The sequence below is a fragment of the Nocardioides lijunqiniae genome (assembly GCF_015024225.1).
Classification (GTDB): domain Bacteria; phylum Actinomycetota; class Actinomycetes; order Propionibacteriales; family Nocardioidaceae; genus Nocardioides; species Nocardioides lijunqiniae.
Map to the genome: position 1 here is coordinate 56,364 of NZ_JACJGM010000010.1, position 56,422 is coordinate 112,785.

49 protein-coding genes and 1 pseudogene (2 of these 50 only partly in view) are annotated in these 56,422 nt (G+C 73.7%); 17 read left to right on the top strand and 33 right to left on the bottom strand.

What is annotated here, in order from left to right; genetic code table 11:
* The 4 genes in view from IRQ30_RS08715 to IRQ30_RS08730 are tightly spaced (at most 53 nt apart) and all read right to left on the bottom strand, a layout consistent with a single transcriptional unit that may run on beyond the window.
* Nucleotides 1-575, bottom strand: partial view of a CaiB/BaiF CoA transferase family protein gene (locus IRQ30_RS08715; RefSeq protein WP_276592209.1) — the start only. It extends 583 nt beyond the left edge of the window; the window shows 575 of its 1,158 coding nt (coding positions 1-575); it begins with the start codon at nt 573-575; its stop codon lies beyond the left edge, outside the window.
* Between the two features lie 53 nt (nt 576-628).
* Nucleotides 629-1,369, bottom strand: coding sequence for an amino acid ABC transporter ATP-binding protein (locus IRQ30_RS08720; RefSeq protein ID WP_193612537.1), 741 nt, complete (start codon nt 1,367-1,369; stop codon nt 629-631).
* A gap of 10 nt (nt 1,370-1,379) precedes the next feature.
* Nucleotides 1,380-2,228, bottom strand: coding sequence for an amino acid ABC transporter permease (locus tag IRQ30_RS08725; protein ID WP_338089631.1), 849 nt, complete (start codon nt 2,226-2,228; stop codon nt 1,380-1,382).
* Complete coding sequence (locus tag IRQ30_RS08730) at nt 2,225-3,079, bottom strand: ABC transporter substrate-binding protein (protein WP_193612539.1); 855 nt, start codon at nt 3,077-3,079, stop codon at nt 2,225-2,227. The genes IRQ30_RS08725 and IRQ30_RS08730 overlap by 4 nt, the downstream gene beginning before the upstream one ends.
* A 120-nt stretch (nt 3,080-3,199) precedes the next feature.
* On the opposite strand from IRQ30_RS08730, the gene IRQ30_RS08735 reads away from it, so the two are divergent.
* On the top strand, nt 3,200-3,730 hold the full coding sequence (locus IRQ30_RS08735) for a PadR family transcriptional regulator (RefSeq protein ID WP_193612540.1): 531 nt from the start codon (nt 3,200-3,202) through the stop codon (nt 3,728-3,730).
* A complete protein-coding gene (locus IRQ30_RS08740) occupies nt 3,727-5,745 on the top strand; it encodes an oxidoreductase (RefSeq protein ID WP_193612541.1) in 2,019 nt (672 codons plus the stop codon). Before IRQ30_RS08735 ends, IRQ30_RS08740 begins: the two co-directional genes overlap by 4 nt.
* A 32-nt stretch (nt 5,746-5,777) precedes the next feature.
* On the opposite strand, the gene IRQ30_RS08745 is transcribed toward IRQ30_RS08740, so the two are convergent.
* Nucleotides 5,778-12,035: a metallophosphoesterase gene (locus IRQ30_RS08745; protein ID WP_227467259.1), complete on the bottom strand. Its 6,258-nt coding sequence runs from the start codon at nt 12,033-12,035 to the stop codon at nt 5,778-5,780.
* A 139-nt stretch (nt 12,036-12,174) separates the two neighbouring features.
* Here IRQ30_RS08745 and IRQ30_RS08755 point away from each other — a divergent pair, with 139 nt between their 5' ends.
* The gene (locus IRQ30_RS08755) at nt 12,175-13,335 is read left to right on the top strand and encodes an aminotransferase class I/II-fold pyridoxal phosphate-dependent enzyme (protein ID WP_193612542.1); all 1,161 of its coding nucleotides are present in this window, start codon (nt 12,175-12,177) and stop codon (nt 13,333-13,335) included.
* Between the two features lie 10 nt (nt 13,336-13,345).
* Nucleotides 13,346-14,659, top strand: coding sequence for a nucleotide sugar dehydrogenase (locus IRQ30_RS08760; RefSeq protein ID WP_193612543.1), 1,314 nt, complete (start codon nt 13,346-13,348; stop codon nt 14,657-14,659).
* Between the two features lie 18 nt (nt 14,660-14,677).
* Here IRQ30_RS08760 and IRQ30_RS08765 read toward each other — a convergent pair whose 3' ends face one another.
* The 3 genes from IRQ30_RS08765 to IRQ30_RS08775 all read right to left on the bottom strand — a co-directional run bounded on the left by IRQ30_RS08765 (nt 14,678) and on the right by IRQ30_RS08775 (nt 16,984).
* Nucleotides 14,678-14,905, bottom strand: coding sequence for a helix-turn-helix domain-containing protein (locus IRQ30_RS08765; protein ID WP_193612544.1), 228 nt, complete (start codon nt 14,903-14,905; stop codon nt 14,678-14,680).
* The gene (locus IRQ30_RS08770; RefSeq protein WP_193612545.1) at nt 14,902-15,570 is read right to left on the bottom strand and encodes a DUF2975 domain-containing protein; all 669 of its coding nucleotides are present in this window, start codon (nt 15,568-15,570) and stop codon (nt 14,902-14,904) included. Before IRQ30_RS08770 ends, IRQ30_RS08765 begins: the two co-directional genes overlap by 4 nt.
* Before the next feature lie 64 nt (nt 15,571-15,634).
* Nucleotides 15,635-16,984 (bottom strand): GH1 family beta-glucosidase, encoded by a 1,350-nt coding sequence (locus tag IRQ30_RS08775; RefSeq protein ID WP_193612546.1) that lies wholly within the window; start codon nt 16,982-16,984, stop codon nt 15,635-15,637.
* A 15-nt stretch (nt 16,985-16,999) separates the two neighbouring features.
* On the opposite strand from IRQ30_RS08775, the gene IRQ30_RS08780 reads away from it, so the two are divergent.
* Nucleotides 17,000-17,704, top strand: coding sequence for a pirin family protein (locus IRQ30_RS08780; protein WP_193612547.1), 705 nt, complete (start codon nt 17,000-17,002; stop codon nt 17,702-17,704).
* A 15-nt stretch (nt 17,705-17,719) separates the two neighbouring features.
* Here the strand turns inward: IRQ30_RS08780 and IRQ30_RS08785 are convergent, their stop codons facing one another.
* From IRQ30_RS08785 to IRQ30_RS08800, 4 genes are all read right to left on the bottom strand, one after another.
* On the bottom strand, nt 17,720-18,292 hold the full coding sequence (locus tag IRQ30_RS08785) for a sigma-70 family RNA polymerase sigma factor (protein ID WP_193612548.1): 573 nt from the start codon (nt 18,290-18,292) through the stop codon (nt 17,720-17,722).
* A 6-nt stretch (nt 18,293-18,298) separates the two neighbouring features.
* Entirely contained in the window at nt 18,299-19,066 is a 768-nt protein-coding gene (gene trhA / locus IRQ30_RS08790; protein WP_193612549.1) for a PAQR family membrane homeostasis protein TrhA, read from the bottom strand.
* A 106-nt stretch (nt 19,067-19,172) separates the two neighbouring features.
* Nucleotides 19,173-19,883, bottom strand: coding sequence for a GAF and ANTAR domain-containing protein (locus IRQ30_RS08795; protein ID WP_193612550.1), 711 nt, complete (start codon nt 19,881-19,883; stop codon nt 19,173-19,175).
* Between the two features lie 43 nt (nt 19,884-19,926).
* A complete protein-coding gene (locus IRQ30_RS08800) occupies nt 19,927-20,649 on the bottom strand; it encodes a GAF domain-containing protein (RefSeq protein WP_193612551.1) in 723 nt (240 codons plus the stop codon).
* Between the two features lie 171 nt (nt 20,650-20,820).
* Here IRQ30_RS08800 and IRQ30_RS08805 point away from each other — a divergent pair, with 171 nt between their 5' ends.
* Nucleotides 20,821-21,324 carry a helix-turn-helix transcriptional regulator gene (locus IRQ30_RS08805; RefSeq protein WP_227467263.1) on the top strand — a complete coding sequence of 168 codons (504 nt, stop codon included), beginning with the start codon at nt 20,821-20,823 and terminating at the stop codon, nt 21,322-21,324.
* Here the strand turns inward: IRQ30_RS08805 and IRQ30_RS24155 are convergent.
* The 5 genes and pseudogenes from IRQ30_RS24155 to IRQ30_RS08825 form a co-directional block, all read right to left on the bottom strand.
* A complete protein-coding gene (locus IRQ30_RS24155) occupies nt 21,245-22,015 on the bottom strand; it encodes a DUF6596 domain-containing protein (protein WP_338089632.1) in 771 nt (256 codons plus the stop codon). The genes IRQ30_RS08805 and IRQ30_RS24155 overlap by 80 nt on opposite strands.
* Nucleotides 22,016-22,341: 326 nt before the next feature.
* Nucleotides 22,342-22,503, bottom strand: a pseudogene (locus IRQ30_RS24160) (RNA polymerase sigma factor); the annotation flags it as partial.
* 4 nt (nt 22,504-22,507) lie between these two features.
* Nucleotides 22,508-22,897: a YciI family protein gene (locus tag IRQ30_RS08815; protein ID WP_193612553.1), complete on the bottom strand. Its 390-nt coding sequence runs from the start codon at nt 22,895-22,897 to the stop codon at nt 22,508-22,510.
* A 303-nt stretch (nt 22,898-23,200) separates the two neighbouring features.
* A complete protein-coding gene (locus tag IRQ30_RS08820) occupies nt 23,201-24,115 on the bottom strand; it encodes a diacylglycerol kinase family protein (RefSeq protein WP_193612554.1) in 915 nt (304 codons plus the stop codon).
* A complete protein-coding gene (locus IRQ30_RS08825; RefSeq protein WP_227467264.1) occupies nt 24,112-25,692 on the bottom strand; it encodes an FAD-binding oxidoreductase in 1,581 nt (526 codons plus the stop codon). The genes IRQ30_RS08820 and IRQ30_RS08825 overlap by 4 nt, the downstream gene beginning before the upstream one ends.
* Nucleotides 25,693-25,709: 17 nt before the next feature.
* Here IRQ30_RS08825 and IRQ30_RS08830 point away from each other — a divergent pair, with 17 nt between their 5' ends.
* The 5 genes from IRQ30_RS08830 to IRQ30_RS08850 all read left to right on the top strand — a co-directional run bounded on the left by IRQ30_RS08830 (nt 25,710) and on the right by IRQ30_RS08850 (nt 30,594).
* Nucleotides 25,710-26,306, top strand: coding sequence for a TetR/AcrR family transcriptional regulator (locus IRQ30_RS08830; RefSeq protein WP_193612555.1), 597 nt, complete (start codon nt 25,710-25,712; stop codon nt 26,304-26,306).
* Nucleotides 26,303-27,871 (top strand): FAD-dependent oxidoreductase, encoded by a 1,569-nt coding sequence (locus IRQ30_RS08835; protein WP_193612556.1) that lies wholly within the window; start codon nt 26,303-26,305, stop codon nt 27,869-27,871. Before IRQ30_RS08830 ends, IRQ30_RS08835 begins: the two co-directional genes overlap by 4 nt.
* Before the next feature lie 75 nt (nt 27,872-27,946).
* Nucleotides 27,947-28,978, top strand: coding sequence for a sigma-70 family RNA polymerase sigma factor (locus IRQ30_RS08840; RefSeq protein WP_227463697.1), 1,032 nt, complete (start codon nt 27,947-27,949; stop codon nt 28,976-28,978).
* Complete coding sequence (locus IRQ30_RS08845; RefSeq protein WP_193612557.1) at nt 28,978-29,586, top strand: TIGR03086 family metal-binding protein; 609 nt, start codon at nt 28,978-28,980, stop codon at nt 29,584-29,586. The genes IRQ30_RS08840 and IRQ30_RS08845 overlap by 1 nt, the downstream gene beginning before the upstream one ends.
* A gap of 9 nt (nt 29,587-29,595) precedes the next feature.
* Entirely contained in the window at nt 29,596-30,594 is a 999-nt protein-coding gene (locus IRQ30_RS08850) for a helix-turn-helix transcriptional regulator (protein ID WP_193612558.1), read from the top strand.
* Nucleotides 30,595-30,600: 6 nt separating this feature from the next.
* Here the strand turns inward: IRQ30_RS08850 and IRQ30_RS08855 are convergent, their stop codons facing one another.
* From IRQ30_RS08855 to IRQ30_RS08895, 9 genes are all read right to left on the bottom strand, one after another.
* Nucleotides 30,601-31,917, bottom strand: coding sequence for an MFS transporter (locus IRQ30_RS08855; protein ID WP_193612559.1), 1,317 nt, complete (start codon nt 31,915-31,917; stop codon nt 30,601-30,603).
* Between the two features lie 52 nt (nt 31,918-31,969).
* Complete coding sequence (locus IRQ30_RS08860; RefSeq protein WP_193612560.1) at nt 31,970-32,956, bottom strand: zinc-binding dehydrogenase; 987 nt, start codon at nt 32,954-32,956, stop codon at nt 31,970-31,972.
* A 74-nt stretch (nt 32,957-33,030) separates the two neighbouring features.
* Nucleotides 33,031-34,386, bottom strand: coding sequence for an outer membrane protein assembly factor BamB family protein (locus tag IRQ30_RS08865; protein WP_193612561.1), 1,356 nt, complete (start codon nt 34,384-34,386; stop codon nt 33,031-33,033).
* Nucleotides 34,387-34,447: 61 nt separating this feature from the next.
* Entirely contained in the window at nt 34,448-35,905 is a 1,458-nt protein-coding gene (locus tag IRQ30_RS08870) for an NAD-dependent succinate-semialdehyde dehydrogenase (protein WP_193612562.1), read from the bottom strand.
* A 258-nt stretch (nt 35,906-36,163) separates the two neighbouring features.
* A complete protein-coding gene (locus tag IRQ30_RS08875; RefSeq protein WP_193612563.1) occupies nt 36,164-38,089 on the bottom strand; it encodes a M4 family metallopeptidase in 1,926 nt (641 codons plus the stop codon).
* 358 nt (nt 38,090-38,447) lie between these two features.
* The gene (locus IRQ30_RS08880; protein WP_193612564.1) at nt 38,448-41,168 is read right to left on the bottom strand and encodes an AAA family ATPase; all 2,721 of its coding nucleotides are present in this window, start codon (nt 41,166-41,168) and stop codon (nt 38,448-38,450) included.
* A gap of 105 nt (nt 41,169-41,273) precedes the next feature.
* Nucleotides 41,274-43,154, bottom strand: coding sequence for a penicillin-binding transpeptidase domain-containing protein (locus IRQ30_RS08885; protein ID WP_193612565.1), 1,881 nt, complete (start codon nt 43,152-43,154; stop codon nt 41,274-41,276).
* Nucleotides 43,155-43,192: 38 nt separating this feature from the next.
* Nucleotides 43,193-44,206: a GDSL-type esterase/lipase family protein gene (locus IRQ30_RS08890; protein WP_193612566.1), complete on the bottom strand. Its 1,014-nt coding sequence runs from the start codon at nt 44,204-44,206 to the stop codon at nt 43,193-43,195.
* A gap of 60 nt (nt 44,207-44,266) precedes the next feature.
* Nucleotides 44,267-44,707, bottom strand: coding sequence for a helix-turn-helix domain-containing protein (locus IRQ30_RS08895; protein ID WP_193612567.1), 441 nt, complete (start codon nt 44,705-44,707; stop codon nt 44,267-44,269).
* 58 nt (nt 44,708-44,765) lie between these two features.
* Between IRQ30_RS08895 and IRQ30_RS08900 the strand changes: the two genes are divergently transcribed.
* Complete coding sequence (locus tag IRQ30_RS08900) at nt 44,766-45,716, top strand: NAD(P)/FAD-dependent oxidoreductase (protein ID WP_193612568.1); 951 nt, start codon at nt 44,766-44,768, stop codon at nt 45,714-45,716.
* A gap of 59 nt (nt 45,717-45,775) precedes the next feature.
* On the top strand, nt 45,776-46,243 hold the full coding sequence (locus IRQ30_RS08905; RefSeq protein ID WP_193612569.1) for a DIP1984 family protein: 468 nt from the start codon (nt 45,776-45,778) through the stop codon (nt 46,241-46,243).
* 273 nt (nt 46,244-46,516) lie between these two features.
* Here IRQ30_RS08905 and IRQ30_RS08910 read toward each other — a convergent pair whose 3' ends face one another.
* The 6 genes from IRQ30_RS08910 to IRQ30_RS08935 form a co-directional block, all read right to left on the bottom strand.
* The gene (locus IRQ30_RS08910) at nt 46,517-48,307 is read right to left on the bottom strand and encodes a DEAD/DEAH box helicase (RefSeq protein ID WP_193607640.1); all 1,791 of its coding nucleotides are present in this window, start codon (nt 48,305-48,307) and stop codon (nt 46,517-46,519) included.
* Nucleotides 48,308-48,401: 94 nt separating this feature from the next.
* Nucleotides 48,402-48,866 carry a hypothetical protein gene (locus IRQ30_RS08915; protein ID WP_193612570.1) on the bottom strand — a complete coding sequence of 155 codons (465 nt, stop codon included), beginning with the start codon at nt 48,864-48,866 and terminating at the stop codon, nt 48,402-48,404.
* Nucleotides 48,863-50,260, bottom strand: a complete 1,398-nt coding sequence (locus IRQ30_RS08920) for a hypothetical protein (protein ID WP_193612571.1) — start codon at nt 50,258-50,260, stop codon at nt 48,863-48,865. Before IRQ30_RS08920 ends, IRQ30_RS08915 begins: the two co-directional genes overlap by 4 nt.
* A gap of 81 nt (nt 50,261-50,341) precedes the next feature.
* A complete protein-coding gene (locus IRQ30_RS08925) occupies nt 50,342-50,947 on the bottom strand; it encodes a DUF3558 family protein (RefSeq protein ID WP_193612572.1) in 606 nt (201 codons plus the stop codon).
* Between the two features lie 29 nt (nt 50,948-50,976).
* Nucleotides 50,977-52,794, bottom strand: coding sequence for a glutamine--fructose-6-phosphate transaminase (isomerizing) (gene glmS / locus IRQ30_RS08930; RefSeq protein ID WP_193612573.1), 1,818 nt, complete (start codon nt 52,792-52,794; stop codon nt 50,977-50,979).
* A gap of 12 nt (nt 52,795-52,806) precedes the next feature.
* Nucleotides 52,807-53,070, bottom strand: a complete 264-nt coding sequence (locus IRQ30_RS08935; protein ID WP_193612574.1) for a hypothetical protein — start codon at nt 53,068-53,070, stop codon at nt 52,807-52,809.
* Nucleotides 53,071-53,358: 288 nt separating this feature from the next.
* Here IRQ30_RS08935 and IRQ30_RS08940 point away from each other — a divergent pair, with 288 nt between their 5' ends.
* From IRQ30_RS08940 to IRQ30_RS08950, 3 genes are all read left to right on the top strand, one after another.
* Entirely contained in the window at nt 53,359-53,505 is a 147-nt protein-coding gene (locus IRQ30_RS08940; RefSeq protein ID WP_193607646.1) for a hypothetical protein, read from the top strand.
* A 292-nt stretch (nt 53,506-53,797) separates the two neighbouring features.
* Entirely contained in the window at nt 53,798-55,048 is a 1,251-nt protein-coding gene (gene xseA, locus IRQ30_RS08945) for an exodeoxyribonuclease VII large subunit (protein ID WP_193612575.1), read from the top strand.
* The gene (locus IRQ30_RS08950; RefSeq protein ID WP_193608841.1) at nt 55,045-55,245 is read left to right on the top strand and encodes an exodeoxyribonuclease VII small subunit; all 201 of its coding nucleotides are present in this window, start codon (nt 55,045-55,047) and stop codon (nt 55,243-55,245) included. The genes xseA and IRQ30_RS08950 overlap by 4 nt, the downstream gene beginning before the upstream one ends.
* A 6-nt stretch (nt 55,246-55,251) precedes the next feature.
* On the opposite strand, the gene IRQ30_RS08955 is transcribed toward IRQ30_RS08950, so the two are convergent.
* Nucleotides 55,252-55,806 carry a DUF4245 family protein gene (locus tag IRQ30_RS08955; RefSeq protein WP_193612576.1) on the bottom strand — a complete coding sequence of 185 codons (555 nt, stop codon included), beginning with the start codon at nt 55,804-55,806 and terminating at the stop codon, nt 55,252-55,254.
* A 33-nt stretch (nt 55,807-55,839) separates the two neighbouring features.
* On the opposite strand from IRQ30_RS08955, the gene IRQ30_RS08960 reads away from it, so the two are divergent.
* A protein-coding gene (locus IRQ30_RS08960; RefSeq protein ID WP_338089633.1) for an SLC13 family permease crosses the window boundary here: on the top strand, nt 55,840-56,422 show its start. Its footprint extends 674 nt past the window's final position; only the first 583 of its 1,257 coding nucleotides appear in the window; it begins with the start codon at nt 55,840-55,842; its stop codon lies off the right edge, out of view.

The window sequence follows — 56,422 nt, forward strand, 5'->3', positions numbered from 1 at the left end:
ACCTGTCCCCTGCCCGAGACGCGGGCCTCGAGGAGGGCGGCGAGGATCCCGATGACGAGGTACGTCGAGCCGCCGCCGAAGTCGCCGACCAGGTTGGACGGGAAGTGCGGCCTGGCCGGGTCCTGGCCCATGCCGTGCAGGGCGCCGGTGATCGCGATGTAGTTCATGTCGTGGCCGGCCGCCTTGGCCAGCGGGCCGTCCTGGCCCCAGCCGGTCATCCGGCCGTAGACGACGCGCTCGTTGACCGCCAGGCAGTCGTCGGGGCCCAGACCCAGCCGCTCGGTGACGCCCGGGCGCATCCCCTCGATCACCACGTCGGCGCCGCGGACCAGCTCGAGCACGGTGGCGACCGCGTCGGGGTCCTTGAGGTTGAGCGCGACGCTGGGACGCCCGCGGTTGAGCAGCATCGTGGCACCGCCGGCGAGGGCCTGTCCGCCGGGCCGCTCGACGCGGATCACGTCGGCGCCGAGGTCGGCCAGGATCATGCAGGCGTGCGGTCCGGGGCCGATCCCCGCGATCTCGACGACCTTGACCCCGCGCAGCGGTCCGGTGCCCTGTCCCAGTTCGTACGTCATGCGGGCGATCATGACAGAACGACTGTCACAGTGGAACGGGACGGCGACCGGCGTCAGCCCGGGAGCACCCGGGTGAGGAACTGCCGGGTCCGCTCCTCGCGGGGGTCGGTGAAGATCTGCTGCGGCGGACCCTGCTCGAGGATCCGGCCGTCGCTGAGGAAGCACACCGTGGTGGCTACCTCGCGCGCGAAGCCCATCTCGTGCGTGGCCAGCACCATCGTGGTGCCGCGCTCGGCTAGGTCGCGCACGATCCCGAGCACCTCGCCGACCAGCTCGGGGTCGAGCGCCGCGGTGATCTCGTCGAGCAGCAGCAGCGTCGGCTGCGTGCACAGCGCGCGCACCAGCGCCACCCGCTGCTGCTGGCCGCCGGAGAGGCGGTCGGGATGCTTGTCGACGTGGTCGGCCAGCCCGAACGTCGCCAGCAGCTCGCGCGCGCGGTCCTCGGCGGCGCCGCGGGCCAGCCCGTGCACCCGCCGCGGCGCGAGCGTGCAGTTGTCGAGCACGCTCAGGTGCGGGAAGAGGTTGTAGGCCTGGAAGACCATGCCCATCCGCTGCCGCACCTCGCGCGGGTCGACGTGCGGGTCGGAGATCTCGCGTCCCTCGAAGCGGATCACGCCGTCGTCGACGTCCTCGAGCAGGTTCAGGCAGCGCAGCAGCGTCGACTTGCCCGAGCCGGACGAGCCGATCAGGCAGACCACGTCGTGCGGGTGCACGTCGAGGGTCACGTCGTCGAGGACGACCCGGTCGCCGTAGGACTTGCGGACCTCGAGGGCCTCCAGGAGCGGGGCGGTCATCGGACTCCCTTCATCGAACGCCTGCGCGCTCGCGCTCGAGGGCGCGCCGGCCCAGCCAGTCGGTGAGACGCGCCAGAGGGATGGTGATCGCGATGAAGAAGACCGAGACCACGACGTACGGCGTGTAGTTGAACGTGTAGCCGGTGGTGTCGCGCGCGGCGAAGACGGCGTCGAACACGCCGACGACCGAGACCAGCGCGGTGTCCTTCTGCAGCGAGACGAAGTCGTTGAGCAGCGGCGGGGCCACCCGGCGCACGGCCTGGGGCACCACGACGAAGCGCATCGTCTGGGTCCGGCTGAGCGCCAGCGCCTCGGCGCTCATCACCTGCGAGGGGTGGATCGACTCGATGCCGGAGCGGAACACCTCGGCGACGTAGGCGCCGTAGGACAGCACCAGCGCGACCCCGGCCCACACGTAGCGGTCGTCGGTGAGGCCCTCCAGGCGCAGGGCGGGGACGCCGAAGCCGAGCATCAGGATCAGCAGCACGGTGGGGACGCCGCGGAAGATGTCGACGTAGACCACGGCCAGCAGCCGGAACGGCGCGAGCAGCGGGCTGCGGGAGGTGCGCGCCAGCGCGACGGCGAGACCGAGCGCGAGGATCGCGACCTCGCAGATGAGGAAGAGCTTGACGTTGAGCCAGAAGCCGTCGCGGATGTCGGGCAGGGCGTCCTTGGCGTAGCCCCAGTCGAAGAAGGTCTCGCGGAAGCGGTCCCACCCGGGGGCGCTGAGGAGCACCGTCACGAGGCCGGCGAGGACCAGCGCGATCGCGCCGGAGGCGACCAGCAGGGAGCGGGTGCGCTGCTGGCGTCGTACGCGGCGACGCTCCAGCTCGCGGTCGCTCGGCTGCCAGTCGGTCACTGGAGCTCGGGGACGTCCACCACGTCGGACAGCCACTTCTGCTCGATCTCGGCGAGGGTGCCGTTCTCGGTCAGCGTGGCGAGGGCCTCGTTGACGCACGGCACCAGGTCGCTGCCCTTCTCGAAGAGCATCCCGAACTCCTCCTGGTCGCCGGTCTCGGGCTGGAACTGGCCCACGAGCTTGCTGCCGGGGATCTCGGCGGCGCTGATGTAGAACGCCGTCGGAAGGTCGGCCAGGATCGCGTCGGTCTGGCCGTTGAGGAGCGCGTTCTTGGCCGCGACGGTGTCCTCGAAGACGGCCGGCTTCTGGTCGGGCTTGACGACGTCGCGGATGGCCTTGAGCGAGGTGGTCGCCGTCTGGGCGCCGAGGTTGTAGTCGGCCAGCTCGGCCACCGTGGTGACCTCGGAGACGGGGCTGCCGTCCAGCGCCACGACGGCCTGCGAGGCGGAGTAGTAGCCGTCGGAGAAGTCGACGACCTGCTTGCGCTCGTCGGTGATCGAGATCTGGTTGATGTCGAAGTCGAAGTTCTTCTCACCCGGCGCGAAGGAGGTGTTGAACGGCACCGTCACCCAGGTGACCTCCTCGGGCGTGAAGCCGAGCTCGTCGGCGACCGCGTAGGCCACCGCCGACTCGAAGCCCTCGCCGTTGGTGGGGTCCTCGTCGACGAACCACGGCGAGAACGCCGGGGAGTCGGTGCCGACCGTGAGCGTGCCCTCCTGGGTCAGCGGCAGGTCGCCCTTCTCGCAGGAGGCCGTGGCGGCGCCGCTGTCGTCGTCCTCGTCGGCGGGCGCGCAGGCGATCGCGGCGACGAGCACGGGGAGGACGGCGAGGGCGGTACGACGCAGGCGCATGGGGAAATCGTAGGGCCGCGCGGGGCCGCCGCCGACCGGGTCGTCCACGGTGGACCGGGCCGCGTGACCCGCGCCACGCATGCTTGCAACTCGTTGCATAGGTCTGTCAGGCTCCCGGTCATGGCCCTCGAGCACGCCCTCCTCGTCGCGCTGCGCGAGCAGCCCGCGAGCGGGCTCGACCTGGCCCGTCGCTTCGGCCGCTCGATCGGCTTCTTCTGGAGCGCCACCCACCAGCAGATCTACCGGGTCCTGGCGCGCATGGAGGCCGACGGCTGGCTGGTGGCCACCGAGGTGGCGCAGACCGGCAAGCCCGACAAGAAGGTGTACGACGTCACGCCGGCCGGTGCGGACGCGCTCGCCGCCTGGCTGGCCGAGCCGACCCCCACGCACGCGCTGCGCAGCGACCTCGCGGTGAAGATGCGCGGGGCGTCGTTCGGCGACCGCGAGGCGGTCCTGGACGTCGTGCGCGCCAACCTCGCCGACCACCAGCTGCGGCTCGAGCACTACCGGTCGCTGATGCGACGCGACTACCCCCGGCCGGCGGCCCTGACCGGCCTCGACCTCGACCACTACCTCGTGCTGCGCGGCGGGATCCTCACCGAGGAGACCTGGGTGACGTGGCTGACCGAGTACCTGGAGGCCCACGCATGACCGCACCCTCGCCCTACCCCCACCTCCTGTCGCCGATCACGCTCGGCTCGCTCGAGCTCCGCAACCGGGTGGTCATGGGCTCCATGCACACCGGCCTCGAGGACTCCCGGCGCGACCTGCCCGACCTGGCGGCGTACCTCGCGGAGCGGGCGCGCGGCGGGGTCGGGCTGATCGTGACCGGCGGCTACGCGCCCAACAGGCGCGGCTGGCTCAAGCCGCTGGCCGCCGAGATGACCACGCGGCTGCAGGCGATGCGGCACCGCGACGTGACCGCCGCCGTGCACGAGGAGGGCGGCGCGATCGCGATGCAGGTGCTGCACGCGGGCCGCTACGGCTATCACCCGTTCAGCGTCTCGGCGTCGGCCCGGAAGTCGCCCATCACGCCGTTCCGCCCGAGCGCGCTGTCGACGCGCGCGGTCGACCGGACCGCCACCGACTTCGCGCGGTCGGTGGCGCTCGCGGTGAAGGCCGGCTACGACGCCGTGGAGATCATGGGCTCCGAGGGCTACCTCATCAACCAGTTCCTGGCGGCACGCACCAACGACCGCACCGACGCGTGGGGCGGCTCGGCCGCGAAGCGGATGCGCTTCCCCGTCGAGGTCGTCCGCCGCTCCCGCGAGCTGGTGGGCGGCGAGCTGCCGATCCTGTACCGGATCTCGCTGCTGGACCTCGTCGAGGGCGGGCAGAGCTGGGAGGAGGTGGTGGAGCTCGCCGGGCTGCTCGAGGAGGCCGGCGTGACCGTGCTCAACACCGGCATCGGCTGGCACGAGGCGCGGGTCCCGACGATCATCACCCAGGTGCCGCGCGGCGCCTGGCGCTCCGCGACCGCCCGGCTCAAGGCCGCGGTCTCGGTGCCGGTCTGCGCCTCCAACCGCATCAACACCCCCGAGCTGGCGGAGTCGATCCTCGCCGCCGGCGAGGCCGACCTGGTGTCGATGGCCCGGCCCCTGCTGGCCGACCCGGACTTCGTCGCCAAGGCCGGCGCCGGCCGCGCCGACGAGATCAACACCTGCATCGCCTGCAACCAGGCCTGCCTCGACCACGTCTTCGAGAACCGCAAGGCCTCCTGCCTGGTCAACCCCCGCGCCGGCCGCGAGCTGACGCTGACCCTGGGCCCGACCCGGCGCACGGCCTCGGTCGCCGTGGTGGGGGCCGGCCCCGCCGGGCTGGCCACGGCGGTCTCGGCGGCGGAGCGCGGCTTCGCGGTCACGCTGTTCGAGCGGTCCGCGTCGCTGGGCGGCCAGTTCCGGCTGGCGATGGCCGTGCCGGGCAAGGAGGACTTCGCCGACACGCTGCGCTACTACGCCCGCCGGCTGGAGGTGCTGGGCGTCGACGTGCGCCTCGGCGCGGCCGCCGGGGTGGCCGACCTGGCGGCGTACGACGAGGTCGTGGTCGCCACCGGTGTCGTGCCGCGGGTGCCGTCGTTCGACGGGGTCGACCACCCCTCGGTCGTCTCCTACGCCGACGTGCTGTCGGGTGCGGTCGTGCCCGGACGACGGGTGGCCGTCGTCGGCGCGGGCGGCATCGGCGTCGACGTCAGCGTGTGGCTGACCCACGACCGCTCCGAGGACCTCGACGACTGGATGTCGCACTGGGGCGTCGGCGACCCCACTCTGCACCCCGGCGGCCTGACCGAGCGCAAGCCGCGCACGGCGCTGCGCGAGGTGACGCTGATCCAGCGCAAGACGACGCCGATCGGCATCGGCCTGGGCAAGACCTCCGGCTGGGCGCACCGCGCCGTGCTCAAGCAGTCGGGCGTCACCCAGGTCTCCGGGGCGACGTACGACCGCGTCGACGACGCCGGCCTGCACCTCACGGTCGACGGCGTCGGCTCGGTGCTCGACGTCGACCACGTGGTGCTGTGCGCCGGCCAGGAGTCGGTGCGCGACCTGTACGACGAGCTCGTGGCGACGCGGCCGTCGTCGGTGCACCTGGTCGGTGGCGCCGACGTCGCCGCCGAGCTCGACGCCAAGCGCGCGATCGAGCAGGGGACGAGGGTGGCCGCGTCGCTCTGAGGCCTGCTTGGGACTCGCTCTGGGACCCGCCCCTACCGCCGCACCGCCCGGGTGGCCGCGCTGCGCTGGGTGAGCGCTGCGTAGCCGGGCCTGGTGCCGGTGACGCGGACGGTGACCCGCTTGCCGGCGTGGGCCTTCCGGAGGCGGAACGACGTGCCGTCGGCGCCGCGGACGGCCCGGCCGGCGACGTACCACTGGACGCGCAGCCGCACCGGTCGCGGGCTCCAGGTCCCGGGCCGGACGGTCAGCCGGCGGCCGACCTTCGCGGCTCCGGCGACCACCGGTCGCCGCCCGGTCAGACGTCCCGGGGCGACGGTGGCGGCCTGCGACGTCGCGCTGCTGGGCGGCGAGTACGGGCGGGTGCCCGTGACCGTCACCGACAGCTTGCGACCGACCAGCGCCGGGGGCACCACGAAGGTGCGGCCCGTGGCGCCGCGGACGGGCTGCCCGCCGGCGAGCCACTGGTACGTCAGCGTCGTGCCGGCCGGCCAGGTGCCCGGCGTCGCGGTGAGGGTCTCGCCGACGCGCACCACGCCGCGCACGGACGGGACGCCGGCCTCAGGTGCGCCCGGAGCGGCGACCGTCACGTTGCGGACCTCGGAGACGTCGACGCCGCCGAAGGGGTTCGTCGTCTCGACGAACCACCCGTGCTCGCCCGGGGCGACGTCCCAGTCGACCGTGCGCGTCTCGCCGGACGGCACGCCCTTGAGCACCGCGATCTCGCGGCTGGTGAGGACGTCGGCGCGGAAGCCGTCGGTCGCCAGCGTCTTGGTCGTCGCGTCGATGCCGGCGGCGGCGTAGGGGATCTCGAACTCCTGGTGCTGCAGGTCCAGGGAGGGGTCCTCGGAGTCGAAGTCGTCCAGCGACGGCGAGTAGGTGCGCACGATGATCCGCTCGCCCTGGTTGTCGAAGTGGAGCAGCCGCAGGTAGCCCAGGCCGCCCTCGGGCAGGCCCTGGTAGTCGAACAGCATCGAGTGGACGGTGCGGTCGGCGACGCCGTCGCCGTCGTCGTCGAACTCGTCGGTGCGGGTGTAGGCGTCGTGGTAGTGACCCGACGAGACCGCGAAGACGTTGGGGTTGGGCGCCACGACCTCGTCCATGATCCGCTGCGGGATCGGGCCGAGCCCGCCGGTGGTGAGCATGAACTCGTGAAGGTTCACCCACACCTTGCGCTCGGGGTAGCGGGCGATCACCTGGTTCATCCAGGCGATCTCCGCGTCACCCGCGCCCCAGCCCATCGACAGCATCAGGAAGTCGACGCCGTTGGCGCTCACGAGGTCGTAGTGGCCCCGGTTGTTCTGGTACGACTGGCCGTACCAGGGGTTGCCGGCGTAGCGGGCCTCGCCGAACCACTGACCGAAGGCCTCGTAGTCCTCGTCGTGGTGCCCGACGTCGTGGTTGCCGGCCAGCACGCCGTAGGGCAGACCGGCCGCGTCGAGCTTGTCGTAGGCCGCGTCCGCCTTCTCCCACTGACGCTGCTGCGACGACACGTTGACGATGTCGCCGGTGTGGATGACGTACTGCAGGTTCAGCTCGTCGCGCTGGTCGAGGAAGAACTGGTTGATCGCGACCTGGTGCTTGTAGAAGTCGTCGGTCTCGTTGTAGTACTGCGTGTCCGACTCCCAGCCGATCGTGAAGTCGTACGCCGACCGGGGCGTGACGCCCTTGGTGGAGTACGGCGCCGGGGTGCTGGCCCGCGTCGAGCGGACCTCGCCCGCGAAGCCCTCGGAGTGCTGCACCAGCACCGTCATCCGGCCGCCCGCCGTGCGGCCGGCCGTGGGGACCGTGGTCTCCAGGGTGAAGGGCTCGCTGTCGGTCGTGACCTTGCGGGCGACCTCCTCCCAGCCGGCGCCGGCCGAGTCCTGCACGTAGAGCAGCACCTTGGCCCCGGCGTTGGCCGAGCCGGTCCAGCGCAGCCGCGCCTGCGCGTCCGCACCGGCGTCGGCCGGCACGGCCACCGTGAACAGCTGGTAGGGCAGCTCGGTCTGGGACGACACCTCGTGCTCGATGCCGTCGGTGCTCGCGACCTGGGCGAGCTGGGCGTCGGTGAGGACCACCTTGTCGCCGCGGTCGGCCCCGAGCGCGTGACCGGTCGTGCCGTCGTACGCGCTGACCTCGGCGTCGGTGGGCACGAACGTGTCGCCCTCGCGGAAGGCCATCGTCAGCTCGTCGCCCTCGGGCGAGGACGCGGTGGCGCTCAGCCGGACGCCGCCGGCCGTGACGGTCTCCCCGTCGCCGGGGCCGCCCAGCTCGGTGTCGGGCCGCTCGTCGGTCGTCGTGAACGTGACCGAGCGGGTCGTCTCGTTGCCGACCCGGTCGCGCGCCGTGAAGACCGCCACGTGCTCGCCGGGGGTCAGCCGCAGCGAGCCCGTGGCGTGCGGCAGCGTGATCGGCTCGCCGTCGAGGGTCGCGGTGACCCCGCCGTCGCCCAGGCCGGCGCCGGCGTCGGTCGCGGTGGCGTCGATCGTGAACGGCCCGCGGAGGCGAGCGCCGTCGGTGAGCGTGGGCGCCACCACCGGGGAGGTGTTGTCGACGACGACGGTGCGGCTCACGCCGACCGCGTCCGTGGCCGCGGTGACCGTGTGCGGCCCGTCGGCCACGGTGGTGGTGTCCCACTGGTGGGCCAGCGAGTCGAAGGCGTCGTCGGGGATGGTGAACGTGGCGGTGAAGTAGACCTGCGTGGCGTCGGCGAAGCCGATCCGGGTCGCCGGGTCGGGGCAGGCGCGCACCGTCGGCTCCTGTCCCTCGCCGGCGCCGCCACAGGTGGCCGGTCGCAGCACGCGACCGTCCGGCAGGGCCAGGCGCAGGTTGAGCGCCGAGAAGTCGTCGTTGTTCTCGTTCGGGTCGGGCTGCGGGAACGCCTTGGTGCCGGCGTAGATGCCGACCGTGAGCGCCTGGCCCTTGACGACCTTCTCGACCGGCACCGTCGCGGTGACGGTCTCGATCCGCTCGTAGAAGCCCTCGTCGAAGACGGTCAGGACGTCCTCGCCCATGCGGACGCCGTTGCGGAAGAACGCGTCGGTGTTGGTGGCCTCGAAGGCGAAGATCGGGGCACCCTCGAGCGCCGGGACCGGCGCCGGGACCTGCTGGCCGTCGACGGCCAGGCGCAGCGCTGCCGGGTCGTCGGCGGTGGTCGCCGCGAGCCGCGTCGTCCCGCCGACGTAATCGCCCTCCTTGACGTTGAGCCGCACGGGCGCGGGCTCGGCCTCGGCGAGCTCGATGCGCTTCGGGCCCAGCGTGCTGGTGTTGGTGCCGTCGGAGGTGGTGACGGTGTACTCCACCCAGCGCTTGCCGTAGAGGTCGACGGCCGGCACGGAGTAGGCGTAGCGGTCGGGCGCGGCGAACCGGAGGTAGCGGGTGACCGGCTCGTCGACGTCGGTGCCGATGGTCAGCGCCACCGTGCGGACCTGCTGGGCGTCGGTGACGCCGAACTCCAGCGCGAGGTCCTCGGTGTCGGGGGTCTCGGTGCCGCCGGTGAGGTCGGTGATCGCCGGGGCGAGCGCGTCGTCGGGCGTGGCCACGAGACCGGCCGGGACCTGGTCGGGGGCCGCGTAGCCGGGCGTCGCGGTCCCGGTGCCGACACGGGTCTGGAGGGTCCCGGAGTCCCAGCGGTACTGCAGCGGCTGGTCGGCCACGGTGTCGGCGTCGGTCAGGTAGTGGGCCCGGCTGACGTCGTACCCGCTGTTGGTCATCACCTGGATGCCGCGCAGGCCGGCGTTGGACATGCCGGCCGAGGTGATCTCGACGAGGTCCTCGCCCGCGGTGAGGCGGGCGCCGAAGTGGGCGTTGAAGTCGGCCGCCGTGAGCGCGGCGTTCTGCGGGTTCTTGACCCACAGGACCAGGGTGCGACCGGGCTGGATGACCGGGTCTGCGGGCACTGCGGGCCACAGCGCGCTGTTGGTCGTGACGCCGCTGGCGTCGATGTAGAGGTAGTTGATCGTGAAGTCGGCGAAGCTCACGGGCTCGTCGGAGGCGTTGTAGACCTCGACGAACTCGTAGCCGTCGGCGCTGCCGACGTTGGCGGTGTCGGGGGCGACCTCGGTCACCTGGAGCAGCGGGGCGTCGAGCGCGGGGTCCGCGGCGGGCGGCGGGCCCTGCACCGGGACGCGGGGGCCTTCCGGCTCCTCGGTCGGCTCCTCCGTGGGCTCCTCGGTCGGGTCCGGGTCGGGTGCCGTGAGCTGGGCGGCCTCGACGGTGCCGGCGGTGTACGGCGCGAGGTCGGCGTGGACGCGGGCGAGCTTGCCCGTGGCCGGGACGCCGAAGTGGGTCGAGGCGTTCGGCGTGGCGGTGCGCGCCGGGTAGAGCGACCAGGAGACGGCGGAGCCGGCCTGGTCGACGCGGACGCCGCGCGGGCCGCCGTTGGCCATGCCGCTCTGGCCGGTGACGTGGTAGACGAGTGCGTCCGGGGCGGCACCCACGGCCGCGCGGAACTCGGCGTCGGTGTGCGCGAAGCTGTCGACGTTGCCGCTGGCGTACTGCAGCCAGAACAGCGCCACGCCGTGGGCGGGGATCGTCGCGCTGGAGTCGGCGACCGTCAGCGGCTTGTCGCTCGCGCTGGTGCCGGCCTCCGAGAAGATGTAGGTGAGGCCCACGCCCTGGGTGACGTCGATCGGGGCGTCGGTCGTGTTGGCGACCTCGAAGAACTCGTAGTGGTCGTCACCGGTGTTGTCCGGCGCGATCTCGGTGACCAGCAGGGGCGGCGTGCTCCCGGCCGGCGTGCTGGGCTCCTCGCTGGGCTCCTCGCTGGGCTCCTCGCTGGGCTCCTCGGTCGGCTCCTCGGTGGGGGTCCCCACCTGGGCCGGGTCGACGGTGCCGGGAGTCGGGGCCTGCTGCTGGCCGTGGACGCTGAGCTGGGTGCTGCCGGCCGTGGTGGGCCGGCCGTAGGTGACGGTCCTGTCCGAGGCGACGTCCGTGGCGGTCCAGGTGATGCGGGACAGCTCGGTGCCGCCCTGCGTGACGTACATCGAGGTGCCGGAGTTGTTCAGCCCGTCCTGACCGGTGAGGTGCGCCAGCGGGTAGTCGCCGGTCACGCCGAGCCCGGCGTAGAAGTCGCGGAACTGCTGGTCCGTGAGGCGGGCGTCCGGGCCGCCGGTGGCGGTCGCGTCGCGGTACTTGCTGTTCTTCACCCACAGCACGACGGTGCCGCGCGCGGGCACCACGGTGCCCGGGTCGTAGGCGAGGGTCCTGGGGGTCGAGCCGCTGAGGTAGACGACCTGGACGCCCGCGGCCGTGAGGTCGATCGCGGTCCCGGTCGTGTTGGTCAGCTCGATGAACTCCCACGCGTCGGCCGACGTCCCGTCGGCGGCCGGCATGTTGCCGGAGTTGACGTTGACCTCGGTGATCATCAGCGACGGCGCGGCGACCGGGCCGCTCGGCGGGGTGCTCGTGGGGTCCGTCGGCAGCTCGGTGGGGCTGGGGTTGTCGGTCGGGGACGGCTGGTCCGTGGGCGACGGCTGCTCCGTCGGCGACGGGGCGTCCGTCGGCGAGGGCTGGTCCGTGGGCGACGGGGTGTCCGTGGGAGTGGGCGTCGGCGTCGGGGTGGGCGTCGGGTCCTCGGTGGGGGCGGTGGCGCCGGGGGTCAGCTGCTGGGCGGCGACGGCGCCGGGCGTCGGCACGGCCTTGCGGGCGTAGAGGGTCGCGTCCGTGGTGGCGGCCGCCGGGACGGCGTACTCGGCGGCGGTGCCGGCGCCCTGGTCGGTGCCGGGCAGGTAGGCGGAGCGGCTGACCACCGCGCCGGAGCGCTGGATGCTGACCGGGAGCGGGGCGGTGCCGGAGTTGGCCATGCCGTTCTGGCCGGTGAGGTGGATGACCGGGGCGTCGGAGGCGACGCCGTAGTGGGCCCAGAAGTCGGTGTCGGAGAAGAGCAGGGAGTTGGGGCTGCCGGAGCTGTAGCCGTCGGCGCTGCCGGACTGGTAGCGCAGCCAGAGCACCGCGGTGCCGTGGGCCGGGACGACGGTCGGGGCGACGGAGTCGGCGGCCACCGTCAGCGCGGCGGCGCGGTAGTGCAGCGTGTAGCCGGCCGTCGCGAGGTCGATGTCGGCGTCGGTGGTGTTGGTGACCTCGAGGTACTCGAAGTTGTCCTGGCTGCTCGCCCGCCCGGCGACCTGGTGGCTGCCGTTGTCGGCGACGACCTCGGAGACGAAGAGCGGCGGCAGCTCGGCCGCCGCCCGCGCGGGCGCGGCCTGCGAGGAGGCGGCCAGCACGGGACCCCCGGTCGCCAGCACCCCGAGGGAGAGTGCGGCGGCCAGGATGCGGCCGGTGGTGCACGACCGCGGGGTGTTCGAGAGCATCCGGTTCCACCTTCTGTTGTGACGGGCGGCCGGAGAGTCTCAGGGTCGGGGTCCCGGTGGTCGAACGTCGTGTGGCCGCGAGGTGGACGGCAGTCGAGCGGTTCGTGGTGGTCCCCGGGCGGCGGCTACCGTCGGCCGGGTGATCCGCGACCTGACCGACGAGGAAGCCCGCCGTGCCCTGCTGCTGAAGTGGGGGGAGGTCGAGCCCGACGTGCTGCCCGCGTGGGTGGCCGAGATGGACTACGCGCTGGCGCCGCCGATCGCCGAGGCCCTGCAGCAGGCCGTGACCGACGGCATCACCGGCTACCCGCCGCTGGGCACCGGCGGCGAGCTCGGCCGGGCGTACGCCGGATGGGCGCGGCGGCAGTTCGGCGCCGAGGTCGACCCCGAGCTGGTCATCCCGACGGTCGACGTCACGGCCGGGATGCGCGTGGCTCTCGACGCGCTGTCGGAGCCGGGTCCCGTGGTGATGCCGGTGCCGGCGTACTCCCCGCAGCTCGACCTCGCCCAGGTGACCGGACGGGAGCGGGTCGACCTGCCGCTCGACCCCGACGCGCCGCGCGCCGAGCTCGACCTCGACCGCCTGGACCGGCTGTTCGCCGACGGCGCCCGCACGCTGCTGCTGACCCAGCCGCACAACCCGTGGGGCCGGGTCTTCACGCGCGCCGAGCTCGAGGGCGTCCGCGACGTGGTGGTGCGCCACGGCGCCCGGGTGGTCTCCGACGAGATCCACGCGGGGCTGGTGCTCGAGGGCGCCGAGCACGTCCCCTACCTCTCGGTCGAGGGCACCGCCGACCACGCCGTCGCGCTCGTGGCGGCCTCCAAGGCCTTCAACGTCGCCGGCCTGCGCTGCGCGCAGATCGTCAGCGGCGACCGCGCGACCTTCGAGCGGCTCGCCGGCGTGCCGATGGTGCGCAACGACTCGTGGTCCCCCCTCGGCGTCATCGCGGCCGTGGCCGCCTACACCGACGGCGACCCGTGGCTCGACGCGCTGCGCGCCCGGCTGTCCTCGCAGCGCGACCTGCTGGGCGAGCTCCTCGCCGAGCACCTGCCCCAGGCACGCATGCGCGCGCTCGAGGCGACGTACCTGGCGTGGCTCGACCTGCGCGCCTACGGCCACGACGACCCCGCGGCGGTCGCGCTCGAGCGCGGCCGCGTGCGCCTCGCCCCGGGCCACGACTACCAGCCCGGCCTGGCCGGGCACGTGCGGCTGAACGTCGCCACCTCGCCCGCCAGGTTGACGGAGATCGTTCGCCGGCTGGCCACCTCGATGGAGGCGGGAGACACCTCGCGCTCCTAGCGTCGGCGCCGTGGAGACCACGGTCATCGGCTGCGGGTACCTCGGCGCGACCCACGCCGCCTGCCTCGCAGAGCTCGGGTACGACGTCCTCGGCGTCGAGGTCGACGCCACCAAGCGGGAGCTGCTCGCGGCCGGGCGGGTGCCGTTCTACGAGCCCGGGCTGCAGGACCTGCTCGCGAAGCACGTGGCGAGCGGCCGCCTGCGGTTCACCGACTCCTTCGAGGAGGCCGCGGCCTTCGCCGACCTGCACTTCCTGTGCGTCGGCACGCCGCAGCTGGCCTCGAGCATGGGCGCCGACACCTCGCAGGTCGAGGCCGCGGTGCGCGCGCTGGCGCCGTACCTGGACGGCCCGTCGTACGTCGTCGGCAAGTCGACCGTCCCGGTCGGCACCGCGGAGCGGATGGCCACGCTGCTCGCCGAGCTCTCGCCCGTCGGCGCGGAGGCGGAGCTGGCGTGGAACCCGGAGTTCCTGCGCGAGGGCTTCGCGGTCGCGGACACGCTGGCGCCGGACCGGATCGTGCTGGGCGTGGCCACGGAGAGGGCCGAGAAGGTGCTGCGCGAGCTCTACGCGCCGCTGCTCGACGCCGGCACGCCGCTGGTCGTCACCGACTACGCCACCGCCGAGCTCGTGAAGGTCGCCGCCAACGCCTTCCTGGCCACCAAGATCTCCTTCATCAACGCGGTGGCCGAGGTCTGCGAGGCGGCCGGCGCCGACGTCGTGGACCTCGCCGACGCGATCGGCCACGACGCCCGCATCGGGCGGCGCTTCCTCAACGCCGGCATCGGCTTCGGCGGCGGCTGCCTGCCCAAGGACATCCGTGCCTTCGTGCACCGCGCCGGCGAGCTCGGCGTCGACGACGCGCTGGCCTTCCTGCGCCAGGTCGACGACGTCAACCAGCGCCAGCGGCAGCGGGTCGCCCGGATCGCCACGGCGATGCTCGGCGGCAGCGTGACCCGGTCGCGGATCTGCGTGTGGGGGGCGGCCTTCAAGCCCGACAGCGACGACGTCCGCGACTCCCCGGCCCTCTCGATCGCCGGGCGGCTGCACGTGCGCGGCGCGCACGTGACCGTCTACGACCCGCAGGCCACCGAGACCGCGCGGGCCCGCTTCCCCACGCTGGACTACGTCTCTTCCGCGGTCGACGCCGCACGCGACGCCGACCTGGTGCTGCACCTCACCGAGTGGCCGGAGTTCCGGGCCGTCGACATCGCCGAGGTCTCCGCCGTCGTACGACGACAGCAGCTGTTGGACGGCCGCAACGTGCTCGACCTGCCGTCCTGGCGCGCCGCGGGGTGGACCGCGCGCGGGCTCGGGCGCGGCTGAGCGCTGCGCGGCGACGCCTCAGCGCGGCTCGACGCGGAGCAGGTCCCCCGGCTGGCAGCCGAGGACGTCGCAGATGGCCGTGAGGGTGTTGAAGCGGACGGCGCGGGCGCGACCGTTCTTGAGCACCGAGAGGTTGACGACCGTGATGCCCACGCGGTCGGCGAGCTCGGTCAGCGTCATCCCGTGCTCGAGCAGCAACTCGTCGAGACGCACCACCACGCGGTGGTCCTGTCCTGAGGCGCTCATACGGTGGCGTCGAGCTCGTCCTGCATCGGCACCGCGCGCCGAAGCACCCGGGCGACCGACAGCACGCCCAGCGACACCACCACGAGCGACACCGAGATCCCGGGGTGGAACAGTTGTCCGGTCCAGGTCCCACCGCGCACCGCCGCCTCGACCACGACGCCCCTCCCCGCCGCGGCCACGAACGGCCACACGAGCGTCATCACCAGCAGGAACCACCCCAGCTGCCGGGTCCGCGCGGCCGTCACCTCCGTGAACAGACCCGACCGCCGGGCGCCCTCGATCACCCGTCGCACGAGCAGCAGGGAGCCGAGGACGAACACGAGCAGGCCCAGCGGCTCGAGCGCGGAGGCGGTCTTCTGCCAGCGGGTCGGCTCGGAGAGACAGATCTCCACCTCCTCCGCGTGCGCCGCGGCCACGCCGCGACGCAGGTCGCGCTGCGAGACCTCCGTCGTCGCCGGTGCCGTCTCGTTGACCACCGTCGCGCACGCCTTTCGGTCACCGATCGTGCCCACGGTGACGTTGGTGCCCTCCCCCAGCGCGAGGCTCGCGACCGCGATCAGCGCGGTGCCGGCCAGGCCGAGGAAGAGGTAGGCGAGCAGCACGGAGACCACGGTCTCGAGCGGGCCGAAGGGGTTGCGGTCCCGGCGGACCTCACGCTGCGACATGGGGCCGCTCCGTTCCTCGATGATATCGAGAAACGATATGCCATCGCCGGCGGAGTCGCCGCGGTCAGCCCTGGCCGGCCGGCTGGGCGGCGATCATCGCGGCGTACCACTCGTAGGAGCGCTTGGGGGTGCGCTGCTGGGTCTCGTAGTCGACGTGGACCAGGCCGAAGCGCTGGGTGTAGCCCTCGGACCACTCGAAGTTGTCGAGCAGCGACCAGGCGTAGTAGCCGCGCACGTCGACGCCGCGCTCGATCGCCGTCTGGACGGCCTTGAGGTGGGCGTCGAGGTAGTCGATGCGGGGCTGGTCGTCGACGACGCCGTCGGCGTCGGGGCCCATGTTGTAGGCGCAGCCGGACTCGGTGATCATGATCGGCGGCAGCGCGGCGCGGAAGCGCGCGCGGAACATGATCAGCCACTCGCGCAGGGCGTCGGGCACGACCGGCCAGCCGAAGTCGGTCGTCGGGTAGCCGAGCAGCTCGCGGAACTCGAAGGGCATCTCGGCGTCCTCGGGCGCGGCGCCGATGCGCATCGGGTTGTAGTAGTTGACGCCGTAGAAGTCGAGGGGCTGGCGGATCGTGGCCATGTCGCCGGACTGGATGACGTCCTCGAGGAGCGGCTGGAGGTCGACGGGATAGCGCCCGAGCAGCATCGGCTCGAGGTAGAGGCCGTTCCACATGGCGTCGAACAGCTTGGTCGCGCCGACGTCGGCCGGCTCGTCGCTGGCGGGCCACATGGGCGCGTGGTTGTTGGCGCAGCCGACGCTCGTGGCGCCCGCGGCGCGCAGCGCGATCGCGGCGCGACCGTGGCCGAGCAGGAGGTGGTGGGCGACCGGCAGGCTGTCGAACATCAGCGTGCGCGCGGGCGCGTGCATGCCGACGCCGTAGGCCATCATCGTGACGACGTTGGGCTCGTTGACCGGGATCCAGTGCTCGACGCGGTCGGCGTAGCGCTCGCCGACGATGGCGGCGTACTCCGCGAAGCGGTCGATCGTCGCGCGGTTGAGCCAACCGCCGTCGTCCTCGAGCGCCTGCGGCAGGTCCCAGTGGAAGAGCGTGGCCATCGGCTGCTGGCCGTGCGCCAGGAGGGTGTCGATCAGCCGGTCGTAGAAGTCCAGGCCCTTCTCGTTGGGCTTGCCCGAGCCGGTGGGCTGGATGCGGGGCCAGGCGATAGAGAAGCGGTAGCCGCCGGTGCCGAGGCCCTGCATCAGGGCGACGTCCTCCTCGTAGCGGTGGTAGTGGTCGCAGGCCACGTCGCCGGTGGAGCCGTCCTTGATGTGCCCGGGCTCGTGGGTCCAGGTGTCCCAGACGCTGGGGCCGCGGCCGTCCTCGGTCGCCGCGCCCTCGATCTGGTACGACGCGGTGCTGGTCCCGAAGCGGAAACCGGGCGGGAGCTGGGGGTACGGCTGGTCGGGCACGGCACAATCTTGCCCGTGACCGCCAACATCCGCAGGGCTTCCGCACGCTTCGCCGACCGGGCACCCGGACGGGCCACCCACCACGCCTTCTCGTTCGGCCAGCACTACGACCCCGAGCACGCCTCGTTCGGCCCGATGGTGTGCCACGACGACCACCTGCTCGGCTCGGGCCAGGGCTTCGAGCAGCACCGCCACGCCGACCTCGAGATCGTCAGCTGGGTGGTCTCCGGCGCGCTCACCCACGGCGACGAGACCGGTGGCTCGGAGACGGTCGTCGAGCCGGGCAGCGTCGCCGTGCTCTCCGCCGGCTCCGGCGTGGCGCACGCCGAGCACGCCTCGCCCGACGGGCCGACGCGGTTCGTCCAGGTGTGGCTGACCCCCGACGCGCCCGGCACGACGCCGTCGTACGACGTGGTGCCGGTGGCGCTCCCGCGCAACGAGCTGGTGGTGATGGCCGCGGGCGACGGCGCGGCTGCGGTCCCTGCGCGCGTCGGCGTCGCCGGGGCGACGTTCTCGGTGGCCCGCCTGGACGAGGGCACCGTCCTCGCGCTGCCGGACGCCCCGCTGGTGCACGTCTTCGTGGCCACCGGCGCGCTGGTCCGGTCCTCACTGGCCGAGCCGCTCTCGGCGGGTGACGCCTTGATGCTCACCGACGAGTCCGGACGCTCGGTCACCGCCGCCGTCCCCACCGAGCTGCTGGTGTGGACCTTTGCGGGATGAGCGAGGAGCCGGGGCTCATATCTCCTTCATCAGCTCGCGGAGACTGATCAGCGCGCTGCGGATGCGGGTCTTGGCGGTACCCAGCGGGATGCCGGCCCGAGCGGCCACCTCGGAGTGGCTGAGTCCCTCGAAGTAGGCCAGCTCGACCGCCTGGCGCTGCACCGGCGAGAGGCCGGCCAGCGCGAGGCGCACCCGGGCGCCGTCGAGGGAGGCGCCGACCGCGTCGTGGGTGTGGTCGTCCGAGACGGACGGCCGCACGGTCGCGCGGCGCTCGTAGACGGACTCGCGCTCGGCACGCCGCGAGGAGGACCGCACCCGGTTGACCGCCGCGCCGTGGACGGCCATCAGGATCCAGGAGATCGCGCTGCCCCGCGCGGGGTCGAAGCGCGCGGCGTGCGTCCACAGGTGCAGGTAGGCCTCCTGGGCTACCTCCTCGGCCTGGCCCCGGTCGCGCACGACGCGCAGCGCGAGGCCGAAGGCGCGGTTGATGGTCACGTCGTACACCGCCGCGAAGGCGTCCTGGTCGCCGCCGGCGGCGAGTCCGAGCATCTGCGCGCAGTCGATGCCTGGTGGCACGTCGAGGGTCATGGGGACTCAGCGCATCGAGTAGGTCGCCAGGGAGATGCCGGCGTAGTGGCTCACGAACGCCAGCACGGTGAGGCTGTGGAACACCTCGTGGAAGCCGAACCACCGCGGCCAGGGGTCGGGTCGCCGGAAGCCGTAGACCGCGGCGCCCACGGTGTAGAGGAGCCCGCCCGCGGCCAGCAGCAGGACGGTGGCGCCCCCGACGTCACCCTCGAGCCGGTGGGCACCGTCGACCAGCTCGGGCAGGAACAGGACCACGCCCCACCCGCAGGCGACGTAGACGGGCGGTGAGAGCCAGCGCGGCGCGTCTGGCCACACGAGCCTCGCGCCCACGCCGACGACCGCGCTCGACCAGACGATCAGGATCATGACGGTCGCGTCGCGACCCTCCAGCAGGAGCAGGGCGTACGCCGTGCAGGAGCCCGCGATCAGCACGAAGATGTTGCAGTGGTCCAGCCGGCGCAGCACCCGCCAGGAGCCCGGAGACCAGGTGCCGCGGTGGTAGGCGGCGGAGACCCCGAACAGCAGCAGTGCCGAGGCGGTGAAGACCGCGGACCCCGCCCGGGTGGCGTCGTCGGGCGACAGCAGCACCAGCACCACCCCGCCCACCAGGGCGAGCGGGACGGTGCCGAGGTGCAGCCAGCCCCGTAGGCGCGGCTTGACCTCCGCGAGCGTGTCGAGCACCTGGTCGACGACCTGCTCGTGCCGTGCCTGTCCCACCGGTGCGACCGCGGGGTCGCCGCCGGCGGCGGGAGGGGTGAGGCGGGAACGTCGCATGGCTCGGACTCCGACGGCGACGCGCGGGTCCGGGGGCGTGGCGGCGATGAGGGCTGGTCTCCCAGCGGATGTGGCAGGCCGGTACCCGTCGACCGCGCCGACAAACTCAGCTGTCGGCGCGCTCCAGGTCGGACAGGACCTCGCTGGCCACGTCGACCAGGCGGCGGCGCTCCTGGCGGGCGCGCGTGCGCAAGAGGTCGAAGGCCTCCGCCGTCGTGATCCCGTCCCCCTGGGCCAGCGCCCCCTTGGCCTGCTCGATCACGATGCGGCTGTTGAGCGCCCCCTGCAGCTGCTCGGTCAGGAGCTCGGCCTGGACGAGGTTGCGCTCCTGGATGATCGCGATCGTGGCGACGTCTGCCAGGGCCTGGACGACGCGGACCTCGTCGGGCTCGAAGCGGGCGTCCTGCGTCCCGAAGATGTTGAGCGCCCCGATCACCTGGGAGCGCAGCCTCATCGGGAAGGCGTGCACCGACTGGAATCCCGCCTCGAGAGCGCGCGGCGCGAACCGTGGCCAGCGGTCGGCCGCGTGGGCGAGATCGGCGTTGACGACGGGAACTCCCGTGCTCAGGGCCTCGAGGCAGGGGCCCTCATGGTTCTGGATCTGCAGGAGCTCGAGCATCTTGCCCGACTCGTTGCTCGCGGCCATGAAGCGCACCCGGCCCTGGTGGTCGGACAGCACGAGGCCCACCGCGGCAGCGCCGCTGACCGTGGCGGCCTTCTCCGTGAGGTGGTCGAGGAAGTCGACGAGGTCGAAGTCGTCGACCAGGGTGTCGGCCACGTCCACGAAGAAGTCGGACAGGTCGGGCAGAGAGATCATGGGAGAGCCTCACGTTTCGTCACGAGCCACTGTGTCATCGATTTCAGCCGGGGTCTGCCGTAGGCATCTGCCGGCCGGAGACGATCTCCGTCGCCAGGGCGCCCAGGTCCTGGCCGGTGGCCCAGGCGTGGGCCCGCATGCGAACCAGCGCCTCGGCGAGGCCGACCCCGAGGGCCACCATCACCATCCCCTGGGCCTGGTAGACGTGGGCGTGGCCGCCCAGGATGTCGCCGAGGTCCGGGGGGAGCGTGCTTCCCCCGTCGGCGGCGCGACCGTCCAGCAGGATGTCGGTCGCGATGTCGGCGAGGACCAGGGCGGTCCGCAGTCCCTCGGGGTCCAGGGGCCGGCTGCCGGCGTACAGCGTGAGCACCCCGAAGATGCTGGCGCCGACGTGCAGCGGTAGCGCGTAGGCCGCTGCGGCGCCGGCTCGCACCGCCACCGGCGCCCAACCCGGCCATCGGGGGAGGCCGGCGAGAGTCAGGTCCGCGACGAGCACCGGTCGGCGCGAGGTGAAGGCGTCCCGGGTGGGTCCCTCCCCCACTCCGAACTGCGCCTCCTCCAGCTCTCGCGTCGTGGCCGAGGACGCGGCCGCGACCGTGTGGGAGCCGACGCTCGGCACCAGGGTGATCGCCGCCCCGGTCAGGGGAAGCTGCTGGCAGGCGACCGCGCACAGAGAGTCGAGGGTGGCCACCATCCCGGCCTCGCCCGGACGTCGTCGAGCGAGCGCAGCGTCGACGCGTCGACGGATGGAGGCGGCGTCTGCCACGGGACCTGGCTCTCGGAGGGCGGCTCGGAACTGCGCCGTCAGGGTCCGGGGCGACGATGGAACGTCCCAGCACCGTAGCCCTTCAGCGGCGCAAGGGGTAGCCTGGGCGGACCTTGTCGTCCCGGACCCCGACGGCCTCAGCTGTCGATGCCGTTCGGGAAGGCAAGACCCATGACGTCAAGCACTCACGCTCAGGTTGATCCGGCTCTCGAGCCGCGAACGACGCCGGCCCCGCACCGTCAGGCCTCGGCCGCGTTCCTCGTGACGCTGTCCGGCACGGGCAGCGTCCACGTCGTCGACCTGGCGACCCATCCGTGTGGTCAGCTCGTGGCGCACGACCCACCCGACCTCCAGGGGGTGGACGAGGCCCGTCTGACCATCCTGGCGGCCGACCTCCTGCGGCACCTGGGCGTCCTCCCGGACGACGGTGTCGAGGACAACCTGTCGGATCGTGAGCGGCAGGTGCTGACGCTCGTCGCCGAGGGCTACCGCAACCGGGAGATCGCCGGTCGGCTGTATCTCAGCCCCAACTCGGTCAAGACCTACATCAGGACCGCCTACCGCAAGATGGGCGTGACGCACCGGACCCAGGCCGTCAGGTGGTGTCTCGCGCGCGGCTACGGCGAGCAACCGATACTGGGGTCGGCCGAGACGACGACGAGGCACGCGAGTTGAGGTAGCGCTGCTCGGGGATGCTGGTGGCCAGGGCGGCAGCGGTGGCATAGGCCAGCGCGGCCTCCTCGCGACGGCCGGCCATCTCCAGCAGGTGTGCGCGGACGGCGGGCAGCCGGTGGTGGCGTCGCATCGACCGGTCCTCGAGCAGCGGGTCGGTGAGCGCGAGACCGGCCAGCGGACCCTCGCTCATGCCCACCGCGACCGCGCGGCTCAGCGTGACGGCGGGGCTGGGGGCGACCCGGTCCAGCATCGCGTACAGGACCGCGACCTGCTGCCAGTCGGTGTCCGCGGCGCTCGCGGCGTCGGCGTGGACGGCCGCGATCGACGCCTCCAGCTGGAAGCGCCCGACCCGCCCCCGCGGCAGCGCCTCCTCCAGCAGCGCCACCCCCTCGGCGATCCGCTCACGGTCCCAGAGGGCCCGGTCCTGGTCGGCCAGCCGCACCAGGTCGCCGGAGGCGTCCGTGCGCGCCGGGGTGCGCGCGGTCGTCAGCAGCGCCAGCGCGAGCAGCCCGGCCGTCTCGTCGTCCTCGGGTACCCGCTCGCGCAGCAGCCGGCACAGCCGCACCGCCTCGTCGGTGAGCGAGACGTCGACGAGCCGGTCGCCGCCGCTGGCGGCGTACCCCTCGTTGAGGACGAGGTAGAGCACGTGCCGTACGGCGGACAGCCGCGCCGTGCGCTCGGCGGCCGCCACCTCGCCGAAGCGGGCGCCGGCCTCGCGCAGCGTCGCCTTCGCGCGGCTGACCGCTGGCCCATCGTCGGGGCCGGGACCAGGAAGCCGGCCGCGACCTGCTCGGTCGTGAGGCCGCCGACCGCGCGGAGGGCGAGCGCCACCTGGGAGGCGGCGGACAGCGCGGGGTGGGCGCACAGCAGGAGCAGGTCGAGCGTCGCGTCGACGTCCTCCACCTCGCCCGCGCCGACGGCCGCGGCCGCGACCCGGAGCTCCCGGTCGGCGCGCGCGCTCTCGCTGCGCCACCGGTCGACGAGGCGGCGCGAGGCCACCCGCAGCAGCCAGCCGCGCGGCTGCGCGGGCACGCCCTCGCGCTGCCACTGCACGGTCGCGTCGACCATCGCCTCCTGCAGCGCGTCCTCGCAGGCGTCGAAGTCGCCGTGGCGGCGTACCAGCGCGCCCAGGACGTGCGGCGCCTCCCGGCGCCACACCTCCTCGACAGGGCTGGTCACCGGCTCAGTCGTCGCCGCCGGGCCACATCGCCGGCCGGAGCTCGACGGTGTCGCCGGGGCTGGCGAACTGCCGGGCGACCTGCTCGGCGCGCTCGCGGTCGGCCACGTCGATGAGGAAGAACCCCGCGAGGTGCTCCTTGAGCTCGGAGTACGGGCCGTCGGTGACCAGCACCTCGGCCGCCTCCTCGCGGTAGAGCGTCGCGGTGCCTGGGTCGCCCAGCGCCTCGCCGCCGACCAGCTCGCCGTTGCCCTGGAGCTCGGTCAGCAGCTCCTCGAACGCCGCGTCCCTGCGGGCGCGCTCCGCGGCGGGGAGCGCCTGGTAGGCGGCGACGTGCGCGCCGGTCGGGTGGCCCCAGGGCTCGGGGTTGGAGTGGATCAGGACGACGTACTTCATGGGGGCTCCTCCGGTGTCGGTCACCTGGGTGACATGGTGCCGTGCGGCACCTCGGTGGTACGTCGGAGCCGACCCGGCCGTTTCGACATCGGACCGTCGGGCCGGAGGTTCTGGGCCTCTCGGCGACGTTCTGGGGCGGCGCAACGGCCCAGAAGCTCGCCGGTCCCAGCAGATGCTGGTACGGGCCGCGCGCCGACCTGTCGTCGCGTCGCGGACGGGAGGTTCTGGGCATTTCCCCGCGCTTCCGGGCCAGAATTCCGGCCCAGAACGTCAGGGTTTTCAGCAGATGCTGAAAAACCTGCCTCAGCAGACGACCGCCAGCGCGCCGGGGAGGACCTCGACGCAGGCGGGCAGGGCGGAGAGACCGGGGAGGGCGCCGAGGGGCTCGCCGTCACCGCCGACGGGCACGGTTCCGCGGCGACCGTCGGCGGCGACCTCGACGCGGCGACCGGTCAGGACGGTGACCTCGGCCAGCGCGACGTGGCGGCCGTCGTAGACCTTCGGGAGGGAGCGCATCAGCGCGAGCCTGCCGGCCGCCTCGATCACCACCACGTCCAGGAGGCCGTCGTCGACGACCGCGGAGGGCGCGATGTGCATGCCCTTGCCGTAGTAGCCGGAGTTGGCCACGACCACGCAGGCCGCGGAGTACTCCCGGGTCACGCCGTCGACGCTCACGCGGCAGCGCGCCGGCTGGTACGTCGCCAGCGCGCGGAGCGCCGCGTAGGGGTACTGCAGCGCCGAGGGCAGCCGGTGCGAGCGGTCCACGATCTCGGCGGCGCACGCGTCGACGCCGGAGTAGACGGACCCGGCGACCCGGCGCGCGGGCGAGCCCGGCAGCGAGAGCGACAGCAGGTCGACCCGACGCACGACGCCCTCGAGCAGCAGCCTGGCCTGCGCGGCGGGGTCGTCGGGCACGCCGAGCATCCGCGCGAAGTCGTTGCCGCGGCCCGCGGGCAGCAGGCCGAGGGTGCCGCCGCGCACGGAGACCGCGCCGGCGAGGGAGGAGAGCATGCCGTCGCCGCCCACGGAGACGACGACGTCGCCGCGCGCGACCGCGGCGTCCACCAGCGCGTCCATGGCCTCGGGTCCGGGCGAGTAGGTGACGTCCACGGTCGCGCCCGCGTGGCGCAGCTGCTGGGCCACCGGCACGACCGCCTCGGGCGCCGCACCGCCACCGGAGGCGGGGTTGACCAGGAACGAGAAGGACCGGGAGGTCACGGGATGAGCACCCCCGGGTTGAGCACGCCGGTCGGGTCGAGGTCGGCCTTGACCGCGCGCAGCACCGAGGCGCCGAGCGCGCCGATCTCGCGCGTCAGCCACGGCCGGTGGTCGGTGCCGACCGCGTGGTGGTGGGTGATCGTCGCGCCGGCCGCGACCATCGCGTCGCTGGCGGCGACCTTCGCCGCGTGCCACTGCGCGAGCGGGTCGTCGCCGAGCTTGGTCGCCACGGTGAAGTAGAGCGAGCAGCCGGTCTCGTAGACGTGCGAGACGTGGCACAGCACCAGCGCCCCGTCGCTCAGCGTGGTCTCGAGCGCGGTCTTCACGTCGGCGTAGAGGCGCTCGCGGTTGGACCAGAACGTCGCGGTCTCCAGGGTCTCCACCAGGACTCCGACGTCGAGCAGCGAGTCGCGCAGGTACGGCGCACCGAAGCGGCCGTGGGCCCAGGCGCGGCCCGGCTCCTCGCCCAGACCCGTCCCGCCGAGCCCCTCCAGCACCGAGGTCACGGCAGCCCGCTTCGCGGCGTTGACCGCCGGCTCCCCCTCGTAGCCGGTGATCATCAGGCAGCCGCCCGACGAGGCGCCGCCGATCTCGTCGGGGCGGGCGAGGTTGATCGCGGTCTCGGCCTCGTCGGAGAGGCGGATCACGGTCGGCAGGAGCCCGCTCTGCGCCAGCGTGCGCATCGCGTCGGCCCCGGCCTCGAACGACGGCCAGTGCCAGCCCTCGTAGACCTTCTCGGCCGGGAGCCGGCGCACCCGCACGGTGACCGAGGTGATCACGCCGAACGCACCCTCCGAGCCGAGCACCAGCTGGCGCAGGTCGGGCCCGGCGGCGTTGGCCGGGGCCCTGCCCAGCACCAGCTCGCCGCGCGGTGTGGCCACCCGGAGCCCGACGACCAGCGCGTCGAACCGGCCGTAGCCGGCGCTCGACTGGCCGCTGGAGCGGGTGGCGGCGAACCCGCCGATCGTCGCGTACTCGAACGACTGCGGGTAGTGCCCCAGCGTCAGGCCCTCCTCCGCGAGCAGCGACTCCGCCTCGGGTCCGCGCAGCCCCGGCTCGAGCACGGCGGTCATGGAGACGTGGTCGACCACCAGCAGCCGCTTCATCCGCACCAGGTCCAGCGACACCAGGCCGGCGTAGCCCTCACGGCGCGCCACGAGCCCGCCGGTGACCGACGTGCCGCCGCCGAACGGGACCACCGCGAGGTGGTGCTCGACGGCCAGGGCCAGGACCGCCGCCACCTGCTCGTGCCCGTCGGGGCGGACGACGACGTCGGGGGCGTCGCCCAGGTCGCCGCTGCGGGCGCGCAGGAGGTCGGGGGTCGACTTGCCGCGGGTGCGCAGCCGCCGGGTCGCGTCGTCGGTGAGCACGTGCTCCTCGCCGACGACGGCGCGCAGGCCGTCCAGCAGGTCCGCCGAGAGCGCGGCGGTCGGCACGGCGACGGAGGTGGCGGCCGGTCGCTCGTCGATCCCGAAGGCCATCTCGATGAGCCCGCGCGCGGCCTCCGGCAGCGCGGTGGCGGCCTCGGGGTCGCCCCAGCGCTGGGGATGCATCTCGGACTGCACGAATCGGGTCATGTGTTACAGTGTGACACATGACGTCACTTCGTAACAACCCCTCGGACGGACCGAGGGACGCCTACCTGGACGCCGCCCGCGCGTGCATCCTGGACGTCGGCTGGCGGCGCACGACGCTCACCGAGGTCGCCCGTCGGGCCGGCGTCTCGCGGATGACGATCTACCGCAGCTGGTCGGACATGCAGACCCTCCTGGGCGACCTGATGACCCGGGAGTGGACCGGCGTGGTGCAGACGGCGCTCGCCGCCCAGGACCCCGCGCAGCCGGCGGTGGCGCGCCTGGTCGACGGGATCGTGGGCACGGTGCGGGTGCTGCGCGACAACGAGCTGTTCGTGCGGATCATCGAGCTCGACCCCGAGCTGATCCTCCCCTACGTCCTGTCCCGGCGCGGCCGCTCGCAGGACCTGATCCTCGCGCTCACCGACCAGGCGATCCGCGACGCCCAGGCCGCCGGCGAAGTGCGGGCGGGCAGCTCCGTGGCCATCGCCCGTGGCCTGCTCCTCGCCGCCCACGGCTTCGTGCTGTCCGCGCACACGATGGTCGACGACGCCGTCTCCGAGGCCGAGCTGGACGCCGAGCTCACCACCCTGCTGACCCGGACCCTCGTGCCGTGAGCGACCCGGTCGCCACCCGGATCACGCCCGGCCTCGACGGCGCCCCGACCGACGTCGACCTGGTCGTCATCGGGCTGGGCATCACCGGGGTCGGCGTCGCTCTGGACGCCGTGACCCGCGGCCTGTCGGTGCTGGCCGTCGATGCCCACGACCTCGCCTTCGGCACCTCGCGGTGGTCCTCGAAGATGGTCCACGGCGGCCTGCGCTACCTCGCCCAGGGCCAGGTCGGCGTCGCGCGCGAGAGCGCCGTGGAGCGCGGCATCCTCATGGAGGTCACCGCCCCGCACCTGACCCACGCGATGCCGATGGTGGTGCCGCTCAGCTCGTCGGTCTCACGCGTGCAGGAGCGCCTGACCCACGCGGGCCTGCTCGCGGGCGACGGCCTGCGTCGCAGCGCCGGCACCGACGAGGAGACGCTCCCGCGGCCGCGCCGGCTCACCACCACCGAGCTGATGGCGATGGCGCCGCCCCTGCGCTCCGCCGGCCTCCGCGGCGGCCTGCTGTCCTGGGACGGCCGGCTCGAGGACGACGCGCGCCTGGTCACGACGATCGCCCGCACCGCCGCGTCGTACGGCGCGCACGTGCGCACCCGCGCCCGCGTGCTCGGCGCCACCGGCACCTCGGTCGAGCTGCGCGACGAGCTCAGCGGCGCGACCCACTCGGTCACCGCGCGCGCCGTGGTCAACGCGACCGGCGTCTGGGCCGGCGAGCTGGTCGACGAGGTGAGCCTGCGGCCCAGCCGCGGCACCCACCTGGTGCTGCGCCAGGAGACGCTGCCCGGCCTCGCGGTGTCGGTCTTCGCGCCGATCCCCGGGTCGACGAGCCGCTTCGTGCTGGTGCTCCCCCAGCCGGACGGCACGATCTACGTCGGGCTGACCGACGAGGCCGCCGACGGCCCGGTGCCCGACGTGCCGGAGCCGACGGAGCCCGAGATCGGCTTCCTGCTCGACGTGGTCTCGGCCGCGTTCGAGCGCCAGCTGCGGCGCGAGGACGTCGTCGGCGCGTACGCCGGGCTGCGCCCGCTGCTCGACACTCCCTCCGACGACCCGGACGGGGCCGCCACGACCGCGGACCTGTCGCGGCGCCACGCCGTGCTGACCAGCCGCACGGGCGTCGTCACCGTCGTCGGCGGCAAGCTCACGACGTACCGGCAGATGGCGCAGGACGCCGTGGACGCGGCCGTCGCCGGCTCGGGGCTGTCCGCCGGCCCGTGTCGCACCCGCGACCTGCCGATCCTCGGCGCCGCGACCCGCCCGGCGCTGGCGGCCCTCGAGCAGCCCGCGCGGCTCGTGCGCCGCTACGGCACCGACGCCGAGCTGGTGCTCGAGAGCGCGCGCCGGGTCACGGGCCTCTCCGCCGAGGAGCTCCTCGCGCCGGTCGCCCCGACCGTCCCGGTCACGCTGGCCGAGCTGGTCTTCGGCGTGACCCACGAGGGCGCCGCCGACGTCGACGACCTCCTCGACCGCCGCACCCGCGTGGGCCTGGTCCCCGCCGACCGGCCCCTCGCCGTACCCGCCGCGGAGCGCGCCCTCACCCTCGCCGGGCGGCCGGTCCGCCACGGGTAGCACGGCACCGATGAGTTCGGGCGTCGACGCCGGTCTCCAGAGGAGGCAGACTGGACGACGCGAGGAGCAGCACCCATGACGACCACGATGACATCGGGGACCGAGACCGTGACGACCGACGGAGCGAGCACGAGCACCACCGCGGGGACCGGCACGGGCGAGCTCGCGGACTTCGACGGGCTGACCGAGCGCTACCAGCGCGAGCTGCTGGCCCACTGCTACCGGATGAGCGGCTCGGTGCACGAGGCCGAGGACCTGGTGCAGGAGACGTTCCTGCGCGCGTGGAAGGCCTCCGCCGACTTCCAGGGCCGCTCCTCGGTCCGCACCTGGCTCTACCGGATCGCCACCAACGTCTGCCTCACCAACCTCGAGGGCCGGCCGCGCCGCCCCCTGCCGGCCGGGCTCGGCACGCCCGACCAGATGGCCGGCGACGCGCTGGAGCAGGACCACGAGGTCGCCTGGCTGGAGCCGGTGCCCGACGCGGCCGTCGTGGTCGCCGAGCGCGACTCCATCCGCCTCGCCTTCGTGGCCGCGCTGCAGCACCTCCCCGCGCGCCAGCGCGCGGTGCTGATCCTGCGCGACGTCCTGCGCTGGTCGGCGGCCGAGGTCGCCACGGCGCTCGACACCACCACCGCGGCGGTCAACTCCGCCCTCCAGCGCGCGCACGCGCAGATGAAGGAGCGCGGGCTCACCGAGGACAGCGTCGAGCCGGCGCTCACCTCCGCCCAGCAGCAGCTCCTCGAGCGCTACGTCGAGGCGTTCTGGCGCAAGGACGTCGACACGATCGTGCAGCTGCTGACCGCTGAGGCCGTGTGGGAGATGCCGCCGTTCACCGGCTGGTACGTCGGTGCCGCCAACATCGGCGACCTCATCGACACGCAGTGCCCCGGCGGCACGCACGACATGCCGATGCTGCCGACCTCGGCCAACGGCCAGCCCGCCTTCGGCCTCTACATGCGGGCCAGGGACGGCAGCGGCTTCGTGCCGTTCCACCTGCAGGTCCTCGAGCTCGAGGGCGAGCGGGTCAAGCACGTCGGCGCCTTCTTCGACGTCGACTTCACCCGCTTCGGGCTGCCGGCCCACCTGCCCGCCGACCACACGCCCTGATGACCGCGCTCGACGCCTCCGTCGAGCTGCTCGACCGGTCGCTGTCCTACACCCGCGTGGCCCTCGCCTCCGTGTCGGACGCCGACCTGGGGCGGCCGACCCCGTGCACCGGGTGGGACCTCGCCCGGCTGCTCGCGCACATGGAGGACTCGCTGGACGCCTTCGACGAGGGCGCCTCCGGCCAGGTGCGGCTCGAGCGCAGCGTGCGCGCCGGGGTGCGCGTGCGTGCGCTGCAGGAGAAGGCCTGCCGCCTGCTCGGCACGTGGAGCGCCGAGCCGCCGACCCGCACCCGCATCGGCCCGCACCTGGTCGACACCTCCGTCCTGGTGCTCGCGGCCGCACTCGAGATCACGGTCCACGGCTGGGACGTCGCCTCGTCGCTCGGTCTCTCGCACCCGGTGCCCGACGACCTCGCCGCCCGACTTCTCCCGGCCGCCTCGGCACTGGTCAGCGCCGACGACCGCGGCACCCGCTTCGCGCCCGAGCGGCCCCCTCCTAGCACGAGTGGCGACTCCGCGCGGCTGCTTGGCTTCCTCGGCCGGCAGCTGACTGGTCCACCTCGTCACGATATGCGCAATCGCGACACCGGACCCCGCGCGGCTTCCTAGCCTGGGGGCATGTCCCCGTCCGAGGCGCTGCCGCCGCCCGCCGCCCACCTCACCGACCGGCTCCACACGGCGTCCGCCCTGGTCAGGGCCGGTGCGATCGGCGCGGCGCTGGGCGAGCTCGACGCGCTCGCGGCCGGCTCCGACGCCCTCGACGAGACCGGCCGCGCCCGTCTGCTGGCCCTGCGCGTGGAGTGCCGGCTGGCCCGCGGGGACCTGGCCGAGGCCATGCGGCTGGCCGACCAGCTCGCGCCGTACGTCGAGCGCGCGGGCCTCGCCGCCGGCTTCGCGCACCAGGCCAAGGGGGAGCTGGCGGCCGCCCTCGGCGACGCCGAGCACGCCGTCGACCACCTCCTGGCCGCCGGGCGCGCGGTCGCCGGGCTGCCCGAGGACCCCGAGCTGCTGACGTGGCGTGCCGGCGCGGCGCTGGGCCTGGTCCTCACGGGCCACCACCACGAGGCGGCCGAGCTGGCGACCGAGCAGCACCGCATCGCGGTCGCGCACGGATCGGCGTACGCGATCGCGCAGGCGCTGCGCACGCTGGCGGCCGCCGACCCCGGCGGCCACCGGGTCCGGTCGCTGCGCGAGGCGCGCGCCGTGCTGGCCGGCGTCGAGGCCGGACGGCTGGCGGCCCAGGTCGACGCGGATCTCGCCGGCCTGCTGCTGCTGCGCACCGACCCCGCCGCGCTGCCCGAGGCGGTGCTGCTGCTCCGCGGGGCCGAGCACTACGCCGGGATGGAGGAGCTCTGGCCCCTGCAGAGCCGGATCCGCCGGCTGCTCGACCGCTGCGGCGAGCCGCCGCACCGGCTGCGGGCCGAGGCGCTCACCGTCCTCACGCCGGCCGAGCTCCGGGTCGCGGGTCTCGTGGCCGCCGGGCTGACCAACCGCCAGGCGGCCGAGCGCCTGGAGGTCTCGGTGAAGGCCGTCGAGTGGCACCTCTCGCGCACCTACCGCAAGCTCGGGATCGGCTCGCGCGCCGGGCTCGAGCTCGCGTTCGGCGTCCCCGCCTGAGCGTCCTCAGTCGCGCAGCGGGTGCGCGATCTCGTCCTGGGGCAGCTTGGCCCAGACCGTGGCGACGACCGCGGCCACGGTCGGGACCACCGCGGCGATGAAGAACGTCGCGCGCAGGCCGATCGCCTCCGACACCGGCCCGGCCAGCGCCATCGACACCGGCATCAGGCTGATCGAGACGAAGAAGTCCAGCGACGCGACGCGACCCAGCATGTGGGGCGGCACCCGGCGCTGCAGCAGCGTGCCCCAGATGACCATCGGCGCCGAGAACATCGCGCCCAGCACCAGCGCGGCGACGACGACCTGCCACACCGCCGTGGCCACACCCATGACGGCGAGGGGCAGGCAGCCGACACCCCACATGAGGTTCATGACGGTGAGGTAGCGACGCGGCATCCGGAACGACGCCATCGCCAGCGACCCCACCGCGCCGCCGATGCCGAAGGCGCCCAGCACCAGGGCGTGGTCGCCCGGTCCGCCGCCGAGCCGGTCCTTGACCAGGAACGGCACCAGCACCTCCAGCGGCCCCATCAGCACCAGGATCATGATCGAGGCGAACAGCAGCGTGGCCAGCAACCACGGCGTGCGGACCATGTAGACGAAGCCCTCGCGCATGTCGGCCAGCGCGCCGGCGATCGCGGGCCGCGAGTCGTCCACCGCCTCCGGGTCGCGGCGCACGGCGGTCTTGGGCACGGCGGTCAGCGCGAGCAGGCCGAGCCCGGACGCGGCGGCCGCGACCCCGATCGCGGCGCTGGAGCTCAGGATCCCGACGACGACGCCGGCGACGCCCGGGCCCACGGCCTGACCGATCGTGGGGCGGACCATGCCCTCGAAGCCGTTGACCGCCATCAGGTCGGACTCCGGCACCAGCGCGGGCAGCCACGCGGAGTAGGCGGGGTAGTAGAAGGCCATGCCGGCCCCGGCCAGGAACGTCACGACGGCGAGGTGCCAGAGCTCGGTGCGGTCGGCGTAGGACAGCGCGGCCACGGTGGCCATGCCGGCCAGCTCGAGCGCGGCGACCCCGATCAGGATCGTCTTCTGCGGCACCCGGTCGGCCACGACGCCGGCCAGCAGCGCCGGGAGCAGCACGCCGACGGCGCCGGCGGTGGTCACCGCCGACAGCTGCCCGGGGCCGCCGCCGATGCGGATGACCTCCCAGACCAGCCCGACGGTCCACACCCCGCTGGCGAAGGTCGTGAGCACGAGCGCGACGGCGAGCCGCCGGTAGGCCGGGTGGCGGAACGGCGTGAGCGCGCGCGGGAGCTGCCGCCGTGGCGGCTGGTCGGCGACCCCGTCGGGGTCGACCGCGAGCTGGTCGGTCATGGCATCCTCCGTCTCCCATGGTGACGGTGAGGACCGACATCCGCGACCCGATTCATCGGTGGTCCCTCCCGCCGGCGACCAGCACGACCTTGCCCAGCGCCCGGCGACCCTCGAGATCCGCGTGCGCGCGGGCCGCCCCGGCCAGCGGGTACGTCGTGACCAGCGGGCGCCACTCGCCTGCCGCGACCCTGGCCAGCGCCCGCCGGGCCAGCCCCGGGATGCCGTCGGGGAGTGCCATCATGCGCGGGCCCAGGCTCCACCCCACGGTGAGGCCGCGCTCGACGACGTCGCGGGTGTCGAAGCGGGTCGGCTCGCCCGCGGCGTAGCCGAACATCACGTGCCGCCCGCCGGGACGCAGCAGCTCGAGCGCCGTGCGGCCCAGCTCTCCGCCGACGCCGTCGTAGACGACCGTGACGCCGCCGCGCTCCCGGACCGCCTCGTCCCAGCCGGGCCGCCCGTAGTCGACCACCTCGCCACCGAGGTCGACCAGGGCCCGGGTGCGCTCGACGCCGCGGGCCGCGGCCACCACGTCGGCGCCCGCGGCCATCGCCGACTGCGCGAGCAGCCAGCCGAGGCCCCCGGCCGCGGACAGCACCAGCACGGTGTCGCCGGGGCCGACCGGCTCCAGCTCCACGACCCCGAGGGCCGTCCGCCCCGTCCCGACCGCGGCGACCGCGTCCGGGAACGACACGTGGTCGGGGACCGCGAACAGGGTGCCGACCGTCGTGACCGCCTGCTCGGCGTACCCGCCGGGCACCATGCCGAGGTGGGCGACCACGCGGCGCCCGACCCAGGACCCGTCGACGCCCTCGCCCACGGCGTCGACGACGCCCGCCACCTCGCGGCCCGGCACGGTCGGCAGATCGGCCGGCGGCAGCGGGCCGCCGGCCTCGCCGCGGCGCAGGGTCGTGTCGAGCAGGTGCACCCCGGAGGCCTCGACCGCGATCCTCACCTCCCCGGCGGCGGGCTCGAGGTCGGGGAGGTCGTCGAGGACCAGGACGTCAGGGGGGCCGAAGGCGTGGTGCCGGATCGCATGCATGATCCCAGTGCACAAGGTGAAGCTAACTTGAAGTCAAGCGTCCTGGACCCGGCGTCCTCGCTCGGTCGGCAGGCTCAGTGTGGCCAGTGGACCAGCGACACCCGGTCGCCGCGCGGGCTCTTGATCACGGTGGCGACCCAGTCGCGGCCGCTGCCGACCAGGGACCCCGGGGTCCTGAGCGACACCTCGCCGCTGCGGACAGATCGCAGCTCGAGGAGCTCCGCGTCGCCCTCCGACTGGGTGAGGGCGAGGTAGCCGGCCGGCTCGACGTCCTGAAGCGTGAGAGAGGGCGTGCCCGTGGCCTGCCAGCGCCGGCGATGGGTCCGGGCGTCGAGGCCCTGGAACCTGCGGAAGGCGCTGTCCGTCACGACGTCGACCCCGGCGAAGGAGGCAAGCACCCGGCGCCGGCCCCCGTGGTCCCAGAGGGTGCGGCCGGTCCTGGCGTCGAGGAGGAGCCCCACCCGGTCTCCCGCCACGACCTCGATCCGCCCCCGTCCGAGGGGGGTGACGTCGAGAGCGAGCGCGCAGTCGGCGTCGGGGCCCGTGGCCTCGCGGGGCAGCGTCCAGTCGAAGGACCGGCTCCACACCTCTCGCCCGTCGAGACGACGGGCCACGAGCACGGCCTGGCACGCCCGGCCCACGGACCCGGCGACGGACTCCTCGACGAGGAGGCGTCCCGCCGCCTCGAAGAAGTTGCCCAGCTGATCGGGCCCGAGTCGCTCGCCGGTCTCGGCATCGAGCACCCGGACCAGGGTGCGCTCGCCGTACGGATCGGCCGTCCGGTCGGTGCCGTAGGGGAAGCTGGTGATCTGCACGGTCGCTCCGACCACCCTGAGCGCGTCCACGGACGCGGGTGTCCGCCACCTCTCCCGCCCCGTGGCCGGGTCGAGCGCCATGACCGCGCAGCCGTCCGAGGCGCCGTCGCCCCGCCCCCCGCACGCGGAGGCGAAGACCGAGGACGGCGTCACCACGACCTCGCCCACGTCGCGCTGCCAGCGCAACCGACCGGTGCGGCCGTCGAGGACACGGACGTGGGGAGACCTCCCGGCGCCCCGGTCCGTGTCCTCCGGGATGGAGTAGCGAACGACCATGTCGCCGGCGGCGAAGGCCTGCGGGTAGCCCCGGCGCGACGCGGGCTCGCGCACGACCCACTCCTCCTCGCCCGCGGCGTCCAGCCGCACGGTGGCAGCCGACGTCATCACGACGTGGCCGTCGCCGATGGCGGCCACGGCCTCGACGGGCTCGCCGTACGCGCGGCTGAGCCACCGGACGTCCCCCGCCCGAGGCCCGGCAGGCGCGGGCGTCGGGGTCGCGTCGGCCGACGGCGAGCCAGACGCCGGTCGCTCCGACGAGGACCCCTGGCCCGAGCACGCGACCGCGGCGAGCAGGACGACCGCCGCTGTCGCGACCCTGCCTGCGGAGAACCTCATGGCGGCGCTATCCCCGGCATCCCGCGACCGCAAACGTGGGGCGGCCGCGACCGCGTCGGCCTCAGTCGGCGGGCAGGGCGACGTACGTCGTCTCGAGGTACTCCTCGATGCCCTCGAAGCCGCCCTCGCGGCCGAAGCCGCTGGCCTTCATGCCGCCGAACGGCGCCGCGGGGTTGGAGACCAGGCCGGTGTTGACGCCGACCATGCCGAAGTCGAGCGACTCGGCCAGCCGGATCGTGCGGGCCAGGTCGCGGGTGTAGACGTAGGAGGCCAGGCCGTACTCGGTGGCGTTGGCGCGCTCGATCGCCTCCGCCTCGGTCTCGAACGTCGTGATCGGCGCGACCGGCCCGAAGATCTCCTGGGTGTTGATCGCGGAGGCCGGCGGGACGTCGACCAGGACGGTCGGGGAGTAGAAGAAGCCCGGACCGCCGGGCGCCGAGCCGCCGGTGACGACGTGGGCGCCGTCGTCGACCGCGTCCTGGACGAGCCGGGTGACACCGTCGAGCGCCTTCTCGTCGATCAGCGGGCCGACGTCGACGCCGTCGTCCTGACCACGCCCGAGGGTGAGGCCGCCCATCCGCTCGCCGAGGCGCTCGCCGAACTCGGCGGCCACGCTGCGGTGCACCAGGAACCGGTTGGCCGACGTGCAGGCCTCGCCCATGTTGCGCATCTTGGCCACCATGGCGCCCTCGACGGCGGCGTCGAGGTCGGCGTCCTCGAACACCAGGAACGGCGCGTTGCCGCCGAGCTCCATGCTCAGCCGCTGGAGCTGGTCGGCGGACTGCGCGACGAGCGTGCGGCCCACCGCCGTGGAGCCGGTGAAGCTGACCTTGCGCAGGCGGTCGTCGGCCTGCAGGGCGGTGCTGAGCTCACCCGTGGAGGACGTCGTGACGACGTTCAGGACGCCGGCCGGCAGACCGACCTCCTCGAGGATCGCGGCCAGCGCCAGCATCGTCAGCGGCGTCTGCGAGGCCGGCTTGACGACCATCGTGCAGCCGGCGGCGATCGCGGGCCCGATCTTGCGGGTGCCCATCGCCAGCGGGAAGTTCCAGGGAGTGATGAACAGGCACGGACCGACCGGCTTGCGCACCGTCAGCAGGCGGCTGCCGCCGGCCGGTGCCTGCATCCAGCGCCCGTGGATGCGCACGGCCTCCTCGGAGTACCAGCGGAAGAACTCCGAGCCGTAGGCCACCTCGCCCTTCGCCTCGGCGACAGGCTTGCCCATCTCCAGGCTCATCAGGTGCGCGACGTCGTCGGCGCGCTCGGTGAGCAGGTCGAAGGCGCGGCGCAGGATCTCGCCGCGCTCGCGCGGAGCGGTGCGCGCCCAGTCGGCCTGGGCGGCGGCCGCCGCGTCCAGGGCCTCGACGGCCTCCTCGGTGGAGGCGTCGGCCACGTCGGTCAGCACCGAGCCGTCGGCGGGGTCGATCACCTCGATCCGGGCGCCGCTCGCGGCCTCCCGCCAGGTGCCGCCGATGAAGAGATTGCGCTGCTGGGCGCCCAGCAGGTCGAGTCCGGTCATGAAATCACTCTGTCACCTGGGGACAACCAGGGAAACGGATACGGGGTCACGGTCGGGGGCGTAGCATCGAGGAGTCGACTTTCGAGGGAGCACCGAGAAGGCGACGTTGAGCCCCTTGCCGACCCCATGCGGCAAGGGGCTCTCCCCTTTCCGGGGCGGGAACCACCTCTCCGGACCTCCTCCGGACCCCCCTCCGGACGCCGACGCGGGGCCCGGCCGGCGGCCGGACCCCGCGCGGGGTGTGCGTTGCGGACGGGCCTACGGCACGTCGTACCTCAGGGTGTAGGAGCCGGAGCCCGAGTAGGCGTAGACCTCCACCCGGTAGGTACCGGCCCCGGCGGTGTAGGCGATCGACTCCGTCGAGGACGAGCCCTCGCTCGCCGCGACGTCCGACCAGGTGCCGCTGCTGCTGCGCCGCTGCAGGAACAGGTCGAAGTCGGTGCCGGACGGGCCGGTGAGGCAGGCGTTGATGACGCCGGCCGCCGCGGTGAAGCCCGACGTGGACGGCTTGTACGACGAGGCGCGCGACGCGACGGTGCCCGAGGCGGTCACCTCGGAGCAGGTGCCGCCGCCGGGAGGCGTCGAGCCGCCGCAGGTCGGCTCACCCGACTGCGCCGGGACCGAGACGGCGTCCCACGCGGCCTTCACCTTGGTGAACGTCGAGCAGTCGGTCGAGCCGTAGAGGTTCTTCGTGGCGGTCAGCGTCGCCACGCGGGCCTTGCCGTGGGTCCACGACGAGGTCTTGAGCAGCAGGCCGTTGTAGAAGATCTTGCCGGCGGTCTGGATGCCGACCCCCGTGACGGTCGAGCCGTTGCACGTGGGCGACGCCGGCGAGGCGTTGGAGCCCTGCGAGAGCAGGTAGAACCAGTGGTTCAACGGGCCCGCGGCGGCGTGCACCTCGGTGGTGGGGATGCTCGAGGAGTAGCAGTTGGGGTCGCCGACGGCACTGGGGTTGTACATGTTGCGGATCGGCCCGTTGCCGACCAGGTTCGCCTCCTCCCCGACCAGGAAGTCGGCCGGGTCGTTGGGGTTGGCGGCGTACGCCTCGGTCAGGGCGCCGAAGATGTCGCCGGCCGCCTCGTTGAGGCCGCCGGTCTCGTTGCCGCCGGTCGAGCCGCCCGGGGTCGTCTGGAAGATCCCGTGACCGTTCTCGTGGGCGACGATGTCGATCGCGGTCAGCTGGCGCGCGTTGTCCTGGCTGTGGCCGAAGTTGATGATCGAGCCGTCGTAGTAGGCGTTGACGTCGTTGAGCCCGACCCGTGCGGGGTAGTTGCTGCCGTTGCCCTTGATGCCGTTGCGGCCCAGCCAGGCCGCGAGCATGTCGGTCTCCTTGCCGGCGGCGTACAGCACGTCGACGCAGGCGGTCTCGAGGTTGGTGCCCGAGCCGTTGCCCCACACGTCGTCGGTGCCGGTGTAGGCCGCGCCGTTCTGGCCGCCGCACTTGAGGCCGGGGTGGGCGGTGTCGGTCATCGAGTACGACGAGCCGGAGCCGGAGGTGCCGATGCTGACGGCGCCGTTGTAGTAGCCCGTGCCGCTGCCGTGCATGACCTGGTCCCAGGCGAGCAGCACCTTGCCGGTGCGCGCGTCGGTCCACACCGTCTGCAGGGAGGGGCTGCCGGCCTTGCGCCCGGTCACCTTCGTCACCCAGGCGAGGCGGGGCGTGCCCTCGGCGTAGACGGTGAGGCGCGGCCTGGTGACCCGGGCGACCCGGGTGACCTGACGACGGGCGGTGGCGCGGGCCTGGGCGCGGGTGACCGTGGGGCGCACCGACGGCAGCGAGATCCGGCGCTCCTGGCCGCTGGTCGAGCCGGTGACCTTGCCGGACTCGTCGACCGCGAGGACGAAGTCGCCGCCGTAGACGGGCAGGCCGCGGTAGGTGCGCGAGTAGGCGACGTAGTGGCTGCCGCGCGAGCCGGGCGTCGTCGAGACCCGCGTGAGCGCGTCTCGGGCGCCGGCGCGGAACGCCGTCCGGTGCTCGCGCACGTAGTCGGAGGCGGCGTCGATGGCGCGGGTGCGGCCCTCGCCCTTCGCCAGGGCCTGGCCGGTCTGGGCGGTCTCTGTCCGGGCCTGGGCCTGGGGTGCCGGGGCGGCGGGGGCGGTGTACGACGGCGCCTGGACGCTCAGCGCGAGCGCGCCGGACAGCGCGCTCGCCAGCGCTGCGCCGAGCAGCGTGGTGGCTCTCATGGTTCTCCCTGGGGGTGGTGGGTGGGGGTCCTGCGCAGGGCACCGGGGTGACGGTGTGGCCTGGACCCGAACCTAGGAACGTCACCCCCCGGGGGTAAGGGGGGAAACCCTCGTCTACCCGCGGCGCGGGTCGGCCGGTGGTGCGGCGGAGGGCGCCGGGGTGGGCGGGGTGGGCGGGATGAGTCGTGTGTCGCAGGCAGCGCCCCGGCGCGGTCTCCGGCACACGACCCGGATCCGACTCGCCCCGACCAAGCTTCGGCGGCCGCGGGTGGGTCGTGTGTCGCAGGCAGCGCCCCGGCGCGCTCTCCGGCACACGACCCGGATCCGACTCGCCCCGCCCCCCAGGCGCGCCGGCCCGCTACTCCGGCGGCTGGGGGACGAGCAGGGTGGCGAGCTGGGTGCGGGAGCGGAGGTCCAGCTTGCGGTAGATGCGGGTGAGGGTGGCCTCGACGGTCTTGACGCTGACGAAGGTGCGCTCGGCGATCTCGCGGTTGCTGGCGCCCTGCGCGACCTCGCGGGCGACCCGGCGCTCGCCGTCGGTGAGCCGGTCGAGCAGCGGGTCGGCGCCCTGGCCGGGCGGGTGCGGGAGCAGCTCGGCGCGCACCTGGTCGGCCCACGAGCGGGCGTGCAGGGACGTGAACAGGTCGTGCGCGTCCTGGAGGGCCGCCCGCGCCGCGGCGACGCGGCGACGGCGACGCTCGAGGTGGGCACGGGTCACCAGGGTGCGGCCGAGGTCGATGCGCATGCCGACGTCGGCCGTGACCTTGGCCGAGCGGTCGAGGACCAGCTCGGCGCCGACCAGGTCGCCGCGGGCGACGAGCAGCTCGGCCTCGGCGCGGTCGAGCTGGGCGGCGACCCCTTCGGTGCCCCCACGCCCGTCGAGCACCCGGCGCGCCTGCGCCAGCAGCGACTCCGCGTCGTCGAGCTGGCCGAGGAGGACCAGGGCGCCGACCAGCTCGGCCTGCCAGCGGTTGACCGTCGGGTCGGCGATGCCGTGCTCGTGCTCCAGCTCGCGGATCCGGGTGAGGGCGTCGCGGGCGCCGCTGGCGTCGCCGCTGCGCATCAGCCCCTGCCCGAGCAGGATCAGGTGGCGCTGCAGGTAGCGGTTGTCGCCTCGCTCTGCCGCGGCCTCCGCGCCTCGCTGGGCCAGCGTGACGGCGCGCCCCAGGTCGCCGCCCACGAGCTCGGCCTGGGCGGTGATGAACCAGCCGGTGTGCGCGCTGAGCCCGAACTCCTCCCCCACGGTGGTCGCCCGCTCGGCGTACTCCATCGCCTCGCGGCACCGCCCGGTGCGGGCGGCGACCTCCACCAGGCACCGCAGCACGTGGACGTGGTCCATGCCCGCCCCGCGCTCGACGTGGGCCAGCATCGCCAGGAAGCCGCTCCACGCCTCGTCGAGCCGGTCGTCGTAGAGGGCGAAGCGGGCGGCCATGTAGGCCGGCGAGGTGTGCAGGAACCCGGTCGGCACCGGCACGTCGAGGGCGACCGCGCGGGCGAGGTGGTGGTCGTGGTCGAGGCCCAGCCAGCGCCGCGCGACCGCGAGCGCGGTCAGCCCGACCGCCAGGTCGTCGATGTCCCCGGACGCCTCCAGCAGCCCCACCGCCCGCTCCGCCGACCGCGCCGCGGCGGCGGGTCGCGCCTCCATCAGCGCCATCCGTGCCCGCTGCAGCAGCACCATCGCGACCAGCCGGTCGTTGTCGCCGGCGTCGGCGAGCGCGGCGGTGAGCACCTCGTCGAGGAACGCCGGGCCGCTGGCGGCGAGCTCGGGCACGGCGAGCCGCACCCGCACCGCCTGGGCCGGGGTCGCGGGCGTCTCCAGGAAGTCGGTGAGGCCGCGGTTGAGCAGGTCGACGTGGTTGCCCGGCGCGGCGGTCTCCACCGCCGTGGCCAGCCACTCCACGCGCTCCTGCGCCAGCTCGCAGGGGGCGCGGTCGGCGGCGAGGAGGTAGAGCTCCGCGGCGATCTCGCGGCCGCCCGACTCGAGCGCCTCCCGGGCGGCGAGCCCCAGCTCGTGGGCCAGGTCGGCGTCGGGTCGGGGGTCGGCGAGCGCGACGTGCCGCATCCGCTCCGCCGGCGTCGTGGCCACGTCGGCCAGCCGGCGGTGGTGCTCGGCGCGGTCGGTGGCGGCGACCGCGTCGGTGACGATCGCGCGCAGCATGGTCGGCGTGAACCGCACGACGCCCTCCGGGCCGGTGACCAGCCCCGCCTGCGCGGCGCGGCGCAGCTCCTCGTCGGCGCCGAGGCGTCCGGCGCGCTCCAGCTGGCGCACGGTCGGGCGGTGGAGGAGGGCGGCGAGGCACAGCGACTCGCGCACGTCGGGTGGCTGGGCGAGGAACCGGTCGCGCAGCACCCGCTCCAGGCTGGTCGGCAGCGGTGTGGGCCGGCCGAGCAGCGACGGCGTCGCGCCGATCGCGCCGGCGAGGGCCAGCGCGAGCGAGGGCACGCCGCCGGACTCGACGTAGAGGGTGTGCGCGACGTCGGCGGGCAGGCCGTGGGCGCAGAGCAGGTCGACCATGTCGTCGGCCTCGAGCGGTGGCACCTCCAGCGGGTGCAGGTCGCTCACGTCGGCCTCCGTGCCGCGGTCGCCGGGCCCGACCGTCGCGACCACCGAGACCCGGCCCCGCAGTCGCCGTCGCGCGTAGCCGACGATGCGCGAGGACTCGCCGTCGAGCCACTGGACGTCGTCGAGCAGCAGCAGGATCGGCTGCTGGGCGGCCCACGCGTCCAGGACCGCGTGGAAGGCGGCCGCGAGGTCCGAGCGCAGGTCGTCGGTGGCCTCGATGCCCACGAGCCCCGACCCGACCACCGCGCGCGTGGTCGGGGGCAGGTCCGCGACGAACGCCGCCGGCACCTGCGCGAGCAGGTCGCGCAGGGCCGCGAACGGCAGCGCGTGCTCGTCGGCAGCACCCCCGGCGCGGAGCGACACCGCGCCCCGCCCCGCGCGGTGCTGCTCCTCGAGGTGGTCGAGCAGGGCGCTCTTGCCGACGCCCACCGGTCCGTGGAGCGCGACGGACTCGCCCCGCCCGAGAAGGACCTGGACCTCCGAGAGCAGGGTGAGACGGCCGACGACCCGAGACACCGCTGCCAGGGTAGGGCCCGGCCCTGCGGCGGCGACAGCCCTCCGGCGCCGGAGACCGGAAGCTCGCACGGCCCCGCGAGGACCCAGCGCCGACCCAGGGCGGTCTCAGCGCGCCTTGCGCAGGAAGGCCTCCAGGATGGGTCCGGCCGTGCGCGAGCCGGAGGCCCCGAGCTCGACGAAGACCGCCACGGCGAGGTCGCCCTGGGCCGCGATCATCCAGGCGTGCGTCTCGACGCGGCCGCCGCGCTCGAACTCCGCGGTGCCGGTCTTGGCGATCACCTCGGGTCCGGGCACGTCCTGGAGGCCGGCGCCGCTGCCGTCGGTGACGACGCCGCGCATCATCGCCTTGAGCTCGCGCGCCTCTCCCGCGGTGAGCGGCTCCACGTCGGGCGGGGTCACCTCGACCGAGGGCAGCAGCCGCGGGACCACCACCGACCCCTGCTGCACGGAGGCGACCACCGTCGCCATGGCCATCGGGGAGGCCAGGACCCGGCCCTGGCCGATGAGGTTGGCGGCCTTCTCGGTGCGGGACGCCGCCGGCTCCACCTGCCCGAAGTAGGCCGGGAAGCCCAGGTCGTGGTCGATGCCCATGCCCAGGGAGGCGGCGGCCTCGAAGAGGTCGAGCTCGCCGAGCTTGGGTGCCTGCGAGATGAAGGCGGTGTTGCACGAGTTGGCCAGCGCCGTGCGCAGCGGGATCCGCCCGACCGCGGAGGCGGGGTAGTCGGAGTAGTTCTTGAAGCGCTTGCCGTCCACGGTCAGCGTGGTGGTGCACGGCACCGGGGTGTCGGGGGTGACCCCGGCGCGCAGCAGCGCCAGGGTGCTGGCGGTCTTGAACGTCGAGCCGGGCGCGAACTGCCCGAACGTGGCGATGTTCTGCCCGCCGGTGCCCGGGCCGTTGGCCGCGACCAGGATGTCGCCGTTGCTCGGGCGCAGCGCGACGATCGCGCTCGAGGGTCCGACGTCGCGCAGCAGCAGCTCCGCCTCGACCTGGAGGTCGAGGTCCATCGTGAGCTCCAGCGGCCGGCCCGGGGCGCCGTCGACCCGGAAGAGCTCGCGCTCCTTGCCGTCGGAGCCCACCGCGTTGACGACGGCACCCGGCATGCCCTGCAGCTGCTCGTCGTAGCGCGACTGCAGCCCGGAGAGGCCGGCCTGGTCGCCGGGCTGGTAGCGCTCGGGGTCCTCGGCCACCATCTCGGCGGTGACCTCGCCGACGGTGCCGAGGATGGGCGCCGCGAACTCCCGCGACGGTGCGAGCGGGACGTCGTCGCCGAGCGCGCGGGCGCCGGGGATCTGCTCGTAGCCGCTGCCGACCCGGGGTGGCACCTGGTCGGCGCGGTAGACGATGGCCTCGACGAACGCGAGCGCGCCGGCGCCCCTGACCTGCTTGACGAACGGCGCCACGTCGATGCCGACGAGGCGGGCGAGGCTGCGGGCCGACGCCCCCGCCTGGGCCGCCGGCACCTGGCCCCGGTCGATGCCCAGGCGCACGACGTCGCGCGGGGTGACGATCTTGAGACCACGCGCCCCGACGATGTCGCCGCGGGCGGCGCGGACCGGGGTGAGGTCGAGCGTGGTCGACGCGCCCAGGGACGGCTCGACCAGCTCGCGGGTCCACACCACCTGCCACTCGTCGTCGACCCGGCTCAGCGTGGCCTCGCTGTCGTAGGTCCACGGCCGGTCGGCGGCGATCGGCCAGGTCCAGGACAGCGTGGCCGTGGCGGTGTCGCCGTCGGTGGTCACGTCGCCGGCCTCCACGGTCGGCTCGACCTCGCCCATGCCCTTCACGACCTCGCCCAGCTCGGCCTTGACCTCGGCCGAGGTGGCCTGGGTGAACGGAACGTCGGCGAGGTCACCGCTGACCAGGCCGTCGGCCAGCGCCTGCGCCGCTGCGTCGGGGTCGGGTCCGCGGTCGGCCGGGTCGCCGGAGGAGTCGCACGCGGCGAGGAGCAGGACGAGGGCGGTCAGGCCCGCGAGTCGAGAACGCATGCCTCCCTTCTAGCACCCGCCGCCCCGGCCCCCGGTCATCAGTGGCGGGCGAGCCACCGGTCGATGTCGATGCCGGCGCGCCGTGCCGCGACCCGTGCGGCGCGCGTCGTCAGGTCGGGCACCCGGAACGTCTCGGGCTCGATGCGCGAGTCCGCTGCGGCGTAGCGCCGCTGCGAGGCGGCGATCTGCGCGGCCGGCACCCGCGCGCCGTACGACGTGGGCGTGGTGCGCGCGGAGGCGCCGGTGAGCAGGGGGCTCACCAGCGGCGCGTAGCCGGAGGAGTGGCCGGGGCGGTTGGGGTGGTAGCTCTCGCTGATCGGGTTGGAGAGCCCGTTGAGCCACTCGGGGCTGTCGCAGACGGCGTGGCCGACGAAGCGGCTGGTGGGGTTGGCGAAGGCGAACCCGCGCGCCGACGCGGCGGCCGCGAGCTTGCTGTTGAGCAGGTCCGCGGTCTGGTTGAGCCGCGTCTCCTCCGCGGGGGAGAACCACGTCAGGGCGTTGCAGTCCTCGCCCTGGAAGATGCGGGGGTAGCCCACGACGACGACCTTGGCGCTGCTGGCGCGGGAGCGGATCGAGGAGTACAGGGTGGTGAGCCGGCCCGGCAGGGTGGTGCGGATGAAGGCCTGCGCGGTGTCGATGGCGCCGTCGCAGTCACCGGCCCACCAGGGCGTCGCGCACTCGGTCAGGACGCCGGTGAAGTCGGCGTCGTTGCCGCCGACGGAGAGCGTGACGTAGCGGGTGGTCGCCGACAGGGCGCCGAGCTGGGTGCTGGTGACGTCGGCGATCTTCGCGCCGGAGCAGGCGCGGAAGTTCAGCGCGTAGCCGCGCGCCGCGGCGACCAGGCTCGGGTAGGCGTACGTCGAGCGCTGGCACGAGGTGCCGTCGGCGATGTAGGAGCGGGTCCCGGTGCCCGACGAGTAGGAGTCGCCGAGGGCGACGTAGGCCGGACCGGCCGCCTGGGCCGGTGGGGCGACGAGCAGCGCCGAGGTGGTGGCGAGGGCCGCCAGCGCGAGCAGGGCGGCGCGAGCGGGACGAGCGAGACGTGTGAGCACTTCCGAGACCTCCGAGAACCCGGGCACCACGCGATGTGGCACGGGTCACACACCCTGCCACTACCAGTGGGGCGTCGACCAGAGGGCGCCGCCGTCGGTCGCCCCGGTCACCAGGTCCTCGACGTGGTCGCGGAAGCGGGGGCAGGTCGCGATGTCGTGGGCGCGGCAGCGCAGGGCGTGCTCGGTCATCTCCCGGGAGCGCTGCATCTCCTGCATGCGCCGGTCCAGGTCCGCGACGTGCTGCTCCAGGACCCGGTGCCGGTCCCCGGACTCCGCGTCGAGGAGCACGAGGATCTGGTCCAGGCTCATGCCGGCGGCCTTGCTGCGCAGGATCACCGCGACCCGGTAGACGTCGTCCCGGGCGTAGCGCCGGCGTCCTCCGCCGTCGCGCGCGGGGTCCAGGAGCCCCACGTCCTCCCAGTGGCGCAGCACGTGCGTGGCCAGCCCGAAGCGGGCCGCGAGCTCGCCGACCGACAGGTCGACCTCAGCGCTTGACTTCATGTCAACATGAAGACACATCCTCGTGGCTGACACAAGTTCTCGACGTCAGGAGACGCAGATGCAGATCGACCAGTACGACGTGATCGTGGTCGGCGGTGGACCCGCCGGCCTCCAGGCCGCCCTCACCCTGGGCCGCATGCACCACCGGGTGCTGCTGCTCGACTCGGGTCACTACCGCAACGACCCGGCCGACCACCTGCACAACTTCGTGACCCGCGACGGGACGCCGCCCGCGGAGTTCCGCGCGCTCGCGCACCGCGACCTCGACGAGTACGCCACCGTCGAGCGGCGCTCCGTCGCGGTGTCCGCCATCGAGCCGGCGGGCGCCAACGCCGCCGGCGACGGCTTCACCGTCACCCTCGCCGACGGTGCGCAGGCGCTGGCCCGCCGAGTGGTGCTGGCCACCGGGGTGCGCGACACGCTGCCCGAGCTGCCGGGCCTGGAGCCCCTCTGGGGCAACGTCGTGGCCCACTGCCCGTTCTGCCACGGCCACGAGTTCGCCGGCGGCCACGTCGCGCTGCTCGGCGCCGGTCCGCACACCCCGCGCGTGGCGCTGATGGTGTCGCGCATCGCGGACCGGGTGACCGTGCTGACCGACGGCGCCGGCCTGGACGAGCCGACCGCGACCCTCCTGGCGGGCGCGGGCATCGCCGTGCGCGCCGACCGCGTCAGCGGCCTCTCCCCCAGCGAGACCGGCGCGACGGTGTCGTTCGAGGACGGCCCGGCCGAGGAGGTCGCCGGGATCTTCGTGACCACCACGCTCACCCAGTCGGCGCCGTTCGCCGAGCAGCTCGGCCTGGCGATGCTGCCCTCGGGCGGCATCGAGATCGACGTCATGGGCCGCACCAGCGTGCCCGGGGTCTACGCCGCCGGGGACCTCGCCCACGTCGCCGAGGTCCCGATGGCGTTCGCCTCCGTGCTCACCGCCGCCTCCGCCGGGCTGGTCGCCGGGGCCGCGTGCGTCGCGGACCTGCTCGCCATCGACCACCGGATGCCGGTGCCGGCCTGAGCCAGGCCGCGTGGGCCCGGGTCCGTCGACCGGGGGCGCCTCGTGCCACGATCGTGCCCATGATGGTGGCCGAGGCCCTGATCGAGCGGGCGGACCTGCAGAAGCGCGTCGAGCAGCTGCGCCAGCGCATCGAGACCAACGCCCGCTACCAGGAGGGCGAGGAGCCCTCGGAGGACGCCGCCACCCTGCTGCGCGAGTGCGGTGACGTCCTCGTCCAGCTGCGTCGAGTGGTGACGGCGATCAACCTGACCAACGCCACCACGACCGTCGCCGACGGCCGCACGCTCACCGAGCTGCTCGCCGAGCGGGAGGCGCTCCGAGCACGGCACTCGGTGCTGGTCGCGGCCGCGGCAGCCGCGTCGGGCAGCGGGCACGGGTACCGCCAGATGCGCAGCGAGCTCCGTCAGATCGCCGCGCTGCCGGTCGCGGAGGTGCGGCGCGAGGCCGACCAGGTCGCGCGGGAGCTGCGGGTCCTCGACGTCCTGGTCCAGCGGACCAACTGGGAGGCCGTCCTGGTGGAGGTCTGAGCTCAGAGGTGGTGAGTCGGTAGGCGCACCGGAGCGAGCACGAGCCGAGCCGGGCGGTCAATCCCGGCTCCGCGGCGCGGTGGGCAGCGCCTGGCCGACTGGCCTTCACGCACAGCCCAGCACCGTTCACCGGTGACACCGCACGCAGGACGACTCATCACCGTGTGCTGGCCGGTCGCCGAGGGCGGGTACGGGGACCTCACCACCACTCGGCGTCCGCGAGGGCGACACTCCACGTCTGGGTGTCGCCCTCCGCTCGCCGCCGTGACGACGTCAGCTCTTCTTGTGGCGCGGCTTCTTGAAGGGCCGCTCGCCGCCGTCGGCGTCGCCGCCCTCGGGCGGACGGGTGCGGTTCATCCGCGGGCCCTTGTCCTCGGTGAGCTCGATGAGCTTGCCGCTGATGCGGGTGTTCTCGAGCTTCTTCCAGACCTCGGCGGGCAGCTCGGCCGGCAGCTCGACGAGCGAGAAGTCCGGGCGGATCTGGATGTGGCCGAAGTCGCCGCGGCTGAGGCCGCCCTCGTTGGCGATGGCGCCGACGATCTGGCGGGGCTCGATCTTGTGGCGGCGTCCGACGTTGATCCGGTACTGCGCCATGGGCTGGTCAGAGCCGCCGCGCGGGCGCCGCTCGGGGCGGTCGCCGCCCCGCTCCGGGCGGTCCTTGCGCGGGGAGCGCTCGGCGCGGTCGGCGCGCTCCTTGGCCGCCGCACGACGCTCGACCTCGGGGTCGAGCAGCAGCGGGGTCTCGCCCTGCATCGCGATCGCCAGCGCCGCGGCCACGTCGACCTCGGGCACGTCGTTCGCGCGGATGTAGTGGCTCACCACGTCGCGGAAGAAGCCGATGGACGGCGAGCTCAGCGCCTGCGTGATCTGGTCGTCGAAGCGCGCCAGGCGGGTGACGTTGACGTCCTCCGCGGTCGGGAGCGCCATCTTGGTCAGCGGCTGGCGCGTGGCCTTCTCGATGTGCTTGAGGAGGTACTGCTCGCGCGGGGTCACGAACGAGATCGCGTCGCCCTTGCGCCCGGCCCGGCCGGTGCGCCCGATGCGGTGCACGTAGGACTCGGTGTCGGTGGGGATGTCGTAGTTGATGACGTGGCTGATCCGGTCGACGTCGAGCCCGCGCGCGGCCACGTCGGTGGCGACGAGGATGTCGAGCTTGCCGGACTTGAGCTGGTTGACCGTGCGCTCGCGCTGCACCTGGGCGACGTCGCCGTTGATCGCCATCGCGGAGAAGCCGCGGGCGCGCAGCTTCTCGGCCAGGGTCTCGGTCTCGTTCTTGGTGCGGACGAAGACGATCATGCCCTCGAAGTTCTCGACCTCGAGGATGCGCGTGAGGGCGTCGACCTTCTGCGGGTAGCTGCAGATCAGGTAGCGCTGGGTGGTGTTGGCCGAGGTGGTCGTCTTGTTCTTGACCGTGATCTCGACCGGGTCGTTGAGGTACTTCTTCGACAGGCGCCGGATCTGCGCGGGCATCGTCGCGGAGAAGAGCGCGACCTGCTTGGTCTCGGGGGTGTCGGCGAGGATCGTCTCGACGTCGTCGGCGAAGCCCATGTTGAGCATCTCGTCGGCCTCGTCGAGCACCAGGAAGCGCAGCTCGGTGAGGTCGAGCGTGCCCTTCTCCAGGTGGTCCATGATCCGGCCCGGGGTGCCGACGACGATGTGCACGCCGCGGCGCAGGGCGCTGAGCTGCACGCCGTACGCCTGGCCGCCGTAGACGGGGAGCACGTGGACGCCACGGGTGTGGGCGGCGTACTTCTCGAAGGCCTCGCAGACCTGGAGCGCGAGCTCACGGGTCGGCGCGAGCACGAGGGCCTGCGGCTTCTTCTGCTTGACGTCGAGCTGGTCGAGGATCGGCAGCGCGAACGCCGCGGTCTTGCCGGTACCGGTCTGCGCGAGGCCGACCATGTCGTTGCCGGCGAGGAGCGGCGGGATCGTGGCGGCCTGGATGGCGGACGGGCTCTCGTAGCCGACGTCCTTCAGGGCCTTGAGTACTGCGTCACCGAGCCCGAGGTCCGCGAACGTGGGAGTCGCTCCCTCGATCGTGTCGGTCTCTGATGGTGTGGTCACCCGTCAACGGTAGTGGCTTCGCGGCCCCGCGTCCGATTCGCCAACGCGGTGGCTTGTATCACGCCGCCCCCCACGCGCCGCGCGGGCCCGAGCCTCAGCCGCGCCGACCGGCCCCGCCGGCGCCCGGCACCTCGTCGTGCTCGCCGCGTGCCGCGGCCTCGACGAACGCCGCGCGGGCCTGCGTCGCCGCCTCGACCTGGGCTCCGATCACCGCGAGCACCAGGTCCCTCCCGCCCGCCTCGAGCGTGGGCTCGGCCCAGACCCGCTCCCAGGACGTGGCCCCGGACGCGACGCGGTCGTGCAGGCTGCGCCACTCCAGCGGCGCGTCGGGCGCGCCGGTCAGGCCCTCGAGCAGCGCGCGCGTCTGGTCGTCGAGGCCGTCGCGCTGCTCCTCCTCGCGGGCCCGGGCCACGTGCTCGGCGACGCGGCCGAGGGCGTCCTCCAGCCGACGGGTGGCGTCGTGCGCCACCGCCTGCTCCAGCTCGGCCCCGGGGTCGGTCGCGGCGGGCGCCGCCGCGGACGCGTCGTAGAAGCCCTCCGGCAGGGCAGGGCCGGTCACGCGGTGACCTGCGGCTCGCCGCTGCTGCCGCCCGGGTAGGTGCCCTCGAGCGGGCCGGGCGCCATGAGCATGTCGTCGCCCTCCTCGTACTGCTCGGGCGCGGAGTCGGGGAGGTCCTCGTACTCCTGGCTCCCCATGTCCTCGAGCGCGCCGTCGAGCTCGTCCTTGGCCTGGCCCGCCTCGTCGCCGAAGTCCTTGACCTTGTCCAGGGACGCCTCGATGTCGTCCATGCTGGCCGGCAGGTCCTCGAGCGCCTTCATCTCCCCGACCATCGGCAGCTTCTGCACCGCGTCGAGCACCTCCTGGAACTTGTCCAGGCGCTCGGCCTGCGTCTCCGCCCAGGCCTTGATCTCGTCGACGAGCGCGAAGCAGTCGTCGATGATCTGCTTGCACTGGGCGATGTCGTCGATGATGTCCTGGATGACCGCGCCCTTGGTCTTGACGATGTCCAGGGCCAGGAGGAACCACCCCAGGCCCGGGACGAAGCGGCTGGCGATCTTCGAGCTCAGCTTGCCGAGCTTCTTGCCGAGGATGACGAGCACGTCCTCGACCTCGACCGCGATCTTCTCGGAGACGACGGCGATCTGGTCGAACACCGCCGAGCCCTTGCCGATCCCGAAGCCCACGGTGGCCATCACGGCGTGGTAGAGGTTCAGCTGGGCGTGCAGGGCGAGCCCGGCGTGACCCTGCAGGCCCAGCTCGACCTTCCCCGAGAGCTGCGTGAAGTTCATCCCCCAGGCCCGCATGGCGCCGTCGACGATGCGGCACGCCGAGGCGTTCTCCTGGATCCGGGCGTAGTTGGCCGACAGAGGGAAGACGATGTAGTCGCGCAGGCTCTTCTCCGAGAGCCGGTCGATGTTGAGACCGATCCCCAGACCGTTGATGAGGTCGACGCCCTCGTTGATCGTGTCGCGAGCGGTGTCCCAGGTGGCGGCCGCGCCGTCGAAGGCGTTGTTGTGGTTCTGCCGCTCGTCGCCCTCCTCGGGCTCGCCCAGCGAGTCGCCGAGGTCGGCGATCTCGAACAGCTCGATGTCGACGTCGATCGGCGGGGGCCGCAGGTGCGAGGGGATGCCCGAGCCGCGGTAGTGGGTGAAGACGTGGCCGATGTCGCCGTCGCGCAGGTCGATCTGGCGCACCGTGTTGTGGATGGCGTCCCCGACGCCGTCCCACCGTCCGTCGAACACCTGCCGCATGTCGGTGAACCACCCGCCGAGGGTGGGCAGCATGTCGCCGATGGGCTTCATCGCGCAGGTGTCGTAGTCGAAGCCGCTGGCGTTGCAGACCCGCTCGTTGAAGTAGGTGTCGATCTCGTAGGCCTGGTCGCCGACCTTGTTCATGGCGGCGAACATCCGCTCGAGGTTGCCCCACTCGATGGTGATCTGTCCGCCGGTCACGCTGGCCCCCGCCCTGCGGCACGCCCGTCGCGCCGCGCCGGTGGCCTACCCCGCGAGCGACCGGCGCAAACGGCGCGGCGCTCAGCCGGCGTACGCCGCCGCGATCTCGGTGGCGACCCGGGTGAGCTCGGCCTCCGGACGCGGCTCGCCCACCACGCTGTTCTTGGCCTCCACGACGAGATGTCCGGCCTCGACCTCGACCAGGACCCTCGCCAGCTGCTCGCCGACGTACTCCCCGGTCATCAGGACCGCCGGGACCCCACCCACCTGCACCCGCTGCTGCTCGAGCGCGGGGTCGGACTCGTACTCGACGAGCTCGTCGAAGCTCATGACCGGCTCCTGGAAGGTCCACGTGAGGTCCAGCCCGTCGTCGGCGCCGCGGACCGTGGCGCACCGCTGGCTGGTCCCCTCCTGCCGGGGGCCGCTGACCCGTTGCTCGGAGCGGGTGATCTTCGTCAGCTGCTCGTCGGTGACGACGTCGCACGGCGCCCCGGCCGGCTCGGCCTGCCCGTCCGGCTCGGCCGACCCGCTGGGCTCGTCGGTGGGCTCGTCGGTGGGCTCGTCCGTCGGCTCGCTGGTCTGGGACGACTCGCCGGCGTCGGGGTCGTCACCGTCGTCGCCGCACCCGGCCAGGAGCAGGGACAGCACGACGACGGCGGCAGCAGCGCTCGCGAGGGGGCGTCTCATGCTGACGTCCTACCCCCTTCGGAGGCCGCTCACTCCACGGTGACGCTCTTGGCGAGGTTGCGAGGCTTGTCGATGTCGTGGCCGAGGACTTGCGCGGCGTGGAAGGCGAGCAGCTGCAGCGGGATCGTGAGCAGGATCGGGTCCAGCTCGCGCGCGCTGCGGGGCACGTCGATGCGCTGGACGTCGAGGCCGCGCAGGTCGACGTCGGGGTGGGTCACGACGACGAGAGGGCCGCGGCGGGCGGCGATCTCGTGCAGCGCCCCGACGTTGCGGTCGGTGAGCTCGTCCTCGGGCACGATCGCGACCGTCGGCACCTCGGGCGAGATCAGCGCGAGCGGGCCGTGCTTGAGCTCGGAGGTCTGGTATGCCTCCGCGTGCCGGTAGCTGATCTCCTTGAACTTCTGCGCGCCCTCGCGCGCGACCGGGAAGCCGCGCACCCGGCCGACGAAGAAGAGCGACTCCGCCTGCGCCAGCCCGGTGGCGATCTCTGCCAGCCGGTCCTCGCCGTCGAGGACCTCCTGCAGCTGCGCGGGGAGCGCGATCAGCGCCTCGATCAGCCGCTTGCCCTCGGAGATGGACAGGTCGCGCACGCGGCCGAGCTGGAGCGCCAGCAGGGCGAAGCCGAGGAACATGTTGGTCAGCGCCTTGGTGCTGGCGACCGCCACCTCGGGCCCGGCGTGCAGGTAGATCCCGCCGTCGCACTCGCGCGCGATGGCGGAGCCGACGACGTTGACCAGGCCTACGACGCGCCCGCCCTTGCGGCGGATCTCCTGGACGGCCAGCAGGGTGTCGATGGTCTCGCCGGACTGACTGACGGCGACGTAGAGGGTGTCGTGCTCGATGATCGGGTTGCGGTAGCGGAACTCGCTGGCGGCCTCGGCGTCCGCCGGGATGCGCGCCAGCTCCTCGATCAGCGAGGCGCCCATCTGCCCGACGTAGTAGGCCGAGCCGCAGCCGAGGATCTTGACGCGCCGGATCTCGCGGGTCTCGCGGGCGTCCATGTTGAGGCCGCCGAGGTGGGCGGTGCCGAAGCGCTCGTCGAGCCGCCCGCGCAGCACACGCTCGGCGGCGGCCGGCTGCTCGAGCATCTCCTTGCGCATGAACGACTCGTGCTCGCCGGCGTCGTAGGAGGCCGGGTCGACGTCGACCTCGGTGGCCGCGCGCTGGACCTGCGTCAGGTCCTGGCGGTACGTCGTGAAGCCGGTGGCGGTCACCGTGGCCATCTCGCCGTCGTCGAGGTGCGCCACGGTGGTGGTGTAGCGGACCAGCGCGCCGAGGTCGGAGGCGACGTGCATCTCCTTCTCCCCCACGCCGATGATCAGCGGGCTGCCGTTGCGGGCCACCACGATCCGGTCGGGGAAGTCGGCGTGCAGCACCGCCACGCCGTACGTGCCCTCGATCGCGGCCAGCGCCTCTGCGACCCGCTCCTCGAGCGTGTCGGCCGTCGAGCGGGCGATCAGGTGCGCGAGGACCTCGGTGTCGGTGTCGCTGGCCAGCTCCACGCCCTCGTCGGTGAGCCGCTCGCGCAGCGCCGCGGCGTTGTCGATGATCCCGTTGTGGACGACGGCGACGTCACCCGTCGCGTCGACGTGCGGGTGGGCGTTGACGTCGTTGGCCGGGCCGTGGGTGGCCCAGCGGGTGTGCCCGATGCCGACCTTGCCGCTGAACCGCTTGGGCAGCTCGGCGCTCAGGTCGCGCACCCGCCCGGCCTTCTTCGCGACGCGGAGCCCGGACCCGAGCACGGCGACCCCGGCGGAGTCGTAGCCGCGGTGCTCGAGACGGGTGAGCCCCTCGAGGAGCAGCGGGGCTGCCTGCTGGGTGCCGATGTAGCCGACGATGCCGCACATGTCTGTGGTCCTCTAGGTGTAGATGAGGCGGCGTATCTGCCGCTCGGTCAGGCGGGGAGCGGCCACCACGCGGTCGGCCAGCTCGCTCGCGATGCGCGCGAAGATCTCGGGGTTCCTCGCGCCGTACGTCTTCAGCTCGGTGTGGCGCCGGCGCACGTAGTGCTCGACGGGCTCCGCCACGAACGCGAGCACGTCCTCGATGACCCGGGCCGCCTCCGCCGGCGACAGCCCGGTGCTCGCGGCGACGCGCTCCACGAGCTCTCGGTCCGGTGCCACGTCTTGAACTGTGCCGAGACCGGTCTCGTGGCGCAAGTTTCTGCCCGTTTTCGGGCAAGGCGCTCGATATTGGGTCTCGTGCGTCGGTGTCTGGAGTGGATCCTGGGCGCCCTGGGGACCGTGGGGGCACTCCTCGACGGTGTTCATCCGGAAGGGTGGAGCGACTGCGGCCTTCCCAGGGCTCACATGGGGGTCAGGTGGGGCGTGAGCGTCGATTCCAGGCGTGGGCTGTCACTCCAAGTGGGGATGTGCTAGATTGGTGAACACCAGATGAACAGGAGGTGTCCCATGTACGAATCCCAGATGTCCGACCAGCTCGTGATGCGCTGGATCCCCGTTGTCGACCCGTCCGGTCGCACCCACATGGAGTCCTGCTGGATCTCTGCCGCGCAGGCCGCCCCGGCGCCCGCCGTGCAGATCCACCACGCGGCCTGACCGCCGACCCGCACCCGCGGGTTCTTCACACCCTTCGCACCGCCTCGCCGCTCCTGCGGCGGGGCGGTGTGGTGCGTTCGGGGCTCAGCGGCGCGGGAGTTTCGCCGGTCGACCGGCGAATCTGGACCTTGACCGCTGAAACTTCGTCGGTCCAGGGTGAGTTTCGCCGGTCGACCGGCGAAACTCACGCTTCCCGCACCGAACCTGCGGCGGAACCGCCAGTTTCGCCGGTCGACCGGCGAAACTCACGCGGCGTCACGACCGGCCGGAGCGACCGTCTAGGGTCGCGGGCATGGCCCTGGAGACGTCTGCGCAGTCGCCGGCGCCCGTACGCCAGATCGCGAACGCCGTGGCCGGGTGGATCGACCGGCTGGGGCCGGTGTGGGTCGAGGGGCAGGTGGCGCAGGTGAGCCGGCGCCCCGGCGTCGGGACCGTGTTCATGACGCTGCGCGACTCCGTGGCCGACGTGTCGGTGCCGGTGACGTGCTCGCGCCAGATGTTCGACGGGCTCAACCCGCCGCTGGTCGAGGGCGCGAGCGTCGTCATCAACGCCAAGCCCTCCTACTACGCCAACCGCGGCACGCTCTCCCTCTACGCCCGCGAGATCAAGATGGTCGGGCTCGGCGAGCTGCTGGCCCGCCTCGAGCAGCGCCGCCAGCTGCTCGCGGCCGAGGGCCTGTTCGCCCAGGAGCTCAAGCGCCGGCTGCCGTTCCTGCCCGGCAAGGTCGGGCTGGTCACGGCCCCCAACAGCGCCGCCGAGCGCGACGTGCTCGACAACGCCCAGCGACGGTGGCCGGCGGTGGCGTTCGAGGTCGTCCACGCGGCCATGCAGGGCACGCGTGCGGCCGCCGAGGTCATGGACGCCGTCGCCCGGCTCGACCGCGACCCGACGGTCGACGTGATCGTCATCGCTCGCGGCGGCGGCGCGGTCGAGGACCTGCTGCCGTTCAGCGACGAGGGCCTGATCCGGGCCGTGGCTCGCGCGAGCACGCCGGTGGTGTCCGCGATCGGCCACGAGCCCGACTCCCCCCTGCTCGACCTGGTCGCCGACGTCCGCGCCTCCACCCCGACCGACGCCGCCAAGCTGGTCGTCCCCGACGTCCACCAGGAGGTGGCCGGCCTCGGGCAGGCCCGGCTGCGCATGCGCCAGACCGTCCGCACCCGCGTCGACCACGAGCAGCACCGCCTCGACGCGCTGCGCGAGCGCCCGTCGCTGGCCGACCCGCGCTCGCTCATCGACGACCGCGGGGCCGAGCTCGGCGCGCTGCTCGAGCGCAGCCGCCGCACCCTGCGCCACGCCCTCGACCGCGCTGCCGACGACATCGGCCACCAGCGCGCCCGCGCCCGCGCGCTCTCGCCCCTGGCGACCCTCGAGCGCGGCTACGCCGTCCTCCAGGACGCCGACGGCCACGTCGTCACCTCCCTGGACGCGGTGTCGCCCGGCGGCGCGGTCAGCGTCCGCGTGGCCGACGGCCGCATCGCCGCCACCGTCGACTCGACCACCCCCGACCCCGTCCCGCACGAGGAAGAAGACTCCGCATGAGCGACGCCACGCCCTCCTACGAAGCCGCCCGCGAGGAGCTGCTCGACGTCGTACGCCGCCTCGAGACCGGCGGCACGACCCTCGAGGAGTCCCTGGCGCTCTGGGAGCGCGGCGAGCAGCTCGCCACCATCTGCCAGGAGTGGCTCGACGGCGCCCGCAAGCGCCTGGACGAGGTGCTCGACCGGCAGGACGACTGACGCGGGTCAGCCCAGCGGGTCGGTGGTGAGCGACTCCAGCAGCAGTCGCAGGTCGTCCTCGCTCGCCGAGCCGTAGACCAGCAGGTTGTCCTCGCCCACCTCGGCCGCGTAGGCCCGGTCGCCGCCCTCGTCGGAGTAGCTCTCCCACGTGGTCGCGATCGGGCTGTCGAAGTCGACCGGGTCCTCCTCGGAGGCGTCCTCGTCGACGTACGTCGCCAGCAGGTCGTCGAGGCTCTCGTCCTCCTGCCGCACCCCGGCGAAGGTGCCGTCGTCGGTGAGGATCGAGAGGCCGAACGCGGGCCGGTCACCGGGGGTGAACGCAACGTTGGTGGCCTTCCAGCCCTCGGGCAGCGACGGCGGGTAGGCGATCTGGAGCCCCGCGTCCTGCACGAGCTCGACGGTCTCGAGGTAGTCGACGGCCTCGGGCTCGATCTCGGGGTTCTCCCGGGTCACCGCACGGAAGACCACGAACGCGGCGACGGCGAGCACGGTGACGACCAGCGAGGCGATCAGGCCGTTGGCCGACCGCGCGTACCGGGCCGGCTTCTCGCTGTCGCTCACGGGCCCATCCTCACAGGTCGGTAGATTGCCCGCGTGCCGACCCTCGCTCACTTGGTCGCCGAGGTGGTCGCGGTCTCAGCCCTCCTGGCGCTGCTCGTCACGGCCTACCGCCACCCCTCCGGGCGGGTCGAGGCGACGGTCGCGGTGCTCGCCGCGGCGGCGGCGCTGGCCACCGGCCTGGTCTCCCTCGACCACGCCGGCGACGCCGTGCGCGAGCTGGCGCCGGTCGTCGCCTTCCTCGCCACGATCCTGGTCGTCTCCGACGTCTGCGCCCGGGCGGGGCTCTTCGCGGCGGCGGGACGCCTCCTGCGTCCGGGACCAGGGCGCCGCCACGCCCCCCGGAGGCTGTTCACCGCGGCCTTCCTGGTCGCCGCGCTCGTCACCGCCGTGCTGAGCCTCGACGCCACCGTCGTGCTGCTCACGCCGGTCGTCGTGGGGGCGGCGGTCGCTGCCGGCACCTCGACGACGCCCGGCGCCTACGCGTGCCTGCGGATGGCCAACTCCGCCTCGCTGCTGCTCCCGGTCTCCAACCTCACCAACCTGCTGGCGATGCCCCACCTCGACCTGACCTTCGCCGGCTTCGCGGTCACGATGGCACCCGTACTGCTCGCGGTGC

Excerpts from the sequence above, each read along its gene's own strand:
- IRQ30_RS08720 (WP_193612537.1), bottom strand. The coding sequence starts at position 1,369 with ATGACCGCCCCGCTCCTGGAGGCCCTCGAGGTCCGCAAGTCCTACGGC.
- IRQ30_RS08730 (WP_193612539.1), bottom strand. The coding sequence starts at position 3,079 with ATGCGCCTGCGTCGTACCGCCCTCGCCGTCCTCCCCGTGCTCGTCGCC.
- IRQ30_RS08735 (WP_193612540.1), top strand. The coding sequence starts at position 3,200 with ATGGCCCTCGAGCACGCCCTCCTCGTCGCGCTGCGCGAGCAGCCCGCG.
- IRQ30_RS08740 (WP_193612541.1), top strand. The coding sequence starts at position 3,727 with ATGACCGCACCCTCGCCCTACCCCCACCTCCTGTCGCCGATCACGCTC.
- IRQ30_RS08745 (WP_227467259.1), bottom strand. The coding sequence starts at position 12,035 with ATGCTCTCGAACACCCCGCGGTCGTGCACCACCGGCCGCATCCTGGCC.
- IRQ30_RS08765 (WP_193612544.1), bottom strand. The coding sequence starts at position 14,905 with ATGAGCGCCTCAGGACAGGACCACCGCGTGGTGGTGCGTCTCGACGAG.
- IRQ30_RS08770 (WP_193612545.1), bottom strand. The coding sequence starts at position 15,570 with ATGTCGCAGCGTGAGGTCCGCCGGGACCGCAACCCCTTCGGCCCGCTC.
- IRQ30_RS08785 (WP_193612548.1), bottom strand. The coding sequence starts at position 18,292 with ATGACCCTCGACGTGCCACCAGGCATCGACTGCGCGCAGATGCTCGGA.
- trhA (WP_193612549.1), bottom strand. The coding sequence starts at position 19,066 with ATGCGACGTTCCCGCCTCACCCCTCCCGCCGCCGGCGGCGACCCCGCG.
- IRQ30_RS08795 (WP_193612550.1), bottom strand. The coding sequence starts at position 19,883 with ATGATCTCTCTGCCCGACCTGTCCGACTTCTTCGTGGACGTGGCCGAC.
- IRQ30_RS08805 (WP_227467263.1), top strand. The coding sequence starts at position 20,821 with ATGACGTCAAGCACTCACGCTCAGGTTGATCCGGCTCTCGAGCCGCGA.
- IRQ30_RS08815 (WP_193612553.1), bottom strand. The coding sequence starts at position 22,897 with ATGAAGTACGTCGTCCTGATCCACTCCAACCCCGAGCCCTGGGGCCAC.
- IRQ30_RS08825 (WP_227467264.1), bottom strand. The coding sequence starts at position 25,692 with ATGACCCGATTCGTGCAGTCCGAGATGCATCCCCAGCGCTGGGGCGAC.
- IRQ30_RS08830 (WP_193612555.1), top strand. The coding sequence starts at position 25,710 with ATGACGTCACTTCGTAACAACCCCTCGGACGGACCGAGGGACGCCTAC.
- IRQ30_RS08840 (WP_227463697.1), top strand. The coding sequence starts at position 27,947 with ATGACGACCACGATGACATCGGGGACCGAGACCGTGACGACCGACGGA.
- IRQ30_RS08845 (WP_193612557.1), top strand. The coding sequence starts at position 28,978 with ATGACCGCGCTCGACGCCTCCGTCGAGCTGCTCGACCGGTCGCTGTCC.
- IRQ30_RS08850 (WP_193612558.1), top strand. The coding sequence starts at position 29,596 with ATGTCCCCGTCCGAGGCGCTGCCGCCGCCCGCCGCCCACCTCACCGAC.
- IRQ30_RS08855 (WP_193612559.1), bottom strand. The coding sequence starts at position 31,917 with ATGACCGACCAGCTCGCGGTCGACCCCGACGGGGTCGCCGACCAGCCG.
- IRQ30_RS08860 (WP_193612560.1), bottom strand. The coding sequence starts at position 32,956 with ATGCATGCGATCCGGCACCACGCCTTCGGCCCCCCTGACGTCCTGGTC.
- IRQ30_RS08865 (WP_193612561.1), bottom strand. The coding sequence starts at position 34,386 with ATGAGGTTCTCCGCAGGCAGGGTCGCGACAGCGGCGGTCGTCCTGCTC.
- IRQ30_RS08870 (WP_193612562.1), bottom strand. The coding sequence starts at position 35,905 with ATGACCGGACTCGACCTGCTGGGCGCCCAGCAGCGCAATCTCTTCATC.
- IRQ30_RS08875 (WP_193612563.1), bottom strand. The coding sequence starts at position 38,089 with ATGAGAGCCACCACGCTGCTCGGCGCAGCGCTGGCGAGCGCGCTGTCC.
- IRQ30_RS08885 (WP_193612565.1), bottom strand. The coding sequence starts at position 43,154 with ATGCGTTCTCGACTCGCGGGCCTGACCGCCCTCGTCCTGCTCCTCGCC.
- IRQ30_RS08895 (WP_193612567.1), bottom strand. The coding sequence starts at position 44,707 with ATGAAGTCAAGCGCTGAGGTCGACCTGTCGGTCGGCGAGCTCGCGGCC.
- IRQ30_RS08900 (WP_193612568.1), top strand. The coding sequence starts at position 44,766 with ATGCAGATCGACCAGTACGACGTGATCGTGGTCGGCGGTGGACCCGCC.
- IRQ30_RS08905 (WP_193612569.1), top strand. The coding sequence starts at position 45,776 with ATGATGGTGGCCGAGGCCCTGATCGAGCGGGCGGACCTGCAGAAGCGC.
- IRQ30_RS08925 (WP_193612572.1), bottom strand. The coding sequence starts at position 50,947 with ATGAGACGCCCCCTCGCGAGCGCTGCTGCCGCCGTCGTCGTGCTGTCC.
- glmS (WP_193612573.1), bottom strand. The coding sequence starts at position 52,794 with ATGTGCGGCATCGTCGGCTACATCGGCACCCAGCAGGCAGCCCCGCTG.
- IRQ30_RS08940 (WP_193607646.1), top strand. The coding sequence starts at position 53,359 with ATGTACGAATCCCAGATGTCCGACCAGCTCGTGATGCGCTGGATCCCC.
- xseA (WP_193612575.1), top strand. The coding sequence starts at position 53,798 with ATGGCCCTGGAGACGTCTGCGCAGTCGCCGGCGCCCGTACGCCAGATC.
- IRQ30_RS08950 (WP_193608841.1), top strand. The coding sequence starts at position 55,045 with ATGAGCGACGCCACGCCCTCCTACGAAGCCGCCCGCGAGGAGCTGCTC.